We start from the raw sequence: 55323 nt of genomic DNA, 5'->3' as shown, positions 1-55323 counted from the left end.
CGTGCTCGGCGCGTGGACGGTGGTCGGGTTCGTGGTGGCACCGTGGGTGCTGCGACGGATGGCCCGCAAGGAGTCCGGATCGAACGTCGCACAGCGGCGGGAGCGGGCGATGCAGAGGGTCACGTGAGTTGATGAGCGAGACGATCTACAACCGGATCGCGATGCTGCGGGCCGAGCGCGGGGTGTCCCGGCGGGAGCTGGCGGAGGCGCTGGGCGTGCACTACCAGACGATCGGGTACCTGGAACGCGGCGAGTACAGCCCGAGCCTGCACCTGGCGTTGCGGATCGCCGAGTACTTCGGGGTGGCGGTGGAGGTGGTGTTCTCCACCTCGCCGTTCCCCCGGCTCGGCTCGTCCCGGTCGGCCTGATCCTTTTTCGCGGGGGGTTGCTCGCCTTTCGTCGGCGCGGCTCGCATACTGGCTGGATGGCGGACAGCAGCGCGGCGGTCGTGACCGGCACGGTGACCTTCGGCAGCGTGCCGACGGAACTGGGTGACGTGCTGGCGGCCGTGACCGGTGAGGGCCTGGTGGCGACGGCGTTCACCGACTCGCCGCACGTGCGGGCCGCCGTGGCCGACCGGCTCGGCCTGACCGAGTCGCCCGACAACGGTCCGGCGGTCGCCGTCCTGACCCAGTTACGCGAGTACTTCGCCGGGCGGCGCCACGAGTTCGATGTGGACATCGACTGGCGCCTGATGTCGGCGTCGCAGCGGCGGGTGCTCGGCACCCTGTACGAGACCGTCCCCTACGGCACGGTGGTCACCTACGGTGAGCTGGCGGCCAGGAGCGGGTCGGGGATCCCGCCGAGAGGGATCGGATCGATCATGGGCAGCAACCCGATTCCGATCGTGGTGCCGTGCCATCGCGTGGTCGCTGGTGACGGGCTCGGCGGCTTCAGCGGCGGCAGCGGAGTGGAATCGAAGCGCCATCTGCTCACCCTGGAGGGTTACCTTCCTCCGGGTCTCTGGTAATAACCGCAACTTTTCCGGCCGTTGCCCGTTTGACATGCCATGCGCCGATCACGGCCAGTGACCGGGGATGTGACAATACAGATCCGTGACGGTGGGGAATGGAATGGGGAGCTTCCATGGTCGCTGACGGGCAGAGCGGCCCGGTGGTCAGCCGGCGCCGGGAGGTCAGTGGGGGCAGCGCGCGTTCGCTGTTGACGACCGTGCTCGGGGAGTTCGTGCTGCCGGCCGGGGAACCGGTCTGGACCTCGACACTCGTGGACGTCCTGGCGTTGTTCGACGTCGAGGAGAAGGCCGCCCGCCAGGCACTGGCCAGAACAGCCGCCGAGGGCTGGCTGACGTCCGACCGCTTCGGCCGCCGGGTCCGCTGGCGCCTCTCACCGCCCGGCCGGCGCCTGCTGGCCGAAGGCGCCGACAGGATCTACGGCTTCGGCAGCGGCGACCGGGCCTGGGACGGCCGCTGGCTGGTCCTGCTCGTCTCCGTCCCCGAAGCGATGCGCGACCTGCGCCACAAACTCCGCACCCGCCTGAGCTGGGCCGGCTTCGGCTCGCCCACCGCCGGCGTGTGGATCACCCCGCACCCCGACGCCGAGGCCGACGCCAAACTCATCCTCGACGAACTGGACCTGTCCTCCCAGGCCATGTCGTTCCTGGCGAACTACGGCGCACTGGGCCAGGAACGCGACATGGTCGCCAGCGCCTGGAACCTCACCGAGGTCGCCACGAAGTACGACACGTTCATCCGCGACTTCACCTCCCTGGACCCGACCAGCCCCAACGAGATCCTCCGCGCCCAGACGATGCTGGTCCACGAATGGCGCCGGTTCCCGTTCCTGGACCCACAACTGCCGGCCGAACTGCTACCGGCCAAGTGGAGCGGAACGACGGCCACGGCGCTGTTCAACGCCAAACACCACCACTGGCGCGCCCAGGCCCGAGACCGCTGGACCGAACTGGCCACGGAGTAGGGCCCCGCGCCCATCCCGCCCGCCAGGGAACGCCGTCGAGCCCGGGCATGGGGCTGCGACCGGTACCGGAGCTGGCCGGGTTGAGATTTGTATCCCGGCGAACGTGGGTCGCCGGCTACCGGTAGGGCGAAGTGGCCTTACCGGGCCTGGGGTCAGGCCGCTGTGGGGTTGAGCCAGGTCGTGGGGGCCTCCAGAAGGCAGGGGTGGGTGAGCTCAGGCGGCGGCGGGTTCGTCGGGGTCCAGGGACGCTGTCTCCCCGGCGGCCGTTTCCTGGGCTCGTGCTTCCTGGGCTCGTGCTTCCTGGGCTCGTGCTTCCTGGGCTCGTGCTTCCTGGGCTCGTTTGGCCAGGTGGGCCAGGAGGCCGTGGTGGCGGCGTTCGGCGAAGGCGGCGCGGTCGGCGGCCCTCTGGGCCCGGCGGCGGCGGTGGGCGGTGAGGCGGTCCTCGGATGGTTGGTCGGGCATCTCGCGGTTCCTGGTCAGGGTGGATCGGCGGTGTGGACGGCCGGTTGGTCGACCGCCCATAACCACGTGCCGTCGGGTTGGCGGCGGGCTATCTCCGCGGTCACGCTGCCGTCCGCCAGGCGGGTGGCGGTGAGGGCCACGTCGCCGTTGATCAGGGGTGGGTGCGGGGTGCCGTGGGTGAGGTGCGGGCGGGTCGACAGCAGCGTCTCGTAGGCGCGGCGGATGTCGGCGTGGCCGGCGGTGGTCTGGCCGGGTGGGAAGGCCAGGACGGCGTCGGGCTCGTAGAGGGCGACCAGGCCGTCGATGTCGCCGGCGTTGGCCAGGTCCACGAAGAATCGGCCCAGGTCGTTGGGGGTTCTGGCGGGCTGGTGGCGCGCTGCTGTGTTCATGCTCACGACCCTGGCACGAGGGTCCGACAATAAATCGATGGACCGCCGCCGGACCCTGTGGTTGGGTCGGGCCACGCCTTGAGACGGGAGGAGGTGAGGGCATGTTCACCGATTCGACCATGCGCTCCCGTGCCGCCGTCTCGGCGTCGCGGCAGGGTTGAGGGAGCGCACCACACCCTCAGGGAACCCAGATGTCTGATCTGATCGTGCGTCCGCTCGCCGCGGGCGAAACCATCGACTTCCACCACCTGACCGACCCCGCCCTCATCGACATCCAGACGACCGGGCGCGACTACTACGCGCAGGCCGCCCTCGGCCAGTACCGGCCCGAATGGACGTGGATCGCCCTGCGGGACGACCGGTTCGTCGCGCGGGCCGCGTGGTGGGGCGGCCCGGACGACGAGAGCCCCAAGGCCCTGGACTGGCTGGACTTCGGCCCCGGCGAACAGGACGCCGCCGTCGAGATCCTGCGGGCCGCGCCGCTGACCGCCGAGTACTGCCTGATCCTGCCGCCGCGCTGGCGGGACGACCCGCGCGCGCGGGCCGCCGCCGAGGCCAGGATCGAGGTCGCCGAGCGCGCCGGGATGCGCCGGTTCGTCGAACGCCTGCGCTACGGGTGGACCCCGGCCGACGGGCTCCCCGACCGGCCAGGGCGCCTGCGGTTCACCGAGGAACCGGACGACGAACGGATCCGCGAGGTGCTCACCCAGATCGTCGCCGGCACGCTGGACGCCCACCAGCGCCAGGCCATCGCCGACGGTGGGCCGGACGCCGCCGTCCGCGATGAGCTGGAGTTTCTCCACTGGATGCCGTCGCCGCGCGAGTGGTGGCGCCTGGCCCACACCCCGGAGGGCGACCTGGTCGGCCTGACCGTACCGGGGCGCAACTACGGTGGACCGGTCATCGGAATCGTCGGTGTGGTGCCCGGACAACGTGGTCACGGGTACGCCTACGACCTGCTCGTCGAGGCGACCTTGCTGCTCCGGTCGCACGGAGCCGATCACATCGCCGCCGACACCGACACGACGAACACCCCGATGGCGGCGACGTTCGCACGCGCCGGCTATCCCATCAGCCAGGAAAGGGTCTATCTGAAGTGACGGACACGCTCGCCGCCGCGCGGTACGCACGCCTGCGCTGGAACAGTCCCCTGGCCGAGGACCACGCCGACCTGCTGTTGGATCGCCTGGACCTCACCGCCGACACGACCCTCGTCGACATCGGCTGCGGTTGGGGTGAACTCCTGCTCAGGGCCGTGGCACGGACCTACAACCGGGCGACCGGGATCGACTCCGACCCCCTGGCCCTGGACCGCGGGCGGCGAGCGGCCGTCGAACGAGGCCTGGTGGATCGCGTCGACTTCGTCGAGGAGAAGGCCGAGTCCTGGCGGGGCACCGCCGACCGCGCGATCTGCATCGGCGCGTCCCACGCCCTGGGCGGCACCCGCGCGATGCTCACCGCCCTGGCCGACCGGGTCCCCAGCGGCCGAGTCCTCGTCGGGGACGGCTGCTGGGCCACCCCGCCCACCCCGGCCGCCCTCGACCTGTTCGGCAACGAGTTCCTGTCGCTGGCCGACCTGGTCGCCGCCGCGAACAGCGCCGGCTGGCGAGTCATGCACGTCAGCACCGCCGACCAGCGGGAATGGGACGACTTCGAGTCCCGTCACCGGGCCGGCCAACAGGAATGGCTACTGGACAACCCCGGCGATCCGCGAGCCGGGGAGGTCCGGGAGTGGATCGACAGCCGGGAGCGGGTGTACCTGTCGTCCTATCGAGGAGTGCTCGGGTTCGCCTACCTCGTGCTGGGGCGCTGAGGTCGGATCGGGGCCGGGCAGCGAACGCTGGGTCCACAGCACGTCGCGCCACGCGTCGTGTTTCCACCCGACGTGGCGGAAGGTCCCGACGGGCTCGAAGCCCAGCGCCCGGTGCAGTGCCTCGCTGGGCGGGTTGGGCAGCGTGATGCCGGCCAGGACCGTCCGGTAGCCGCGCTCGGCGAGCCGGTCGAACAGCGCCTCGTACAGCGCGCGCCCGGCACCGGTTCGGCGTCGGCCCACCTCCAGGTAGACGCTGACCTCGCAGGACCAGCGGTAGGCGGCCCGGGACTTGTACTCGCTGCCGTAGGCGTAGCCGACGACCCGCCCCGCGTCCGTCGCGACCAGCCACGCGTGGCCTCGGGTCGCCACCGCGATCCGCTCGGCCATCCGCCCGGCCGTCGGCGGCTCGGACTCGAAGGTGATCGCCGTGTCGGTGACGTACGGGCGGTAGATCGACGCGCAGGCCGGCGCGTCGTCCTCCGTGGCCGCGCGAATCATCATGACACCATATTAACCAGCTCGGGTCCTATAGTGACAGCATGACGGAGGACGGGTTCGCCAGGTCACTCGCCGAGGCGCTGCGCGACGCACGGGAGAGCAGGCAGCTCTCGCTCAACGCGCTGGCCGACAGGTCCGGCGTCTCCCGGGCGATGATCGGCAAGATCGAGCGCGGCACGGCCCAGCCGACCGCCGCGCTGCTGGGACGGCTGTCCGGCGCACTGGGCCTGACCCTGTCCGAGCTGATCGCCCACGTCGAGCAGGACGACCGCCGGATCGCCCGCGCACACGAACAACCCGTGTGGACCGACCCCGACACCGGGTACGTCCGGCGCGCGATCTCCCCGTCGGCCGGCGGACCGCTGGAACTGGTCGAGGTCGAACTCCCGGCCGGGGCCAGCGCCAGTTTCCCCGCCGACACCTACGCCTTCGTCCACCACCAGATCTGGGTGCTGCACGGCCGGCTGCACTTCCACGAGGGCGACACCGTGCACCAGCTGGACACCGGCGACTGCCTGCGCCTCGGCCAGCCCTCGCCCTGCACCTACCACAACCCGACCGCGGCGCCCTGCCGCTACCTCGTCGCGCTCGCGCGGCGGCACTGAGACCGCGGATCCCCGAACCCGGGAACAGCGGCGATCCCGCGTGGACGATCAGCGCAACCCCGCGGTGCTGTCGACGATCAGGCCGGTACCTGGTGCAGTTCGCCGGCCACCTGGTCGCGCAGGACGTTGCGGCGGATCTTGCCGGTCGCCGTCCTGGGCAGGTCGGGCAGCACCACCACCGCGCGGGGGCGTTTGTAGGCCGCCAGGCCCTCGCGGCACCAGCTGATCAGGGCCTTGGTGTCCACCGGGCGGCCAGGTACGGCGACGACGCACGCTATCGGTTTGTCCAGGCCGTCGGCGTCCTGGACGGCCACGACCGCCACCTCGGCGACGTCCGGGTGTTCCAGGAGACGGTCCTCCACCTCCGCCGGGGACACCCAGATCCCCCCGGCCTTGAGCATGTCGTCGGAGCGGCCAAGACACGTGTACGTACCGTCGTCGTTGCGGACGTAGGTGTCGCCGGTGCGCAGCCACTCGCCCTGGAAGACCTGGCGGGTGGTGTCGGTGCGGCACCAGTAGCCGGTGGCGACCGACGGGCCACCCAGGTACAGGTCGCCGGGGTGGCCGGGGGTGTCGATCGGGGTGCCGCCCTCGTCGCGGAGTTCCACGCGGTAGCCGGTCACCGGCACGCCGGAGGAGCCGGGGCGGACCTGGCCGGGGCGGTTGGACAGGAAGATGTGCAGTGCCTCCGTCGAACCCAGACCGTCGAGAACCTCGACGCCGAAACGGTCGCGGAACCGCGAGTACAGCACCGGCGGTAGCGGTTCCCCGGCCGAGATCCCTTGGCGCACCGAGGAAAAGCTGTCGTCGGGGACCGTGGAGTTCAGCAGCGCCGAGTAAACCGTGGGGACGCCGAAGAACAGCGTCGGGCGGGTCCGCGCGGCGAGGGCGGCGATCGACGCCGGTGTCGGTCTGGCCCGGTCCAGCACCGTGGTGGCGCCGGCCGCGAGGGGGAAGAACGCCGAGTTTCCCAGGCCGTAGGCGAAGAACAGCTTCGCCACCGACAGGCAGCGGTCCCCCTCCGTCACGCCAAGCACGCCCCGGCCGTACAGCTCGGCGACGCTGCGCACGCTGCCGTGGCGGTGCATCGCCCCCTTGGGTTTGCCGGTGGTGCCCGAGGTGTAGAGCCACAGCGCGGGCGAGTCCGCCCAGGTCGGGTACGGGGTGGTCAGCTCACCGGCCGAACTCAGCTCCGCCCAGGGATGCACCGTCGCGCCGACGACGTCGGCTGGGCCGTCGATGGCGGCATCGATGGCGGCATCGATGGCAGTATCGATGACGACGTGCTCGACCTCTGGCGCGGCCGCCACGGCGAACCGCACGGCGTCCAGGAACTCCACCGACGCGCACAGCACCCTGGCCCGCGAGTCGGCCAGCACCACCGCCAGTTCGGCGCCGGTGACCATGGTGGACACCGGCACCGGCACCGCCCCCAGGTACATCGCCGCGAGGATGCCGCTGAGCAGCTCCACGCCGTCGGCCATGCACAGCATCACCCGCTCCTCCGGGCGCACCCCGACCGCCCGCAGCCCGGCCGCGACGCGGTGGGTCCGCCCGGCCAGGTCCTGGTAGGTCAGGGTGTTCTGGCCGCACACCACGGCCGGGCGATCGCCGGCACCGGCGCGTAAGTGCCGGTCCAGCAGGTAGTCGGTGGCGTTGAACACCGGCGGGGTTGTCATCTCGACCGCCTCGGGGTCAGGGAGGCTCAGGGCAGATAAACGTACTCGTAGTCCCACGGCCGGCCGTTGACGCCGTTGCGTGGCGGCGCCACCCAGCTCGCGATCCGGCCACGTTCGGTCACAGGGTGCATGAGTGAACGCACGAACGCCAGGTCCTCGCTCGTGGGCAGCCAGCGGTGGCTGGCCGCCCGCCAGGTCGCCTCGTCGACGATCGTGCCGTCGGGGGTGATGTGGTGGCCGGAGTGCAGGCCGACCGCGCGGTTGAACCCCGGGTGCGGCAGCGCGAACCGGACGTCGATCTCGGCACTGGCCAGAATTCTGTTCCAGCGCTTGATACCTGTCTCGCAGTCGGCGATGTACTCGTCGCGCAGGTCCAGGTTCAGCGCCAGCAACGCCGACAGCTCGTCGGCCGACCAGGTGCCGTCGGCGCCGGGACGCTGGACGTGCACGCCGTCGTCGGTGAGCCGGTGGTCGTCGCGGCGGCGGGCCTCCTGCCAGCGGCCCTTGAGACCGGCGGTGAAGTAGTTGGCGGCGTTGGTGGAGGTCTCCGAGCCGAACAGGTCCAGCGAGACGGTGTAGTGGAAGTTGATGTAGCGCTGGATCAGGTCCAGCGGGATGCCGCCGCACGGCGCGATGTCGAGCGTGTCGTGCTCCCGGACCAGCGCGGCGCTGCGCTCCACCACGCGGTCGACACCGGTGGTGCCGACGAACATGTGGTGCGCCTCCTCCTTGAGCATGAACTCGCAGGTGCGCGACAGCGGGTCGAACGCGGACTCCTTGAGCGTGCCCAGCTGATACTTGCCGTCGCGGTCGGTGAAGTAGGTGAACATGAAGAACGCCAGCCAGTCGGCGGTCTGTTCGTTGAACGCGCCGAGGATACGCGGCGAGTCGGGGCTGCCGGAGTTGCGCAGCAGCAACCCCTCCGCCTCCTCGCGACCCTCCTTGCCGAAGTACGCGTGCAGCAGGTACACCATCGCCCACAGGTGCCGGCCCTCCTCCACGTTGACCTGGAACAGGTTGCGCAGGTCGTAGAGGCTGGGGGCGGTGAGCCCCAACAGTTTCTGCTGCTCGACCGACGCCGGCTCGGTGTCCCCCTGGACGACGATCAGCCGTTGCAGGTCGGCCCGGTACTCGCCGGGGACCTGCTGCCAGACCGGCTCGCCCCGGTGCTCACCGAAGCCGATCACGCGGTCGGGGTCGCGGTCGGCGAGGAAGATGCCCCAGCGGTAGTCGGGCACGGCGACCTGGTCGAAGTGCGCCCAGCCGTCGCGGCCGACGCTGACCGCGGTGCGCAGGTAGACGCTGGTGGTGCGCAGCGTGGGGCCCATCTCGCCCCACCAGTCCAGGAACTTGGGCTGCCAGCCCTCCAGCGCGCGTTGGAGGCGGCGGTCGCCGGCCAGGTCGACGTTGTTCGGGATCTTCTCGTCGTAGTTGATCGACGCCATGTCACACCCGCTTCCGGTCGAGGACGGCCCTGCGGCCGGTGCCGTAGCGCGCCAACGCGCCCGCCTCGCCGGACGCGTTGGGACGGTTGAAGATCCAGTTCTGCCACGCGGAGAGCCGGCCGAAGATCTTGGTCTCGACGGTCTCCGGGCCGGCGAAGCGGTGGTTGGCCTCCATCCCGGTGCACGCGTCCGGGCTCAGCGCGGCGCGGCCCTCGACGACCAGGCGGATCTCCTCGTCCCAGTCGAGGTCGTCGAGGGCGTCGGTGACCAGGCCCAGTTCCAGCGCGCGGGCCGGGGCCAGCGGCGTGTCGAGGTGCAGGGCGAGCAGGTCGAGGTGACCGGGGTCACCCCAGAACCGGGACGCCAGCCGGCTCAGGCCGTTGCCCATGGGGAACAGGCCGAGGTTGGCCTCGGTGAGGGTGAGCGTGACGCCGCCGGTGTCGCCGTCGGTGTCGCCGTCGGTGTCCAGGACGTACTGGCGGTCGGCGGCGAGGGCGAGTTCGGCGAGCGGACCGGCGAAGCAGGAGCCGGGCTCGATCAGCGCGACGAGGCTGCGGCTGGTGACGTCGAGGCGTTTGAGGGTGCGCTTGAAGTGGTGGACGATCTCGCTGGTCAGCCAGTCGTCGCGGGTGCGCAGGCGGCGGTCGTGGGCCAGCACGGCTGCCGGGTCGCCGGCGGTGCGCAGCAGCCAGGTGCCGAGTTCGGGTTCGTTGACCCGCAGCCGCAGGATCAGGTCGTCGAGCTGGCGGGTCATGGCCAGCGGCCAGTCCTCGTCGTCCGGTCCGGGGGCGTGCACGGTGACGGCGACGGTGCCGGCGGCGCGGTCGTAGTCGGCGGTGACGTGGTCGTAGCGCAGGCCGTCGGGGGTCTCGGTGCGCCGCAGCGGGGTCAGCTCGACGCCCCGCGCGCCGGGGCGGGGTGGGCCGGCGAGCGCGCGGGCGCGGTGCCGGACGGCGTCGTCGAAGCGGCGGGGCGGGGCGAGCTCGTCGACCAGGCGCCAGGCCAGGGCGGTGGCGCCCTTCACACCGTCGGGGCGGGTGGCGAACACGTCGGCGAGGTCGCGGCGCACGCCGCGCTTGTCGACCAGGCGGGTCAGGCCGCCGGTGCCGGGCAGCACGCCCAGCAGCGCGACCTCGGGCAGCGAGACGGTGGCGCTGTTGTCGTCGACCAGCAGGATGTGGGCGCAGGCCAGGGCCAGTTCGTAGCCGCCGCCGGCGCACGGACCGTTGACCGCGGCCAGGTAGGTCTGGCCGGAGTGGGCGGTGGCGTCCTCCATGGCGTTGCGGGTCTCGTTGGTGAACTTGCAGAAGTTGACCTTCCAGTGGTGTTCGGCGGCGGCGAGCATGCGGATGTTGGCTCCGGCACAGAAGACCTTCGGTTTGCCGCTGGTGAGGATGACCGTGCGCACCTGGGGGTGTTCGAAGCGCAGCCGCTGGACGGCGTCGTGGAGTTCGATGTCGACGCCGAGGTCGTAGGAGTTGAGCTTGAGCTCGTAGCCGGGGCTCAGGCCGGCGTGCTCGTCGACGTCGAGGACCAGCCAGGCGAGGTCGTCCTCGATCCGCAGCCGCCAGTGCCGGTAGGTCCGGGGATGGGCGTCGAAGGACACCGGCATGGGACCTCCCTCGTCGAGGTCCGCCCAGTGTTCGACAGATTGATTGCGCGCGTCAAGGTCTATGTAGAAGATCAGCTCGGGAGCGTTTCGGGCCGCTCGCGCGTTGTGCTGGGTGTCGGGTCTTCTATGAGGGAGGCACTACCGTGCCTGTGTTCGTTCTCCTGCTGTTGGTGATGCTCGCCGAGATCGCGGTCGTGGTGGCCATCGGCCAGGTCATCGGCGTACTCACCACCATCCTGCTGCTGGTCGCGGTGTCCGCGGTCGGCGTGGTGATGCTGCGCCGGCAGGGCATGCGGACGATGACCGCGTTCGCCGAGGCCGCCCGCGCGGGCCGCGACCCCTCGGCGGAGATGGCCGACGGGATGCTGGTCGCCGTGGCCGCCGCGCTGGTCCTGTTCCCCGGCTTCGTCAGCGACGTGCTGGCCCTGGCACTGCTGTTCCCGCCCACCCGCGCGGCGGTCCGCCGCCGGGTCCTGGCCGGCGTCGCCCGGCGGCGCGCGGCACAGGCACCGTTCATCGTCGTCGACTCCGAGGTCGTGCGCCCCGACCCGAACCCGATCGTGATCGAGTCCTACCGCGAGGACCGCGACTGAGCCGACGCCCCGAGTCGACCAGCCTGGGGCCGCCCCGGCGTGGCGGCCGACACAGCGCCGGGGCTCTCGCCCGCCCGGGCCGTGTCCGATCGGCCTAGGGAGCCGGCTCCGCGTGCACCGCGGCCTTCAGCTCGTGGAAACCGGGAGTGCCGGCGACCAGCAGCGTGCCGTCCCACAGCGCGCCGGCGGCCTCACCGACCGGGACCCGGGAGACGACCGGGCCGAAGAACGCCACCCGGACGCCGTCGTCGCGGGTCGTGGCGATGATCGGCGTGCCGACGTGCGGGCCGAGTTCGGCCATCGCCTCGGCGTGTGAGGCCCGCAGGGCCGCGTCGTGGGCCAGCGTGGTGCCGGTGCCGGCGAGGTCGCGGGGCAGGCCGGCGCGCTCCAGGGCGTCGGCCAGGTCACCGATCCAGTCACCGGTACCGGCGTCGCGCCACAGCTCGGCGTGGAAGCGGCCCAGCGCGTCGTGCCCGTGCTCGGTCTGGACGGCGGCGCCGACCCGCGCGGGGATCCACAGACAGCCCTCCTGGTCACCCTCGGGGTCCTCGTCGCGGCCCTCGTTGAGCGCCGAGAGGCTCATCACCCGCCAGCGCACGGAGACCGGGCGGACCCGGGTCACCTCGGTCATCCAGCGGGCGGTCACCCAGGTGTACGGACAGGACGGATCGAGCCAGAAGTCGGCGATCATGAGCCCATTCTGTACCGGTACGTGGGGTAGGTCAGGTAGCCCGAGTCGCCGCCCTGGTAAAAGGTGGCCTCGTCGACCGGCGCGATCGGCAGCGCGTTGCGCAGGCGCTCCACCAGGTCGGGGTTGGCGATGAACGCACGGCCGAAGCTGACGAGGTCCGCGCCGAGCCCGAGCCAGTGGTCGGCCTCACCCCGCCCGGTCTGGCGGGGTCCCATCGGCAGCACCGGGTTCATCACCAGCGCGCCCGGCCACGCCCGGCGCAGGGCGACCAGCACGGGCTCGTCCACGGTGGCCTCCAGGTGCACGTAGGCCACCCGCAGGCGGGCCAGTTCGGTGAGCAGGGCGGTGTAGAGCGCGGGAACCTCGGTCTCCCGCACACCCCAGAACGTGCCGCCCGGCGAGAGGCGGATCCCGGTCCTGGCCGCGCCGACGGCCTCGACGGTCGCGGCCACCGCCTCGACGGCGAACCGGATCCGGTTGGGCACCGAACCCCCGTAGCGGTCGGTGCGCAGGTTGGCGTTGGCGGACAGGAACTGCGAGATCAGGTAGCCGTTGGCGCCGTGCAGTTCCACCCCGTCGAAGCCGGCGTCGACGGCGTGCCGCGCTGCCGTGGCGTAGGACCGGGCCTGCTCGGGCACCTCGTGGGTCTCCAGTGCGCGCGGGGGCGGGGCCGGCCGAGGTCCGGTGGGGGTGAACACGTCGCCGACGGCGGGCACGGCCGACGGGCCGACCGGCACCAGCCCGGTGGTGTCCGGGTGCGAGACCCGCCCGCCGTGCATGAGCTGGGCGAAGATCCGCCCGCCGTTGGCGTGCACCGCCGCGGTCAGCGGGCGCCACGCGGCGACCTGCTCGGCGGTGTACAGGCCGGGAGTCCCCGGACCGGACTGGCCGACCCGGTTCGGCTGCACGCCCTCGGTCACGATCAGCCCGGCCGACGCGCGCTGGGCGTAGTAGGTCGCCATCGACGGGGTCGCCAGACCGCCGGGTGCGGCCCGGACCCGCGTCATCGGCGCCATCACCACCCGGTTGGGCAGCACGAGGTCACCGAGCCGGTAACTGTCGAAAAGCGTTGGCACGTCAGGACTCCTTCGCGTCCGGCGGATACCCGGCTACGGTAGAACCTGACATTGACGTCAGCGGCAAGGTTGTGTGTCCCAGGCCACAGCGAGGAGGTCGGCGTGCGCATCGGCGAACTGGCGGGCGCCACCGGGGTCAGCGCCCGGTCCCTGCGTTACTACGAGGAGCAGGGCCTGCTCACCAGCACCCGCAGTGCCAGCGGCCAACGGCACTACACCGCCGTGGAGGTCGAGCGGGTCCGGTTCATCCAGCGCCTCTACGCCGCCGGCCTGTCCAGCCGCACCATCGCCGAACTGCTGCCTTGCGTCGACTCGCCGAGCGAGGAGAACTCCGACTCCGCGCTGGAGCGCATGGCCAGGGAACGCGACCGGCTCTCCGAGCACATCGACGACCTCATCCACACCCGCGACGCCCTCGACGCGTTGATGGCCACCAACCGGCGCCACCGCGCGAGCCTGCGGGTCGGCCAGGCGACGGCTAGGCGCTGACGGCGGCCGTCCCGGCGCGGCAGGACTCGGCGTAGGCGCTCGGGGTCTGGCCGACGGCCCGGGTGAAGTCGCGGATGAAGTGCGGCTGGTCGAAGTAGCCCAGTTCCACCGCGACCTCGGCCCAGGTGCCGCCCGGTCCGGCCGCGATCCGGGCGGCGGCCTCGTGCAGCCGGTAGCGGCCGAGCACCCACTTCGGGCTCACACCGACGTAGCGGCGGAACATCCGCTGCAAGGTGCGCGCCCGCACACCGAACCGGTCGGTGACCTGCTCCACCGTGGTGATCGTGCGGTCGTGGAGCATCGTGTGCACGATCGCGCCGACCCGCTCGACGACCGGATCGGCGGCCGGCCGACGCTCCCGCAGGTACTGCTCGGCCACCCCGGCCAGCTCCCCCAGGTCCCCGGCGCCGCCCAGCGCGGCGGCCAGCCGGTCGGCTCCCGGCCACCACAGCGGCACGGTCCGCTCGGTCAGGTCGGCCACCGGGCGCCCGAGGAAGGGGTGGAACCCGCCCGGCCGGAACTTCACGCCGAACACCCGGCCCCGCCCGGACAGCGGGTAGCCGAACCGCTCCCGGCCCACCCCCGCGACCGCGACCCGGCCGTCGACGTGCACCAGGTTCACGCACGGGTGCGGCAGCAGGGTGACCGTGTCACGCCGCCCCGGCGGCAGGTCCCAGCTCACCAGCCAGTGCCGCTCGACCAGACCGGCCAGGTCCGCGCTCGCCGGGAGCCGGTCGAGCCGGTAGCCCGCGTCCGGCGCGCCCAGCACGCCGTGCTCGCTGGCGGTCTGTCCCCGTCGGCCGTCGTCCATGGCCACCAGCATGCGGCAGTGCGCTGACCAGCGTGAACGCGGGCCGGGTGTTCGCCTGACGAACAAGATTGACGAACCGGAAGGGTATGCAGTATTCCAGAAACACAGGAGGTCGCCATGGCCAACGATGTCAATGGACCCACCGTTTCGGAAAATCCCACCGAATATCCCCTGGGCGTCAGCCGCCCACCACTGGGAATGGCCGATCTGCCGGAACCCGAGGAAGTCTTCAAGGTGCGGCGCCTGGGCCCCCGCCAGATCATCCAGTTCGTCATCGGCCCGAGCCTGATCGCGCTCGGCATCTCCATCGGCAGCGGCGAGTGGCTGCTCGGACCCAGCGCCGTCGGCGAGTTCGGCTTCGTCGGCGTCGGCTGGGTGATCACCATCTCCGCCCTGCTGCAAACGTTCTACAACGTCGAGTGCTCGCGTTACGTGATGGCGACCGGCGAGGTGCCGATCGTCGGTTTCGGCCGGGTGCCGCCCGGCTGGAAACTCTGGGTCCCGTTCTCCCTCATCGCCTTCTACTTCGCCTTCATCTTCGGCGGCTGGGCCGCCGGCGCCGGCCAGGGGCTGTTCGCGCTGATCACCGGGCGGCTGCACGAGGAGGACGAGATCGAGTGGGTGCGGCTGCTCGCGATCGGGCTGCTGCTGGTCGTCTTCGCGATCACCGCGTTGGCCCGCAAGGTGTCCCGCGCGCTGGAGCTGGCGAACTGGGTGATGCTCTCGGTCCTGCTGGGCGTGCTGGTGGTGATCTGCCTGGCGCTGGTGCCGTGGTCGCTGTGGTGGGAGGGCGTGCGCGGGCTGGTCACCCCGGCCGCGCCGCCGCCGGGCATCACCGCCACCCAACTCGGCGGGCTCGCCGGGTTCACCGCGCTCGCCTCCGGGCTGAACTGGTACGCGATGAACCACTACCGCGACAAGGGCTACGGCATGGGCTACCGCGTCGGCTACCTGTCCGGCCTGCGCGGCGAGAAGACCGAGATCCGTTCGGTCGGCGTGACGTTCCCGGACACCGCGGTCAACCGGTCGCGCTGGAAGCGCTGGTACAAGCTGCTGATGATCGACCTGTGGCTGGTGTTCTTCGGCGGCGCCATGATCGGCATGCTGCTGCCGACGATCCTCATGTCCCACGTCGTACAGACCAGCGGCCAGACCCCGACCACGGCCAACGTGCCGACGTTCACCGCCGAGCACCTCGGCGCCCAGTACGGCGTCGGCATGTTCTACCTGATGCTCGTGGTCGGCGTGCTGGTGCTGTTCTCCACCCAGCTGGGGATCTTCGAGGCGCTGGTGCGCAACTTCACCGACTCGATGCACGCGGTCAGCCCCAGGCTGCGCCGGCGCATCGAGGGTGACCCGCGCCGGTTCTACTACCCGTACATGCTGGTGCTGATCGTGGTCATCGGCGCGGCCCTGCACCTGGCCCTGCCCACCGAACTGGTGCAGATCTCGGCGAACATGTCGAACTTCGGCGCGCTGATGTTCCCGTTCGTGTTGATCTACCTGAACTCCAGGCTGCCGCGCCCGGCCCGCCCCCGGCCATGGCACTACGTGATCCTGGTGCTCAACGTGGGCTTCTTCGGGTTCTTCTTCGTGAACTTCGCCTACGAGTTCATCGTCGGCGAGGCGCTGGTCCAGTTCTAGTTCCCGCCACGGCCGCCGGCGGCACTGTCCGGCGGCCGTGGTTACCGGTGGGTTGTGGGACCGCTCGCGATCCTGGTCCTGCGCGAGGTCCAGCGACCGCGCCCGGCCGCCACGGAGTCAGCGTAACGGCGTCGGGTAGGCGACCGGACCGCACCGGCCGGCCCGGTCGACCGCCCGCACGCCGAAGAACACGTTGTCCTTGGACAGGTCAACGGTCACCGTGGTCACGTCGCCGACGTCGGTCACGTCCGTCCACTCCGGTGCGGTGGTCTCCCGGGTGACGACCTCGTAGCCGGCCAGGTCCGGCTCGGATCCCCGCTCCCACACCAGAACCGTGTCGTTGGTCAGGTTGTCGGTGCGCACCCGCACGCCCTTCGGGGTGCCCGGCGCGGTCGCCAGGCTCCACAGCGCGGCGGCGTTCACCTTCGCCACCCTGGCCATGTAGCCGAAGTCGCAGAACTCGATCAGGTCGCCGTACTGCTTGCCGTCCTCGACCCGCACGTCCTGGTGCTGGTGGGCGTAGTCCTCGTTGGGCTCGGTGAACCGCGCGGCCGGGTAACCCTGCTCCAGGAAGCCGATGTGGTCACCGCCGCGCAGGTAGCGGTCGCGGCGGTAGATCACCCGCACGTTCATGCCGGTCGCCCGGTTGTCGGCCACCTCGCGGACGAACCGGGCCAGCTGCCGGGGCGGGGAGTCGTTCTCGCCGCCGACCGAACGGCGGATCGCCGCCTCCGCCGGGGTCTCGGCGGTCGGCACACCCTCGGCGAACAGCCGCACGGTGTACGGGTCGCGGGTGCCGTCGTCGGCGCGGCTGGAGCCGACGATGTCGTTGGTGAACATGGCCTGGACGTCCACCTCGTCCTGCGCGAACACCGACGCCATGTGCCGCGCGCCGTAGAGCCCCTGCTCCTCACCGGCGACGGCGGCGAACACGATCGTCGCCTCGGGCTCGCGGCGGGACAGCACCCTGGCCAGTTCCAGCACGACGGCCACCCCGGAGGCGTCGTCGTTGGCGCCGGGGGCGTCGTCGGTGGCGTTGAGCACGTCGGTGACCCGCGAGTCGTAGTGCCCCGACACGACGTAGACCCGTTGCGGCGACGTGGCTCCGCGCAGGGTGGCGACCACGTTGGTGATCGGGGTGGCGACCGGGATCCGGTCGCCGTCGGGTTCCTGGACGTAGGTCTGGAGCTCGGCGGTCAGCCGGCCGCCGGAGTCGGCGGCGTAGCGGGTGAACTCGGCCAGCAGCCAGTCGCGGGCCGCGCCGATGCCGCGTTCCGGATCGTCCTGTGCGGACAGTGTGTGTCGGGTGCCGAAGGACACCAGGGTGCGCACGGACGCCTCGATGCGCCGCTGGTCGATCTCGCGGAGGATCTGTTCCAGTTCCCGGCTCGGCCGTTGCGCCAGCGGCGGGCGGCCGGGCTCGTGGCCCTGGCCGGCGGCGGTCCCGGCAACCCCGGCCAGGGACACACCGCCGGCCGCCACGGTGGCGGTGAGGAAGGTTCGACGTGAGGGAGTCTGGGTCATCCTTCCTGCCTACACCGGCGTTCCGGCGTGGTACAGACCTTCAGTACCGGACGTTGTCCAGGTACTGGAAGCTGTTGGCCGCGGTGTCCAGCGGGGCCGGCTGGTCGTCCCGCTCCACCAGCCAGTACTTCACTCCGCCGACCTTCGCCTTCTCGAAGATCCGGGGGAAGTCGACCACGCCGTGGCCGACGTCGGCCCAGCCGCCGGACCCGTTGTGGTCCTTGACGTGCAGCACGGGGAAGCGGTTGGGGTGGTCCTCGAACAGCCAGCGGCTGTCGGCGCCGACCCGGTCGGCCCAGCCGATGTCCAGTTCGAAGTCCACACAGCGCGGGTCGGTCTCGTGCAGCAGGATCTCGTAGAGCGAGCGGCCCTCCAGCACGCGGAACTCGGTGTCGTGGTTGTGGTGCAGCACGCCCATGCCGAGTTCGGCGGCGGCCCGGCCGGCCTCGGTGAGCTGCTGGGCGCCCAGCCGCATGCCCTCCACGGTGTACATGCTCGACGGGAACGAGGAGAGCACGAGCCAGCGCACACCGATCGTTTTCGCCTCGGCGAGCTTGTTCTCCCAGTTGCCGACGATGTCGCCGTGGCCGACGTGCAGGATGACCGGCTTGAGCCTGGCCTGGGCGCACAGGTCCCTGATCTCGGCGGCCGGACGCGGGAAGGCGCTGACCCCGACGCACTGGTAGCCGATGTCGCGCAGTGCGGTGAGCGTGCCGAGCGGGTCGGCCGCCAAGATGTCGCGCACGGTGTAGAGGTGCATGCCGATGCCCCGGTCGGGGATGGTTCCCCCTCGGCCCGTGCCCCCGGCTTCGGCCTCGGGGCTCGCGGCGGCCGTCCCGGGGAGGGCGGCGCCGGCGGTCGTCGCGAGTGTCGCGCCGCCGAGCAGTTGCAGGATTCTCCGTCTCGTCTGGCCCATCAGGTGTGCTCCATCGCCTCAGCTGTCGGGACCTTCAACGGTTCGGAAACTACCTGAGAAAGCGCTTTCCTGCTAGTCCCGGCCCTCGACTTGACTCCGGGCGGACCCCTGTGGTTCATTAGTGGAGTAACGAACCAACGAACCGATGGACACCGACATGTTCGACGACCGGAGTCCGATCTACCGGCAGATCGCCGAGCAGATCGAGGCCGACGTGCTGCGCGGCGCACTCGGCGCCGACGACCAGGTCATGTCGACCACCAAGTACGCCGCGTTCCACCGGATCAACCCGGCGACCGTCGCCAAGGCGTTCCAACAGCTCGTCGACGACGGCCTGCTCTACAAACGCCGGGGCGTCGGGATGTTCGTCAGCCCGGACGCGCCGGAGACGCTGCGCGAGCGGCGTCGCAAGACCTTCTTCACCGACGTGGTCGACCCGATGGTCGCCCAGGCCAGGACCCTGCGGATCCCGGCCGGCGAACTCATCGACCGGATCACCGAACTGTCCACAGGGGAGGAACAACCGTGAGTATGGTCGTCGAGGTCGACCAGCTGACCTTGCGGTACCACGACGTCACCGCGCTCGACGAGGTGAGCTGCACGCTCACCGGGGGCAAGATCTACGGCCTGCTCGGCCGCAACGGCTCGGGCAAGACCAGCCTGCTGTCGGTGCTCGCCGGCTACCGCGAACACACCGACGGCCAGGTGCGGATCGGCGGGCTGCCGGTGTTCGACAACGCCGAGGTCACCAGCCGGGTGTGCCTGGTCCGGGGCAGCGGCGACGCCACCCAGAACAGCCTCAAGGTCGCCGACGTACTGGAGTTCGCCGCCATCCTGCGCACCAGCTGGGACAGCGACTACGCCGCCGAACTGGTGGAGCTGTTCTCCCTGCCGCTGAACAAGACCGTCGGGTCACTCTCGCACGGCCGGCGCTCCGCGCTGGGCATCGTCATCGGTCTCGCCTCGCGCACGCCACTGACCATGTTCGACGAGTCCTACCTGGGGTTGGACGCGCCGACCCGGTACAAGTTCTACGACGCGGTCCTGGCCGAGGCGATGGCCCAGCCGCGCACCATCATCCTGTCCACCCACCTCATCGAGGAGGTCAGCGCGCTGTTCGAGGAAGTGCTGATCCTCGACGATGGCAAACTCGTCCTGCACGAGGAGGCCGAGACGTTACGGGCCTCGGGCTGCGCGGTCACCGGCGACGCCGAGGTCGTCGACCGGTTCGTCGACGGCCTGCGTGTCCTGGGCGAGAAACGCCTGGGGCGCACCAAGTCCGCGATGGTCTACGGCGATCTCGATGCCGAGCAGCGGGCCGGCGCCAGTGCCGCCGGGCTCGATCTCGGGCCGTTGGCGTTGCAGGATCTGTTCGTCCACCTCACGGAGCCGGGAGACCCGTCATGACCACCCGCGTCGCGAAGCGCTGGCCGTTGCTGCGGGTGCTGCTCTCCGCCCACCTGACGTTCCTGGCGCTGCTGTGGGCGATGTTCACGCTGCTGGTGCTGGTGGTGACGTCGATTCTGGTGTGGACGAACGCGGACACCGACAACATCATGCATCTGCTGTCGGTACAGGCGCCTCGGTGGCTGCTGTTCGGGTTGGGCCTGGACGCGGTCAGTACCTACCTGCGGATACACCTGTCCCACGGGCGGACCCGGCGGGAGTTCACCGGGCAGGCGTTGGCGCATGCGGGGATCCTGTCGGGGGCGGCGGCGTTCCTGATCACCGCCGGATATGCGATGGAGTTCGGGCTGCGGTCGCTCTACGCCGTTTTCGACTGGCGCTCCCGAGCGCCGGAACTCGACCCGGCCACGTTGCCGCAGGTGTTCGGGACGTTCTGGTTGAGTCTGCTCATGTGGATGGTCGCCGGGTTGGTGATCGGGTTGGGGTTCTTCCGGTCGCCCGCCCACGGGATCTTCAGCATTCCGGTGGGGATCGTGATCGTACTGCCCAGTGTGATCAGCAACCGGAACGCCGGGATGCCGTTCCTTGGTGACTGGGTGGTCGACCTCGACCTCGGGCCCGGGGAGATCCTGGCGATCAGCGCGGTGATCCTGGTGGCGAGCGCCGGGCTGCTGCGGCGCGGTGTCCGTGGGGTGCCGATGAGGACCTCCGCCGAGTAGCGGCCCCGCCGGCCCGTTTGCCTGTCCCGGTCCACGTTCGGGCGGTGGCGTTTTCCCCAAGGGGCAGTGTCGGCTCCGCGATGGGGTTCGCGGGGTGGGGGCGGTGCTCTACTGGGGTGAGTCCATCAGTGGAGGTGGCGGGTGGCGCGCAGGAAACGGGTCGCGGGGCGGCCGGGTGCTGGCGGGGTCCTCGCGGTCGGCGCGGTGCTGGTGGCCGCGTCGACGGTCACGTCATCGGGTGCGTCCTCGGCACCGGATTCCGTTGTGGCGCAACCGGTGCCGGTGGCCGCCGAACCGAGGATCCCGGTCGACACGCGGGGGGCCGGCGGCAACACGCCACCGACCGCCGAGCGGCCGGCCGTGCTGCCGGCCGTGCGGCGGACCGAAGGCCAGATCGTCCAGGCGAGGACCGGCACGGTGGGCATCCCGGCCGCCCTGGCGGCCGCCTACCGGGGAGCCGCCCAGCAGACCACTGTGGATAGTCCGGGCTGTCATCTGGGGATGGAGTTGCTGGCCGCCGTCGGGAAGGTCGAGTCCGGCCACGCCCGGGACGGGGAGGTGTGGGCGGACGGAACCACCCAGCGGCCGATCCTCGGGCCGGTGCTCGACGGCACGGGGCCCTTCGCCCGGATCGCCGACACCGACGGCGGGACACTCGACGGCGATCCCGTGTGGGACCGGGCCGTGGGGCCCATGCAGTTCATCCCCGGCACGTGGGCGCGCTGGCGTGCCGACGGGAACCTCGACGGCCGGGCCGACCCGCACAACGTCCACGACGCGTCGCTGGCGGCGGCCCGCTACCTGTGCGCCGGCGGACGTGACCTGGCGACGCCCGACGGGCTGGACCAGGCCATCCTGTCCTACAACAACTCCGCCAGCTACCTGTCGCTGGTCCGGTCGTGGAAGGCCGCCTACGAGTCCGGCGCGGTCACCGTCGACCTCCCGACGGTGCTCGCCGCGCCCGCGCCGCCGGCGATCAGCCCGGAGCCGCCGGTGACCACGCCGCCCCCGGCGCCGAAACCACCCGCCCCGACACCGCCGGCCACCGAGCCGCCGGTCAGCCAGCCGCCCGCCACCCAACCCCCGGCCCCCGGGCCGCCCGCCACCGAACCGCCGGTCGCCGGGCCGCCCCCGGTCGGGGAGCCGGAGCCCGGTCAGGGGCTGCTGTGCGGGTTGCTCGGTGGGCTCGGCGGCCTGCTGGGGCTCGATCGGCCCTGCTGAGCCGGTCAGTTGCGGTTCTGGGGCGGCGGGCCGACGCCGTCACCGGGGCGGCGGTTCATCTCGCCCTTCTCCACCACCGACGCGGCGGTCGCCGTGTCGCCGTCCACCGTCGCCATGATCATGACGTCGTCGCCCTTGTCCAGGTCGCCGACGAGTTGGGTGTCGTCGTCGATCGTGTAGGTGCGTTCGTAGCCGTCCTCGCTGCGGGCGGTGAGGCTGGTGTCGGTGATCTCGGTGATCTCGCCGTTCTGGAACTCGCCGTGGTCCAGTTCGCTCATCGGGCCGCCGACGACCATCTGCGGGCCGCCGCCCCTGGCCATGCCGTTCTCGTCCGTGGCGGCCGAGCCGGCGACCCAGATGGCGACGCCGCCGGCGGCCGCGATAGCCACCGCGACCACCGCCGTCACGGCGATCCGGCGCGGGGACCAGCGGCGACGCTGCTCGGGCGGCGGCGGAGGCGCACCCCAGGCGGCCTCCTGCGACGGGGTGACGGACTGCTCATCGGTGTTCATGGCACCCAACCTCCGGCACGGACCTGTGCGCGGGCTGTGTGCCGCGTGGGGCCCGGCTGTGACCCGCGTGGCTCTCAGCCAACCCACAGCACCCACACAGGCGCGCCATACCAGCCGGCCCGACGATGAGGGCCATGAAAAGCGAGCTACGGCGCCCGGACGGCCAGCCAGTACGGGTACTCGTCGTCGACGACGAGGCGACGCTGGCCGAGCTCGTGTCGATGGCGCTGCGGCTGGAGGGCTGGGAGGTGCGCAGCGCCCCCGACGGCGCCACCGCCGTGCGCACCGCCCGCGAGTTCCGGCCCGACGCCGTCGTGCTGGACGTCATGCTCCCCGACATCGACGGGCTGGAGGTGCTGCGCCGGCTGCGCGCGGACGCACCCGCGCTGCCCGTGCTGTTCCTCACCGCCCGCGACGCCGTCGAGGACCGCATCGCCGGGCTCACCGCCGGCGGCGACGACTACGTCACCAAACCGTTCAGCCTCGAGGAGGTCACGCTGCGGCTGCGGGCGCTGATGCGGCGCACCGGCATCACCGAGGCCTCCGCCGGCGCCATCCTCACCGTCGGCGACCTCACCCTCGACGAGGACAGCCGCGAGGTCCACCGCGCCGGCGAACCCATCGAACTGACCGCGACCGAGTTCGAACTGCTGCGGTTCCTGATGCGCAACCCCCGGCGCGTGCTGAGCAAGGCACAGATCCTCGACCGGGTGTGGAACTACGACTTCGGCGGCCAGGCCAACATCGTCGAGCTGTACATCTCCTACCTGCGCAAGAAGATCGATGCCGGACGGCCGCCGATGATCCACACGATGCGGGGCGCCGGCTATGTCCTCAAAGCAGCGCGCTGAGCCGCGGCGCGGCATGGAGTCCTGGCCGCTGCGCCGGCGACTGATCGCCGAACAGATCATTCTGCTGGCGATGGTCTGCGTTCTCATCGTGACCGTCACCCTGCTCGCGCTGCACGCCTTCCTGGTCAACCAGCTCGACGGCCGGCTCGCCGAAGCGCGCCTGCGCGCCGAGCGCTCGGTGACCGCGATGCGCGGCCTGCCACCGCCGCGCGAGCAACGCGAACTGCTCGGCGCGCAGAGCCCGGGGACCGTGACCGCCATGTTCACCCCCGAGGGCCGCATCCGGATCGCGAACACCCAGACGATCTCCGGCGACCTCCAACCCCTGTCCGCCGCCCAGACCGCCACTCTCGCCGCCATCCCCGTCGACGGCCAGCCCCGCGACCGCCAACTCGGCACGTTGGGCCGGTATCGGCTGGTGTCGGTGGCCGCGCGCGACGACAGCATCGTGGTCACCGGGCTGCCACAGTCCGAACTGGAGGACACGATGGTCTCCGCCGGACTGATCCTCGGCGGCATCTCGCTGATCGGCCTGCTGGCCGCCGCCGGCGCCGGCGCCGTGATCGTGCGCCGCACCCTGCAACCACTGCAGGACGTGGCCCGCACCGCCACCCGCGTCGCCGAACTGCCGTTGGACCGGGGCGAGGTGGCCATCGCCGAACGGGTCCGGCACGCCGACCCGAACACCGAGATCGGCCGGGTCGGGCTGGCGCTCAACCGGATGCTCGGCCACGTCGACAACGCCCTCACCGCCCGGCACGAGAGCGAGACCCGGGTCCGGCAGTTCGTCGCCGACGCCAGCCACGAGCTGCGCACCCCACTGGCGGCCGTGCGTGGCTACGCCGAACTGGTGCGCCGGGGCGGTGAGGCGTCACCGGAGATCGCGCACGCGATCGGCCGGGTCGAGGCGCAGGCAGCGCGGATGACGACCCTGGTCGAGGACCTGCTGTTGTTGGCGCGCCTGGATTCTGGCCGGCCGCTGGAGAACTCCACGGTGGACCTGTCGCGGCTGGTGCTGGACGCGGTGAGCGACACCCGGGTCGCCGGTCCGGAACACCACTGGCGGTTGGCGCTGCCGGCGAATCCGGTGACGGTGACCGGGGACACGGCACGGTTGCACCAGGTGCTGGCGAACCTGCTGTCCAACGCCCGGACCCACACCCCGCCGGGGACGACCGTCACCACCGGACTGTCGCTGTCGGACGGTGAGGTGGCGTTGACGGTCACCGACGACGGGCCGGGAATCCCGGAAGGACTGCTGCCGGAGGTGTTCGAACGGTTCGCCAGAGGGGATTCCTCCCGGTCCCGGGCCGCTGGCAGCACCGGACTGGGGTTGGCGATCGTCTCGGCCGTGGTCAGCGCGCACGGCGGCGAGGTCGACGTGACCAGCGAACCAGGCCGGACCGAGTTCACGGTCTGGCTACCGCACAGGTAGACGCCGTAAGTGTTTCCGCCGTCGCCGGTGCCTCCGGCTCCGGTCGTGGCCATGGGCCACAGTCACAGGTTCCGCACAGCTGGCACACACGAGCCGCCAAGCCACGACCACGAGCGTGGGGGTATGACGCTCACGTTGCCCGGCGCAGGCCGGGAGCCCATCGTGCCCGCTGGGGAGTCACCGGTTCTGGAGGTCGTGGTACCGGTGCACAACGAAGAACGTGACCTCGACCGGTGTGTCAGCCGGTTGCACGAATCGCTCACCTCCTGGTTCCCGTACCGTTTCCGGATCACCGTTGCCGACAACGCGAGTACAGATGCGACACTGGTGGTCGCCCGCCGGTTGGCCTCGCTGCTGCCCGAGGTCGAGGTGGTGCACCTGGTGGAGAAGGGACGTGGCCGCGCCCTGCACCGGGTGTGGTCGAACTCCGACGCCGCCGTACTCGTCTACATGGACGTCGACCTGTCCACCGATCTCGCGGCGTTGGCGCCGCTGATCGCGCCGCTGCTGTCCGGACACTCCGATGTGGCCATCGGCAGCCGGTTGGCGCGGGGCGCACGGGTGGTGCGCGGGGCGAAGCGGGAACTGATCTCGCGTGGCTACAACCTGCTGTTGCACAGCACCCTGGCCACCCGCTTCTCCGACGCGCAGTGTGGTTTCAAGGCCATCCGTGCGGATGTGGCCCAGCAGCTGCTGCCGCACGTCACCGACACCGGCTGGTTCTTCGACACCGAGTTGCTGGTGCTGGCCGAGCGTTCGGGGCTGCGGATCCACGAGGTTCCCGTCGACTGGGTCGACGACCCGGACAGTTCCGTCGACGTGGTGGCCACCGCGTTGGCCGACCTGCGTGGCATAGCCAGGTTGACCAGGGACCTCGCCACCGGGCGGGTTCCGGTGGCGGCGCTGCGTGCCCAGGTGGGCCGGGCCGCGGACTCACCGACGAGCCTGGTGCGCCAACTGGTGCGGTTCGCCGTTGTCGGGGTGGCCAGCACCCTGGCCTACCTGCTGCTGTTCACCGCGTTGCGTGGCGGGTTGGGCGCCCAGGGCGCCAACCTGGTCGCCCTGGCCACGACGGCCGTGGCGAACACCGCCGCCAACCGGCGGTTCACGTTCGGGGTGCGTGGGTGGGCCGGCGCCGGCCGCCACCAGTTCGAAGGGCTGCTGGTGTTCGTGCTGGGACTGGGTCTCACCAGTGGGTCGCTGGCCGTGTTGCACGGCTTCACCTCCGCCGGCCGGGGTGTGGAGTTGGTGGTGCTGGTCGCCGCGAACATCGCCGCCACCGTCCTGCGTTTCCTGCTCCTGCGCGGCTGGGTCTTCCACCCGAGGCGCACCGACCGACGGATCGAGACCCGATGACCGCGACCCTCGCCCGCACCGCGACGCCCGTCGCCGGGTCGGTGCCCACGCACCGCCGCTGGCCGGTGTGGCTGCTGCTGACCGGGACCGCCGCCCTGTACCTGTGGAACCTGTCGGTGTCGGGCTGGGCGAACAGCTACTACGCCGCCGCCACCCAGGCCGCGTCCCAGAGCTGGCAGGCGTGGCTGTTCGGCTCCCTGGACGCCGGCAACGCCATCACCGTCGACAAGCCGCCGGCGTCGCTGTGGCTCTCGGGCCTGTTCGCCAGACTGTTCGGCTTCTCCAGCTGGACGGTGCTGCTCCCCCAGGCCCTCGCCGGCATCGCCACCGTCGGACTGCTGTACCTGACGGTGAAACGCGTCTCAGGCCCGGTCGCTGCCTTGTTGGCCGGCACCGCCCTGGCCCTCACCCCGGTGGCGACGCTGATGTTCCGCTACAACCTGCCGGACGCCGCGCTCACCCTGCTGCTGGTGGCCGCCGCCTACGCCGTCACCCGGGCGGTCGAGCACGCGTCGTGGCGCTGGCTGGCGCTGGCCGGCGCCCTGGTGGGCCTGGCGTTCCTGACGAAGATGCTCCAGGCGTTCCTGGTCCTCCCGGCCTTCGCCCTCGCCTACCTGACCGCCGCACCGGTCTCGCTGGCCCGCCGCCTCGGGCATCTGGCCACCGCCGCCGGGGCCACCGTCGTCTCGGCCGGCTGGTATGTCGCGCTGGTCGAGCTGTGGCCTTCGGACAGCCGCCCGTACATCTCCGGTTCGACCACCGACAGCCTCTGGGAACTCACCCTCGGCTACAACGGTCTCGGTCGGATCTTCGGCGGCGGAGGCGGCGGCGCTGGCGGCGCCGGCGGCGCTGGCGCCGGCGGTGGTGGCGGCCCCCTCAGCAACAACCTCAGCTTCGGCGGCGAGGCGGGCCTGGGCCGGATGTTCGGCCCGGCCTTCGGCACCGAGATCTCGTGGCTGCTCCCCGCCGCGCTCATCGCCCTGCTGGCCGGTCTGTGGTTCACCCGCCACGCCCCCCGCACCGACCGCACCCGCGCCAGCCTGCTGCTGTGGGGCGGCTGGCTGCTGGTGGCCGCGCTGGTCTTCAGCCTGATGACCGGCATCATCCACCCGTACTACTCCGTGGCACTGGCCCCGGCGGTGGCCGCCCTGTGCGGCACCGGCGCCGTGGCCCTGTGGCGTGGACGCACCCACCGCCCGGCGGCGCTGACGCTGTCCGCGATGGTCGTCACCACCGCCGTCTGGACCTTCATCCTCCTGACCCGGTTCGACGACTGGCTGCCCTGGCTCCGCTGGACGATCCTGGCCGGCGGCATCGCGGTGGCCACCGCCCTGGCGGTGGGCGTGACCACCAGGTGGGTCGCCGTCGCGGCCACGATCGTCACCCTGACCGGCACCGGGCTGTTCGCCGTCGCGACCACCACCGAGGCGCACCACGGCTCCATCCCCTTCTCCGGCCCGAACACCGGGGAAACCATCCCGACCGTCGACGACGAGACAGCCGCCCTGCTCCGCGACACCACCACGACGTGGGCGGCGGCCACCGTCAACGGCACCGAAGCGGCCGACCTCTCCCTGGCCAGCGGTAGACCGGTCCTGGCGGTCGGCGGCTGGAACGGCTCCGACCCGTCCCCGACCCTGGAGGAGTTCCAGCGCTACGTGGAAACCGGCCGGATCAGCTACTACGTCGACGGCATGCGCAGCGGGGAGATCGCGACCTGGGTGGCGGACAACTTCCCCGGTACCCAGGTGAACAACCACACCGTCTACGACCTCCGCTGACTACCAGGCCCCCCGGTGATCGGGAATGGTGAAGATCAGTGGCACGGAGGCCAACAGCAACGCCGCCAACACGACGAAGGCATGTGCCTGGGTCATCGCCGGGTTGGCGCTGTTGGCCAACACGGCCGTGGTGACCGACACGGCGATGATCGCCCCGCTCTGCCGGAACATCCCCCGCAGTCCCGCGAGCGACGACAACTGATCCGGGGCCAACGACAGGCCGGCGTTGTTGGAGGCCGGCACCGACAACCCCATTCCCAGCCCGGTCAACCCGGCGGACACGGCCAGCCACATGTACCCCGAAACCCCGGCCGGCGGCATCGCCATCGCCACCAGCCCGACCACCATCAACGTCAACCCCACGGCCATCGGCAAGCGGTGCCCGGCCCGCCGCAGCGCCAGCACCGCCAGTGCCGCGACACAGATCATCCCGGCGCCCCTGGCCGTCAGCAGTGTGCCGGCCGCCAACGGATCCAGGTGGAACCGCTGCTCGGCGTAGAGCGGCACCAGCGCCCCGAACCCGATGGCCGCCCCACCGAACAACAGGTTCAGCACGTTCATCACCGCGAACGACCGCCCCCGCAGGAACCGGATCGGGATGAACGGCGCCCGGTGGCGCATCGTGTGCCGCACGAACACCACCGCCGACAGCACGGCCACGACCTCCGGCACGACGAACCAGGGACTGCCCAGCCCCAGGTCCAGGTTGGTCAGCCCGTACATCGTGGAGAGCATCAGCACGGCCAGCAGCCCCAGCCCGCCGAAGTCGATCCGTCCGGCCTCCCGCCGGGGCGACTCCGCGATCAGCTTGGCGGCCAGCACGAACAGGATCACCCCGATGGGCACGTTGACCAGGAAGATCGCCCGCCAGCCCAGCCACGTCACCAGCACCCCGCCCAGGATCGGGCCGACGATCGTCCCGATGGGAAAGATGCTGGTGAACATGCCGACGGCCCGGTCGCGGTGCCGGCCGAAGTGGTCGGCGACGATCCCGGTCGCCGACGGCAGGAACGCGCCGCCGCCCAGTGCCTGCAGCGCGCGCAGCACCACCAGCAGGTAGATGTTGTTGGCGAACCCGCAGGCCAGCGAGGCCAGGGTGAACACCGTGATGCCGACCAGGAACACCCGTTTGCGCCCGAAGTGGTCGCCGAGCTTGCCGGCCATCGGCATGGCGATGATCTGGCCGAGTGAGTAGACGGTGATCGTCCAGCCGCTCCAGGTCAGCTCGGCGGACAGGTCGGTCTGGATCGCGTTGAGCGCGGTGGCGACGATGGTCTGGTCCATCGACGCCATGAACAGGGCGATCGCGACCACGGCGAACACCACGTGACGCCTCGGTAGCGGATCGCCACCGTCGGCCTGGTCGGAGGCGGTGCTCGGCGTCTCTCCTACGCTTCGCATCCGCATGCAACGACAATAAGTTGCTTGCCGACAAGCAAGCAATCGGTGTGTGACCGATCCGACGGGAGGCAGTGGTGGATGCCGAAGCAGTGACCCGGCTCCGACGGGCCATCGGCCGCCTCGCGCGGCTGTTCAACGCGTCCTCGGCCAGCGAGGACCTCACCCCCACCCAGGCCTCGGTCCTGGGCCTGGTCGCCCACCGCGGCCCGATCGGCCTGGCCGAACTCACCGACATCGAGGGGCTCAACCCCACGATGCTCTCCCGCGTCGTGTCCAAGCTCGACAGCGGCGGCCTGCTGCGCCGACTGCCCGACCCCGCCGACCAGCGCGCCGCCCGGCTGGAGGCGACCGACGCCGGCCGGCAGGCCCACGAACGCATCATCCAGGCACGCACCGAGACCGTCGTCAAGATCCTCGAAGGACTCCCACCCGAGGTCGGCGACGCCCTGCGCGACGCCCTGCCGGCCCTGGAAGCGCTGGCAGAGGGGCTGCGCGGCCAACGACACTGACAAGGCGCACCCCACCTGGGAACTCGACCCGCCCTTGAGTTTCCCTGGAGTCCCGCGAGTGAGCCTCGGACCATGCCCAACCCCGAGGATGCACCGTGACCGCCGCCGCCAACGCGGCCAGGACCACCACCACGGCCGGACAGGTCGAGTGGGTGAGCTGCCGCCAGTGCCGTTCCCTGGTCTACGACAAGCGGTTGAGCAGAAGCCTGCGGGTGTGCCCCGACTGCGGCCACCACGGCCGGGTCGACGCCCACCAGCGCATCACCCACCTGCTCGACCCCGGCACCGTCACGATCCTGGACCTGCCAGCGCACTCCGCCGACCCGCTGGAGTTCACCGACTCCAAGCCCTACCCCCAGCGCCTGGCCGACTCCCGCCGGCGCACCGGCCTGGACGAGGCCGTCGTCTGCGCCAGCGGCAGCATCGAGGGCCACCCGCTGGTGGTGGCCGTCATGGACTTCGACTTCCTCGGCGGCAGCCTCGGCGGCACCGTCGGTGAGCTGATCACCCAGGCCGGCGAGACCGCGCTGGAACGACACGTCCCGCTGCTGATCGTCACCGCCTCCGGCGGGGCCAGGATGCAGGAGGGCGCGGTCGCCCTGATGCAGATGGCCAAGACCAGCGCCATGCTCGGCCAACTCGACGAGGCCGGCCTGCTGACCATCACCCTGGTCACCGACCCGACCTTCGGCGGCGTGGCCGCGTCCTTCGCCACCCTCACCGACGTGATCATCGCCGAGCCGGGCGCGCGGCTCGGGTTCGCCGGCCGGCGGGTCATCGAGCAGACCATCAAGCAGACCCTGCCCCCGGACTTCCAGACCGCGGAGTTCCTGCTGGCCAACGGGTTGATCGACCTGATCCGCCCGCGCCAGGAACTGCGCGCCACCCTGGCCAGGCTGCTGGCCATCGGCTCCCCGACGTCCGGGCCGGTCACCGTCGACGAGCCGGCGCCGCCGCCGGCGCGACCGGACGAGCCGGCCGGCGACCGCGACCCGTGGCAGGTCGTGCAGGCCGCCCGCGACCTCAACCGGCCCACCACCGCCGACTACCTCGGCCTGCTGCTCGACGACTTCGAGGAACTGCGCGGCGACCGGCTCGGCGCGCAGGACCCGGCGATCATCGGCGGCCTCGGGCGGCTGGCCGGCGTGCCGGTCGTGGTGCTCGGCCACCAGAAGGGCCACACCGCCGCCGAACTCGCCGCCCACAACTTCGGCATGCCGACCCCCGCCGGCTACCGCAAGTCCGCCCGGCTGATGCGCCTGGCCGACAAGCTCGGCCTGCCGGTCGTGTCGCTGATCGACACCCCCGGCGCGTACCCGGGCAAGGAGGCCGAGCAGCACGGCCAGGCCATCGCGATCGCCGAGAACATCCGGCTGATGGCCGGGCTGGGCGTGCCGGTGATCAGCGTGGTCACCGGCGAGGGCGGCAGCGGCGGCGCACTCGCCCTCGGCGTCGGCAACCACGTACTGATCTGCGCGAACGCCGTGTACTCGGTGATCAGCCCGGAGGGCTGCGCGGCGATCCTGTGGAACGACCCGGCCGCCGCGCCACGGGCCGCCAAGGCCCTGCGGCTGACCGCGCCCGAACTGCGTGCGCTGGGCATCGTCGACCGGATCGTGCCCGAGCCGCCCGGCGGCACCCAGGCCGACCACGTCGCCGCCGGCCACCACCTGCGCACCGAGCTGCTGGCGAGCCTGCGCGCGCTGCTGCCGCTCACCCGGGCCGAGCTGATCGCCGGGCGCCGGGCCAGGTTCCGCGCCTTCGGCGCACCGCACCACACCGGAAGGTAGGACGATGACCCACCGACTTCCCCGCGCCGTCACGTCGGAGAACACCACCGAGAACGCGGCCGGGCAGACGGTCGACGAGGTGCTCGCCGCCGTGCGCGGCGCCGCCGCCGAACTGCTCGCCAGCTCACCCCAGCCGCCGAGCACGCTCAACGTGCGCGTGGGTGACGTCGCCGTCGAGATGGCCTGGCAGGCACCGGCCGCCGCCTCCGAGGGCACCGTCGTGCCCCTGGTGGCGGCGCCACCGCCCACCCCGACCCAGCCCGCCGGCCCCACGCTCAACGCCGCCACCGTCGGCACGTTCTACCGGTCACCCGCGCCCGGCGCGCCGCCGTTCGTGGCCGAGGGCGACGAGGTCTCCCCCGGCCAGCAGGTCGCGATCATCGAGGCGATGAAGCTGATGCTGCCGGTGGAGGCCGAACGCGGCGGACGCGTCGCGGAGGTCCTGGTCGCCGACGGTGAGGGCGTCGAGTACGGCCAGCCGCTGTTCCGCCTCGCCAGCGACGCGGCCACCGACGAATCCGAGCTCGCAGCCTGAAGGGTGCCCGATGTTCGACAAGATCCTGATCGCCAACCGGGGTGAGATCGCGGTGCGCGTGCTGCGGGCCTGCCGCGAACTCGGCGTCCGCACGGTCGCCGTCCACTCCACCGAGGACACCGAGTCGGCGGTCGTGCGCCTGGCCGACGAGTCCGTGCGGATCGGCCCCGCTCCGCCCCGGCAGAGCTACCTCAACGCCGCCGCGGTCATCGAGGCCGCCCGGATCACCGGCGCCGACGCCATCCACCCCGGCTACGGCTTCCTGTCCGAGGACGCCGACTTCGCCGAGGTCTGCCACGCCGAGGGGATCACCTTCATCGGCCCGCCGCCGCCGGTCATGGCCCGGCTCGGGGACAAGACCTCGGCCCGCGCGGCGATGACCGAGGCCGGGCTGCCGCTGCTGCCCGGCAGTGTCGAGCCGCTGGCCGACGCCGAGTCGGCCAAGCGCCTGGCCGACGGGATCGGCTACCCGGTGATCATCAAGGCGGCCGCCGGCGGCGGCGGTCGCGGAATGTCCATCGTGGACGACGCGGCCGAGTTCACCAGGGCCTACCAGACGACCAGGGCCACCGCGCTCCAGCTGTTCGGCGACGCCAGGGTCTACGTCGAGCGGTACCTGCCCTCGGCGCGGCACGTGGAGATCCAGGTGCTCGCCGACACCCACGGCAACGCCATCCACCTGGGCGAACGGGACTGCTCGGTGCAGCGCCGGCACCAGAAACTGGTCGAGGAGACCCCCGCGCCCGGCCTGCCGGCCGAACTGACCGAGCGGATGGGCGCGGCGGCCGTGCGCGGCGCGCTGGCCACCGGCTACGTCGGCGCCGGCACGTTCGAATTCCTGGTGGACACGGAGAACGACTTCTACTTCATGGAGGTCAACTGCCGGATCCAGGTCGAGCACCCGGTGACCGAGATGGTGACCGGTGTGGACCTGATCGCCGAGCAGCTGCGGGTGGCCGCCGGCGAGCGGCTGCGCCTGCGCCAGCAGGACGTGGTCGGTCGCGGCGCGGCCATCGAGTGCCGGGTCAACGTCGAGGACCCGGCCAGGAACTTCGCGCCGGCGCCGGGCACGCTGACCGAGTTCACCCCGCCCGGCGGCCCGTTCGTGCGGGTCGACACCCACGGCTACACCGGCTACAGGGTCCCGGCGAACTACGACTCGCTGCTGGCGAAGGTGATCACCTGGGCGCCGGACCGGGCGGGCGCGATCGCCAGGATGCGCCGGGCGCTGGCCGAGTTCGCCGTCGCCGGGCCCGGGGTGCACACCACCCGGGAATTCCTCGACCGCGTCCTCGCGCACCCGGACTTCGCCGAGGGCAAACACGACACGTCGTTGGTTGCCCGCCTGTTGGAAGGCCACTGACCTTCGTTGTCCCCCCGGTCGGACTGCCATTACCCTGAATCGATCGGTACCGATTGGGGGTTGGAGAATGGCGGGAAACGGCACCGTCGCGCGCCGCACGTACGCGGGGCGCTCGGCGGCCGACCGACGAGCAGAGCGCCGGGAGCGCCTGCTCGACGCCGGTCTGGAGCTGTTCGGCACCGCGGGGTACGCGGCGGCGTCGATCGAGAAGCTGTGCACGCACGCCGGTGTGTCCACGCGGAACTTCTACGAGGAGTTCGGCAGCCGTGAGGACCTGCTGATGGCGCTGCACGACCGGATCATCGAGCAGGCGTTCCAGGCGGTGCTCAACGCACTGTCCACAGGGGACGACGCCCCGCTGTGCCAGCGGTTCGAGCTGGCGGTGCGGGCGTTCGTCACCACCACCGCCAGCGACCCCCGGTGGGCGCGGCTGTCGTACGTGGAGATCATCGGTGTCAGCAACGCGGTGGAGAAGCACCGGATCGCCTGGCGGGAACGCTGGGCGGAGTTCCTCGAGTCGGAAGCGAACCGGGCAGTCGCCCGGGGCGAGGCCAGGCCACGCTCGTTCCATCTGGCGGTGGTCGCGTTGATCGGATCGGTGAACGAGTTGGTGCACCACTGGTCGATCTGCGGTGGGCAGGAATCCCTCGACGACGTGATCGCCGAGATCGTGCGGGTCGCGTCGGCGGCGGTGACGGCCCCGTGAGCATCTCCGCACAGAGCAGCGCCGCCGAGTTGTTACGCCGGCTGGAGCAGGTCGCCGAATCGTCCGGGGACGGAGTGCGGGCGGCGGCTGAGCTGTTCGCCGAGTGCGTCCGGGCGGACGGGGTCATCCACGCCTTCGGTACCGGACATTCCCAGGGAACCGCGCTGGAAGTCGCCGGCCGGGCCGGCGGGCTGATCCCGACGAACCGGATCGCGCTGACCGACCTGGTCCAGTTCGGCGGCGAGGACCCGTCGGTCCTGGCCGACCCGATGCTGGAGCGCCGGGGCGACGTGGCCGGGCGGTTGTACGAGCTGGCCGGCGCTTCGCCGCAGGACCTGTTCGTCATCGCCTCCAGCTCCGGGGTGAACCCGTCGGTGGTCGAGATGGCGCACATCGTGAAGGCCGGTGGCCACCGGCTGGTGGCGATCACCTCGGTGCAGCACTCGAACCAGGTGACCCCCCGGCACTCCTCGGGGAAGCGGTTGTCGGACCTGGCGGACGTGACGCTGGACAACGGGGCGCCGTTCGGGGACACGTTGGTGTCGTTGCCGGACGGGTCCTCGGCCGGGGCGGTGTCGTCGCTGACCGCCGGGCTGCTGGTGCAGATGGTGGTGGCCGACACCGTCCGGTTGCTGCTCGACTCCGGATATTCACCGCCGGTGTACGTGTCCAACAACGTGCCAGGGGGACACGAGCGGAATCTCGCCCTGGAGGCCCACTACGAGGGGCGGCTTCGGCGTACGGCCAGTTGATCGGGAACAGGTGGGCGCTTCGCGGGGCTGCCCGCGAAGTACCCACCTCCACTCACACCATGTACTGGTCGTGACTGGCGAGGAACTCCGTACGCTCCTCGGCGGTCATCTGCCGCCCGGAGGCGGCGATCTCCGCCATGGCCCGGAAGTACTTCTCCCGAGGGGGCGCCGGCGCGAACAGGATCAACATCGACGACGGCTCGTCGAAACTGTTCGAGAACGCGTGGATACCGCCCTGGGGGACGTACAGGAAATCTCCCTTGCTGGCGACGACCCACTTGTCCCCGTTGAACAGCCGGACCTTCCCCTCCAGGATGAAGAACGACTCGGAGAACGTCCGGTGGAAGTGCGCGGCCGGGCCCCCGGCCTGCGGCGCCATGTCGTACTGGAACATCCCGAACTCGCCGTTCGTGACGTCCCCGGTGGCCACGAAGGCGTTGCGGACGGTCGGCCTGTTGAGGATCTCCACCTCGTCCGCCGGCCGGTAGGTGGCGTTGATCTCGCCGGTGTCCCCCACGTAGGTCATGCCGCTCCTCTCGTCTGGGACGATGGTGTCACCATGAACCGTCCCTTTGTGCTGCTCAGCGCCGCGATGTCGATCGATGGCTACCTCGACGACGCTACCGACGAGCGACTCGTGCTGTCCAACGCCGACGACTGGGACCGGGTCGACGAGGTCCGGGCCGGGTGCGACGCGATCCTCGTCGGCGCCAACACCATCCGCCGGGACAATCCTCGACTGGTCATCCGGTCGCAGCGGCGGCGCGCCCGGCGGGTCGCGGCCGGTCTACCAGCGGATCCGATCAAGGTCACGCTCACCCGTTCGGGTGATCTCGATCCGGAGGCGGCCTTCTTCACTGTCGGCGACGGGCTGAAGTTGGTGTACGGCGACCTGGACGAGGCGCTCGCGGATCTGGCCCGGCGGGGGGTGGCTCGACTGATGGTGGAGGGCGGCTCCACCGTGCACACCGAATTCCTCACCCGTGATCTCGCGGACGAACTCCACCTGGTCGTCGCGCCGTTCTTCGTCGGGGATTCCGATGCGCCCCGGTTCGTCCGGGATGGGCGGTTTCCGTGGACGCCCGCCCGGCCGGCGACGCTGGCGCAGGTACGGGCCATCGGCAACGTGGTGCTGCACCGGTACCTGCTCAGTCAGTCCGAAGTGGACAGACATTGGCTGACGGCCGCCGTGGAACTGTCCAGGAACTGCCCGCCCTCGTCGACCGCGTTCGCCGTGGGGGCGGTCGTGGTGGACGCGCGGGGCGAGGTGATCACCACCGGCTACTCGCGGGAGACCGACGACCGGGTGCACGCCGAGGAGGCCGCCCTCGCCAAGCTCGACCCCGCCGACCCGCGCCTGGCCACCGCCACCCTCTACAGCTCACTGGAACCGTGCAGCCGGCGCGCGTCCCGCCCGCGCACCTGCACCCAGCTCATCCTGGACGCCGGCATCCCGCGCGTGGTCTTCGCCCTGCGCGAACCGCCGACCTTCGTCGACGGCCAGGGCGCCGAACTGCTCACCGAGGCCGGGGTGACCGTCACCGAACGCCCCGACCTCGGCGACGCCGTCCGTCAGGTCAACGACGCCCTCACGTGAGCGTCAGGACCGTGTCCGCCAGGACCGGGGCGTCGTCGCGCTCGGGCGCGGTCGCGGTGGCGATCAGACGGTCCGCCTCGGTCCACACCCGCACCCGCAGGGTCTCCCCGGGGAAGCAGACACCGGCGAACCGGGTCGCCACACCCGACACCCGCGCCGGATCACCGCCCAGTTGGGTGTCCACCACGGACTTGCAGACCATGCCGTAGGTGCACAGGCCGTGCAGGATCGGACGCGGGAACCCCGCCAGCGCGGCGAACTCCGGGTCGGCGTGCAGCGGGTTGCGGTCACCGCACAGGCGGTAGAGCAGCGCCTGCTGTGGCAGCGTCGCCACCTCCACCACCTCGTCCGGCTCCCGGTCGGGCACCATCGACACCGTCGCCGGGCCCCGGTGACCACCGAAACCGCCCTCGTCACGCACGAAGATCCGCGACGATGCCGTCCACAGTGGACTACCGGCCGAGCTGACCGCCGTCTCCTGGACGATCACCGCCGCCGTGCCCTTGTCCAGCACGTCGGCGATGCGCGAGCGGGCCACCGCCGTGCCCTCGGCGGGGATCGGGCCGTGCACGGTGATCGACTGGGTGCCGTGCAGGACCTTGCGCAGGTCGACCTCGATGCCGGGGAAACGCACCGCCGGCGGGGTGAACGTCCGGATCCCCGGCGCCACCACCCCGAACGTCGGCAGCACCGCCAGCCGGTCCTCCAGCACGTACCGCAGCTCACGCGGATCGGTCGGGTTCCCACCGGCACCCAGCGCCAGGTGGTAGAGCAACACGTCGGAACTGGTCCAGGCGAACGCCGTCTCGCCGAGATCGGCGCCGATGGCGACAGTCGGATCGATGGGCAAGATGACCCCTACTCGTAGCTGACCTCGACAGCGTCGGTCACCGGAACCGACTGGCAGGCAAGGATGATGCCCTCCTCGACGTCCTCCTCCTCCAGCACGTCGTTGTTGAGCATCGTCACCTCCCCGGACACCAGCCGGCACGCGCAGGCGCTGCACGCACCCTCCCGGCACGAGTAGGGCGCGTCCAGGCCATTGTCCAACAGCAGGTCCAGCAGCCTGGTCCCGGCCGGCCACTCCACCGTGCTCCTCACCCCGTCCAGCGACACCGACAGCGTGCACGGACCGCCCTCGGACGGCGGATCCTCCGCCGGCTCGAACGGGTTCGCCCCCAGCGAGGTGAACCGTTCCAGATGGACCCGGCGGCGCGGCACACCGGCGCCCGCCAGCGCCGCGCGGGCCGCGTCCATGAACGGCTTGGGCCCGCACACGAACGCCTCGCGCCCACGGTAGGGCCGGGCCAGCTCCGTCAACGTCGCGGCGGAGGGCAGGCCCTGCACCGACTCCAGCCAGTGCAGCACCGTCAGCCGGCCGGGATACCGCTCGACCAGCCGCGCCAGGTCGGCGGCGAAGATCACCGAACGCTCGTCGCGGTTGGCGTAGACCAGGGTCAGCGAACCGGTGCCGGCCGCCAGCACCGACTTCACGATCGACACCACCGGGGTGATGCCGCTGCCGGCGGCCAGCAGCAGCAGGTCCTCGTCGAGCGAGGCGGGGGTGAACACGCCGGCCGGCGGCAGACAGTCCAACTCGTCACCGGCGCGGACCTCGTCACAGATCCACGACGAGCCGTGGCCGGTGCGCTTGACGGTCACCCGCAGCCGGTCGTCGGTGTGCGGGGAGCTCGACAGGGAGTAGCAGCGGGCCATCGAACCGGTGGTGTCGCTGGGAATCCGCACGGTGAGGAACTGGCCAGGCCGGTAGCCGAACCGCCGCGCGTGCTCACCGTCCACAGCGAACACCAGGGTTCTGGCCTCGGCCGTCTCCTCGACGACCTCGGCCACCCGCAGCCGGTAGGACCGCTGCTCAGCCATGCCCACCGCCAGGCCCACCGCCAGGCCCACCGTCCCCGGCGTCCCCGCCGCCGGGCACCGGCAGCGCCCCGGTGGCCACCGCGTGCTCGATGGCCGCCCGCAGCTGCCCGCAGGTGTCGATCCGCGCGCTCAGCTCACCGGCCGCGACCCGCTCGGCGAACTCCGGGCAGGACGCCGCCGGCGGCGCGTGCCACTGCACGCTGGTCTGACGGTGACTGGACTTGCGGACCAGCACCTCGCTCGGACAGCCACCGCAGCGCACCGGGGTCAGGCCGTCGTCGAGGAAGCGCCGGGCGTCGGCCGTGGTCGCCGCCGGGTCGTGGTGTGCCGGCGCCTTCGCCCACCTGGTCACGGGACCTCGGCCTCCCGGCGAGCCAGGTTCTCGGCGACCTCGGCCTCCCACACCTCGTTGGCCCGCGTGGTGTCCACCTCGAACTCGAAGCGGTCGGTCATCTCGCCGGTGACGTCCTCGACGTCCACATAGAACTGTTCGTACCACCGGCGCAGCTGGTAGACCGGGCCGTCCTCCTCACACAGCAGCGGGTTGTCGATCCTGGTCTTGTTCCGCCAGATCTCCACGTCCTGCAGGAACCCGACACCGAAGCCGCGGGCGAGCTTGCCGGCGACCCGCGCGGCCTGCTCGTCGGGCAGACCGGGCAGCCGGCGCACGCTCACCCCCCACTGCAACACGAACGAGTCGGCGGTGACCGGGTAGTGGCAGTTGATCAGCACGGTCTCGATGGTCGTACCGTGGTAGTCCTGCCACAGGTCGTTGATCATGTACGAGGGTCCGTAGTAGGAGGCCTCGGACCGCAGCATGACGTCCTTGGCCGAGTAGCTCGACCCCGCGGCGACGTCCGGGCGGGCCCGCGAGTTCAGGTACTGGGTCGCGACGTGGCCCTCGAAGACGTTCTTGAAGTAGGTCGGGAACGCGAAGTGGATGTAGAAGAAGTGCGCCATGTCGACGACGTTGTCGATGATCTCGCGACAGTTCGAGCCCTCGATCCGCACCGAGTCCCAGGTCCACTCGCTCCACTCCGGACCGGACGCGCCGCGCGCCAGCGGGATCTCCAGCTCCGGCGGCGGCGGGTTGTTCTGCGGGTCGTGCCACACGAACAGCTGCTTGTTGCGCTCCAGACTGCGCCACGACCTGGTCCGCGCCCGCAGCGGAATCCGCTTGGCGTAAGGGATCTCCACACAGCGGCCGTTGCCGGCCCAGCGCCAGTCGTGGAACGGGCAGGCGATCGCGTCGCCCTTGACGCTGCCCTGGGACAGGTCGCCGCCCATGTGCCGGCAGTAGGCGTCGAGCACGTTGAGGGTGCCGTCGGCGGCGGCGAACACCACCAGCTTGGTACCGAAGGCCTCCACCGCGTGCGGGGCGCCGTCGCGGAAGGTTTCCGCCAGGCCAAGGCAGTGCCAGCCCCTGGCGAACCTGGTCCGGGGGGCGCCGACGTCGATCGTGCGCACACTACTGGTCATCGTCGTGCTCCTGGTGTCGCTTCAGGATGTCGCTTCAGGATGTCGCGGATCGCGAGATAGCCGAAGGTCATCGCCGGGCCGAGGGTGGCTCCGGGGCCGGCGTAGGAACGGCCCATCACCGGGGCGGCGGCGTTGCCGGCGGCGTACAGGCCGGGGATCGCCGACCCGTCCAGGCGCAGCACCCGGGCGGCGGCGTCGGTGCGCAGCCCACCCTTGGTGCCCAGGTCGCCCGGCACGATCGCCACGGCGTGGAACGGCGGCCGGTCGACCGGGCCCAGGTTGGGGTTGGGCCGGTTGCGCGGGTCGCCGTAGTACCGGTCGTAGGCGCTTCGCCCACGCTGGAAGTCGGTGTCCACACCGGACTCGGCGAACCCGTTGAACCGGTCGACGGTCCCGGCCAGGGCGTCGGCCGGGACGCCGATCAGGCCGGCGAGCCCGGCCAGTGTCGGCGCCCGGTGGACCACCCCGGCGTCGTACCAGCGGCGCGGGAACGGCTGGCGCGGGCCGAGACCGGCGAACGGGTAGCGGTTGCGGTAGCGCTGGTCGGCGACCAGCCAGCACGGGATGTGGCCGACCTCGTCGGTGTGCCCGTCGTACATGGCGTGCACCGCGTCGACGTAGGGGGCGGCCTCGTTGACGAACCGCTCGCCGGCCTGGTTGACCAGCAGGCTGCCCGGCAGGCTGCGTTCGGCCAGGCAGAAGAACGGGCCGCGCGGCAGCGGGATCGACGGGCCCCACCAGGCGTCATCCATGACCGCGACCGCCGCGCCGGCGCGCAGGCCGGCCTCGATACCGTCGCCGGTGTTGGCCGGGGAGCCGACCGTCCACCCGGTACCGATCGGGGGGCGCTGGTGTTCCTTGCGCAGCCGCTCGTTGTGCTCGAACCCGCCGGTGGTGAGGACCACCGCGCGGGCGGTGACCGTGCCCCGGGTGGTGCGCACGCCGGTGACCCGGCCGCCGGCGACGACCAGGTCGGTCAGCCCGGTGTCCAGCCGCAGCGGGACGTCCGCCCCGGCCAGGCCCGCGCGCAGACCGGCGGCGAGGGCCTGGCCCATGGTCAGCAGCCGGCGGCCGGTGAGCAGCGAGTAGGCGCGGCGCGCGGCGACCCGGCCGGCGCGCAGCACGCCGCGCGGGTGGCGGGCGAGCAGGTTGAGCCAGCGGTAGTCGGTCTGGGTCAGCGCCACGCCGGCGGGGGCGCGCAGGTAGGGGGCGGCGAGGTCGCCGAGGTGCTCGCCCAGGACGCGGGCGTCGAGCGGGCGGGGTTCGACCGAGCGGCCGGCGGGCCGCCCGCCGGGGGCCTCCGGGTAGTAGTCGGGGTAGCCGGCGACCCAGCGCAGCCGCAGCGGGGTGGTGGCCAGGACGAACGCGACCATCTCCGGGCCGGCGTCGAGGAAGGCGCGGCGCAGGTCGCCGGGGACGTCGGGGCCGGCGACGTGCGCGAGGTAGGCGTGGGCGTCGGCGGGGGTGTCGGTGACCCCGGCGGCGTCGAGGACCGCGTTGCCGGGGACCCAGAGGCCGCCGCCGGAGCGTGCGGCGGACCCGCCGAAGTGGGTGTCCTTCTCGATCAGGACGGTGTCCAGGCCGTGGTGCGCGGCGGCGAGCGCGGCGGTCATGCCGGCCGCGCCGGCCCCCACGACCACGACGTCGACCGTGCGCTCCGGGTTGTCCATGGACCTCATACTAGAACAGGTTATAGTTTTTATCATGCCCCAGAACTGGGATGACGAGGCGGATGTCGTCGTCGTGGGTTTCGGCGCGGCCGGCGCGTGCGCGGCGATCGAGGCGGCCGAGTCCGGGGCGGAGGTGGTGGTCCTGGACCGGTTCACCGGCGGCGGCGCCAGCGCGGTGTCCGGCGGCGTCGTCTACGCCGGCGGCGGCACCGCGGTCCAGCGCGCGGCCGGGGTCACCGACTCGGTCCCGGCGATGCTGGCCTACCTGTCCGAGGAGGTCGGCGACGCCGTGTCGCCGGAGACGCTGGCGCGGTTCTGCGAGTCCAGCGCCGGGATGATCGACTGGCTGGCCGCGCACGGCGTGCCGTTCGACGCGAGCGTGTGCCCGTTCAAGACGTCCTATCCGCCGAACGGGTACTACCTGTACTACTCGGGCAGCGAGCAGGCCTGGCCGTACCGGTCGCTGGCCGAACCGGCGCCGCGCGGCCACCGGGCGCACGGGCGGGGGACGTCCGGCCGGGTGCTGTACGCGGCACTGGCCGGGGCGGCGTTGTCCGGGGCCAGGTTCCGGCCGCGCACGCGCGCCGTGCGGCTGGTCGTCGAGTCCGGCCGGGTGACCGGCGTGGAGTGCCGAACACTGACCGCGCACGAGCCCGACCGGGCCACACCCACCGACCAGACCACGCGCGAACCCAACCCGCCCACGCCCACGCCCACCAGCCAGACCACCCACGAACCCCACCACGCCACGCCCACCGACCAAACCACCCACGAACCCCACCACGCCACGCCCACCGACCAAACCACCCACGAGACCGACCGCGCCACCTCCGCCGGGCAGGCCACCGGGGTCGCGCGACCGACGCTGGCCGGGCGGCCGGTCGATGTGCTGAACCGCCTGGCGACCAAGCCCGGTCTGTATGTCCCGGCCCTGGCCAGGAGGCTGCACCGGGGCGTGACCGCGATCGAGGCCCGCTGGTCACGCCCGTGGCGGGTCCGAGCGCGGCGTGGCGTGGTCCTGGCGGCCGGCGGCTACGTCAACGACCGCGCGCTGATGCGCGAGCACGCGCCCGCGTACCGGGGCGGACTGCCCCTGGGCACCCGCGCCGACGACGGCTCCGGGATCCGCCTCGGGGTCGAGGCCGGCGGGGTGACGGCCCGGTTGTCGGCGGTGTCGGCGTGGCGTTTCCTGACCCCGCCGAGCGCGTTCGTCCGGGGCGCGCTCGTCGACGGGTCCGGGCGCCGTTTCGTCGACGAGTCCAGCTACGGCGCGGCGATCGGCGACCGGCTGATCGCGCGCGGCGGGCGGGCGTGGCTGCTGGTCGACGCGCCGGTCGTCGCCCGCGCGCGGGCGGAGCTGCGCGCGGAGACGCTGTGGTTCCAGCGCCTGCAGGCCCGGTACCTGCTCGGCGCCGGCCGGGTCAGCGCCGGGACGGTCGCCGAGGTGGCCCACCGGGCGGGCGTGTCGGCGACCGGCCTGGCCGAGACCGTCCGCGGGTACGGGTCGGACCCCGACGAGTTCGGCAAGCACCCGAGCCTGGTCGCGCCCCTGTCGACGCCGCCGTACACGCTGATCGACCTGTCGTTCGGGCGCAGGCTCGGCTACCCCTGCCCGATCCTGCCCCTGGGCGGCCTGGCCGTGGACGAACGGACCGGCGAGGTGCTCGACCCCGACGGCGGGGCGGTGACCGGCCTGTACGCGGCCGGCCGCAACGCCGTCGGGATCTGCTCGCACTCCTACGTCAGCGGCCTGTCCCTGGCCGACTGCGTGTTCTCCGGCCGCCGGGCCGGCCACCACGCCGCCACCGGCGACTCATGGTGAACTCACCCCACCTCCTCGCCACGCCCGACGAGCAACCCGACGATCCGGTCCTGCCCGGCCGCCAGGCCCGCCAGTCCCTCCGCCAGCTGGCCGACCTTCTCCGCCAGACGCTCCTGACCCGCCTCCAGAACGCCGACGCTCTTCGCCAGCTGGCCGACCTTCTCCGCCAGACGTTCCTGGCCCGCCTCCAGAACGCCGACGCTCTTCGTCAGCCGCTCCTGGCCGGCCTCCAGGGCACCGACCTTCCCGGTGACGGTGTCGAGCCTCGCGTCGACCTGCTCGAATCGGGCGTCCACCGACGCGAAGCCCATGCTGACCCGCTGTCCCAGGGCGGCCAGGTGCATACCGTGTGATTCGAGAAGTCGGCCGTGTGATTCGAGGAGCCGGCCGTGTGATTCGAGCCTCTGGCCCTGTGATTCGAGCATCAGGCCCTGGCGGTGGAGCACCTCGCCGTGCCGTGCCTGGACGGTCGCCAGCACGTCGAGCATCTCGCCGTGCCGTGCCTGGACGGTCGCCAGCACGTCGAGCGTCGCGCCGTGCCGTGCCAGGTCCATGCCCTGGTCGAGTTGGGTCGTCCGGACGGCGTTGATGACGGACGTGTGGCCCCGCAGGACGCCGCGGAAGTCGGAGACCTCCCTGTCGGTGGCCACGGCGAGGTGTCGGACCTCGGCCAGTTCGTGCTCCCAAGACTCGCTCATGTGAGCCCCCCTTTCGGTGTTGATGGCCAGCCTGCCGGAACGCCGGCGACACGCCAAAGAGTTGTCCACAGGGCCATCAGTCGACAGAAACAAGAACGTGTTCTACTCTCGGACGGGTGACCGACCAGGTGCTCGCCAACGTCCGGGAACTGCTCCCCGCCTTCCGCGAACGCGCCCAGGACACCGAGGACGCCCGGCGCGTTTCCGACGAGTCGATCAAGGCCCTGCGCCAGAGCGGGTTCTTCCGCCTCCTCCAACCCCGGCGCCACGGCGGCCTGGAGGCACACCCGAACCTCTTCTACCGCGCCGTCCACGACGTGGCCAGCGCCTGTGGCTCGACCGGCTGGGTCGCGGCCGTGCTGGGGTGTCACCCGTGGCAGCTGGGGCTGTTCGACGACCGGGCCCAGCACGAGGTCTGGGGCGGCGACGAGGACACCCTGGTCTCCTCCTCCTACGCGCCGATGGGTCGCGCCACCGCCACCGGGGACGGGTTCACCTTCTCCGGGCGCTGGTCGTTCTCCTCCGGGTGTGATCACGCGGGATGGGTGCTGCTGGGCGGTTTCGTGCTCGACGACGCCGGGCAGCCGGTCGACTTCCGCACCTTCCTGCTCCCCCGCGACGACTACGTCATCGACGACGTCTGGGACACGATCGGCCTGCGGGGCACCGGCAGCAACGACATCATCGTCGAGAACGCCTTCGTGCCGGGCCATCGGACGTTGTCCTTCGCCGACACCGGGCGCTGTCAGGGGCCGGGCCAGGCGGTGAACACCGCGCCGCTGTACCGGTTGCCGTTCGCCTCGGTGTTCTCGTGTTCGATCGCCGTGCCGGTGGTGGGGATGGCGCGCGGGGCCTACGACGCCTATGTCGAGCACACCCGGGCGCGGGTGCGGGCCTCGACCGGTGGGCGCGCGGCCGAGGACACCTTCAACCAGGTGCGGGTGGCGCAGGCCGCCAGCGGGATCGACGCCGCGATGCTGGGGGTCGAGCGCGCCCTCGACCAGCAGTGGGAGCTGGCGAGCGCCGGCGAGAAGATCCCCTTCCACCTCCGTGTGCGGACCCGGCGCGACCAGGTCAACGCGACCAGCGCGGCGATCGCCGCCGTCGACCGGCTCTTCGAGAGCGCCGGTGGCCGGGCGCTGAAGGTCGGTACGCCGATCCAGCGGTTCTGGCGTGACGCGCACGCCGGCCGGGTGCACGCCATCAACGACCCGGAGAAAGCGCTTGCCCTGTACGGTCAGGCCCAGCTCGGACTGAAGGTGCAGGACGCGTGGATCTGAGCGAGGGCACCGCCGACGTGGGCGGTTTCCGCCTGCACTACCACGAACAGGGCACCGGCGAGGCGCTCGTGCTGCTGCACGGCGGCGGCCCTGGTGCCTCCGGCTGGAGCAACTTCGGGCCCAACCTGCCGGTGTTCGCGCAGCGGTTCCGCACGCTGGTGGTCGACCAGCCCGGTTTCGGCGGCTCGGACCGCCCGGAGATCACCGACCAGTACTTCGCCTTCTCCGCCGCCGCGCTGGTCCGGCTGCTCGACGAGCGCGGCATCGAGCGCGCGCACGTCGTGGGGAACTCGCTGGGTGGCGGCACGGCGGTGCGCCTGGCGTTGGACCACCCCGACCGGGCGGGCCGGCTGGTGCTGATGGCTCCCGGCGGGCTGAACCTGTCGGTGTTCGCGCCGGACCCGACCGAGGGTGTGAAGCGGCTCTACCAGTTCGCCGCGCCGCCGGGGCCGAGCCGGGACAAGCTCGCCGCCTTCCTGCGCACCCTGGTGTACGACCCGGCGCTGATCACCGACGAGCTGGTCGAGCAGCGTTACGCCAACGCCGCCGACCCGGGGGCGCTGGCCGCGATGGCGTCGTTGGGCGCGTCGTTCGCGGCGTATCCGGAGCGGGGCATGTTGTGGCGCGAGGCGCACCGGCTGCGCCAGCGGGTGCTGCTGGTGTGGGGCCGGGAGGACCGGGTGAACCCGCTGGACGGCGCCCTGGTGGCCCTCAAGGTCATCCCGCGCGCGCGGCTGCACGTGTTCGGCCGGTGTGGACACTGGGCGCAGCTGGAGCGGTTCGCCGAGTTCAACCGGCTGGTCCTGGACTTCCTCGGGGACTGAGGCACGGAGGTGGAGCCATGGGCATCCGTTCGCTGGGCTACCTGCGGATCGAGGCGACCGACGTCGGGGCGTGGCGGGAGTTCGCGCTGAAGGTACTCGGGATGGTCGAGGGCACGGGGCCGAATCCCGACGCACTGTACCTGCGGATGGACGACTTCCCGGCCCGCCTGGTGGTCCTGCCCGGTGACACCGACCGGCTGGTCGCCTCCGGGTGGGAGGTGGCCGACGTCGCCGGGCTGGGTGAGGTCTGCGGCCGGCTGGAGGCCGCCGGGGTGCCGTTCAAGGAGGGCACCGCCGAGCAGCACGCGGACCGCCGGGTGGATCGGATGATCACCTTCGAGGATCCGTCCGGCAACACGCTGGAGGTCTTCCACGGTGTCGCGCTCCAGCACCGCCGGGTCGTTTCCCCTTACGGGCACGTGTTTGTCACCGGCGAGCAGGGTCTCGGGCACGTCGTACTGTCCACTCGCGACGATGTGGAGGCGTTGCGTTTCTACCGGGACGTCCTGGGTTTCCGGTTGCGGGACTCGATGCGTCTGCCGCCGCGACTGGTGGGCCGGCCGGGTGACGGCGAGCCGGCGTGGCTGCGGTTCTTCGGCTGCAACCCGCGCCACCACAGCCTCGCTTTCCTGCCGATGCCAACGCCTTCGGGCATCGTGCACCTGATGATCGAGCTGGCGAGCACCGACGACGTCGGCCTGTGTCACGACCGGGCGTTGCGCCGGAAGGTGCCGATGTCGGCGACGCTGGGCCGGCACGTGAACGACCTGATGCTCTCGTTCTACATGCGCACGCCCGGCGGGTTCGACGTCGAGGTCGGCTGTGAGGGCCGGCAGGTGGCCGACGAGTCCTGGATCGCCCGGGAGAGCACGGCGGTTTCGTTGTGGGGTCATGACTTCTCGATCGGGGCCCGCTCTTCCGGATCATGACATGACGCAAAGCGGTCACGCTGGGTCGACAGCAGACGGACCTGCTGTGATAGACCATGCAGCGCATTGACGGTGGGGAAATTTCAATCATCCTCAAGGGAGCGAAAATCTCGCTCTTGAGGAGGCACGCATGCCCCGTCCGTCCTTGCGCAGACCTTGGCCGCGTAGCGCGGCCAGACCCTGGGTGGCGATCGCAGCCGCAGCAGGACTGTTCGTCACCCTTGCCCCAGCCTTCCAACCCGACGTATCCTCCGCCGCCCCGATCGCACCGGAGCTGATCGCCCAGATCGCGGCCGCCGGGGAGGATGAGTCCGTCCAGGCCCTCATGATGCTGCCCAACACCGCCGACCTCGACGGCGACCGGGAGCAGATCCTCGCCAGTCTGCGCGACCACGCGGCCCAGACCCAGGCGGAGGCGCAGGAGGCCATCGGCGAGACCGCCACGGTCGTCAACCGGTTCTGGATCACCAACATGCTGCTGGTCGAGATTCCCGCCAGCACCAACGCCGTGAACGCGCTCGCCGAGGCACCCGGCGTGCAGCGCGTCATCCCGAACTTCGAGCTCACCGCACCGGAACCGACGCCGTCGACCAACGACGTCGCGCCGACGGCCGACCTGACCTGGGGCCTGGACAAGATCCAGGCCGACCGCGTCTGGGACGAGCTGGGCGTGACCGGGTCCGGCGTGCGGGTGGCGACCCTGGACACCGGCGTCGACATCACCCACCCCGACCTGGTCGGCAAGATGGTCACCGACGACCCCGCCGACCCGAAGTACCCCGGCGGCTGGATGGAGTTCGACGCCAGCGGCGGCCGGATGGCCACCAACCCGCACGACTCGGCCTACCACGGCACGCACGTGTCCGGCACGATCCACGGCGGCGCCACCTCCGGCACCGCGATTGGCGTGGCCACCGGCGCCGAGCTGATGCACGGCCTCGTCATCCCCGGCGGCAGCGGCTCGTTCGCCCAGGTGGCGGCCGGTATGGAGTGGGCCATCGCCCCGGTCGACTCCGCCGGCAACCCGGCCGGCCGCCCGGCCGACGTGATCAACATGTCGTTGGGCGCCAACGGGTTCTACGAGGAGATGATCGCCCCGACCAGGGCCATCCGCGCCCTGGGCACGTTCCCCGCCTTCGCCATCGGCAACAACTGCGGGTCCATCGGCACCGGCAGCCCGGGCAACGTGTTCGAGGCCGTCGGCGTCGGCGCGACCGACGTCAACGACAACGTGGCCTCGTTCTCCTGCGGCGCCGTGGTGCGCAAGAACCAGTGGGTCGACCCGCCGGCCGAGTGGCCGGAGAGCTGGGTCAAGCCCAACATCTCCGCGCCCGGTGACGACGTCTACTCGGCCTCGCCCGGCGGCGGCTACCGCACGCTGGACGGCACCTCGATGGCCACCCCGCACACCGCCGGCACCGTCGCGCTGATGCTCTCGGCCAGGGCCGGCGAACTGTCGGTCGACGAGGCGCAGGACGTGTTGGGCGACACCGGTTTCTGGGACGACCGCTACGCCCAGCAGCCGCCGGACACCCGCTTCGGCGTGGCCAGGATCGACGCCTACGAGGCCGTCCGGTTCGTCGCGCTGAACTCCGGCCTGGAGGGCACGATCACCGACGCCGCGACCGGCGACCCGGTCCCCGGCGCCACGGTCACCATCGAGCCGGGCAGCCGCACGGCGGTCACCGCCGCCGACGGCACGTTCAGCGCGCGGCTGGAACCGGGTACCTACTCGGTCAGCGCGACGTCCTTCGGCTACGAGGACGGCACCACCACCGGCGTCGAGGTCGTCGAGAACTCGTTCGCCACGGCCGATGTCGCGTTGACCCCGCTGCCCAACGGCGCGGTCACCGGCAAGGTCACCCTGGACGTCTCCGGCGCCGGCATCCCCGGTGTCACGGTGAAGGTCCTCGACGTGCCCAGCGACCTGTCGGCCGTGACCGCGGCCGACGGCACGTACACGATCAGCGGGATCCCGGCCGGTGACTACCGGATCGAGGCCTCGCACGTCACCTTCCGCGCGCCGGAGCCGGTCGCGGTCACGGTGACCGCCGGCCAGTCGGTGACCGCCGACTTCACCTTCGGCCGCCCGGCCGAGACGGTGGCGGTGGTGGACAGCTCGGCCACCCGCGCCCAGCGCTTCCGCGACATCGTGTTCGAGCCGAGGGGCATCGGCACGGCGATCTACAACTGGGACCAGCTGGCCGAGGCCGCCAAGCACAAGACCGTCGTGCTGGCCTACGGCACCATGTCGACGAACTACGACCAGGCCGAGTTCCAGGCGTTCCTGGACGCCACCGACGCCAACGGCACCGGTGTGATCTTCACCGACCACGCGTTCGGCACCGGTAACGGCATCAAGCAGCTGTCCGCGCACACCGGCCAGCCGGTGACCACCGACGAGAGCACGACCAGCGGGTCGGCCGAGTCGTACTACGAGGTCACCGCCGAGCACCCGATCTTCGACGGCTACGCGGTCGGCGACAAGATCGTGATCGACGGCAGCACGCAGGCCAAGTGGGTCGCGTGGTTCGACGGCTACGAGGGTGAGGGCCGCCAGACCATCGGCAGCCTCGGCCGCACCGTCGACGGCGCGATGGGCGGCGGTGTCGGTGTCGACCAGCGGGCCAACAACCGGCACGTGCTGCTCTCCGCGCACGGCAACACCGCCGGCCGTGGCCCGGCCGACTGGAGCGAGGCGGCCACCGACCTGTTCCTCAACGCCGTCACCTGGGCCTCCCCCGCGCCCAACCCCGACCAGCCCTACTACGCGCTGCACGACCTGCGCGTGTCGCCGGGCGTGGTGAAGGCCAGTGAGAACGTCACGGTCACCGCGCAGGTGAAGAACGTCGGCAACACCGCCGGCACCTACAACGCCACGCTGCTGGTCGGCGGCGCGGTCGAGGCGACCACCCCGGTGCAGCTCAACTCCGGTGTGTCCAAGACCGTGACCTGGACGGTCGACCCCGACCGGCTCGGCACGTTCGCCGTGCAGGTCGGCCACCTGACGGGCTCGTTCCGGGTGCGCCCGCCGAGGGTCGACCTGACCGCGGTGACGGCCGACGCGCCGGGCGCGGCGGCGGTCGGCGCGCTGGCCGACGCGACCGTGGAGCTGATCTCGGGCGCCACGGTGAAGGCCCTCGGCCGGACCGACGCGCAGGGCAAGCTGTCCTTCGAGATCCCGGACACGGTCGGCCGCTACACCCTGGTGGTGCGCAAACCGACCCCGGCCGACGGCGGCGACGCCTACCTGCTGCACCGGCAGATCACCGTGATCGACGACGACACGGTCACCTTCGCGCCCCGGGTCCTGGCCTCGGGTTCGGCGGCGGCCAACGGTGTCGGCGACGACTTCGCGGTACGCACGGAGATCTCGCTGGACTCCGACGACGCGCGGCACACCGGATCGGTGTTCCTGCGTCCGTCCGGCACCGCGCCGCACGGGTTCCGCTACCAGCCGGGCACGCTGATCGCGAGCCTGGACCGGTACGAGGCGGTCACCGTGCACGAGGTGCGGCACCTGGAGCAGGACTGGTTCCTGCCCAGCCGGGTGGTCGGCGGCCTGAACTGGATCGACCCGTTCGACACCAGCTTCACCTTCGGCGGCGACGCCACGGTGTCGCTGGGCGACGTGACGGTCGGCGAGGACGGGAAGGCCACTGTGGACTGGTCGGTGTCCGACGCGCACGGCCTGCCGTTCGCGACGGTGATGGCCACCGACGTGCGGCCGTTCCTGACGCTGCCCGAGCGGGCCGCGCTGGAGGACGTCGAGGGCCTGGTCCGGGCGGCCGCCCCCAACGAGCTCAAGCCGATCCTGCGCCTGTTCGACCCGAACGGGACGCCGGTGCGGGCGGGTTCGGTCAACTGGAACGCCCAGCCGTACACGTTCACCGTCGACCCGGCGACCCCGGACGGCGCGTACCGGCTGGCGCTGGACCTGGACACCGGCGGCTACTCCGGTGACATCACCGCCGACGCCACGCTCCAGGTCGGTCCGCCGGCCGTGGCCGAGGTGGCGGTGACCGACACCCGGGAGAGCTTCCCGGTCGGCGAGCACACCCAGTACGACGTGACGGCCACCAACACCGGCACCGCCGACTCCGGTCAGCTGACCTGGACGGTGCGGGTCGGTGCCGGTGCGGCGCTGGCGCCAAGGGACGTCGTGCTGCGGCTGCGGGTCGGTGACACCTGGCAGCGGGTGGCGCTCACCCGTGACGGCAGCGGCGCGCTGACCGGCACGGTCGTCGCGGACGCGGCGCTCGCCGCCGGGCAGTCGGCGACGTGGCGGATGTCGTTGCTGCTGCGGGTCGCCGGTGACTACTCGGTGACCGACACGTTCAGCGGTGCGGGCATCTCGGTGGACAACGCCGACACGCTGCGCGTCGGGGAACCGGCGGGCGTGCGGTAGGTGTGGGTCCCGCGGCGTGGCGGCGTCGCGGGACTACCCTGCCACCCCATGGACTTCGAGGAGATCCTCGTCGAGACCGACCGGCTCGTCTTCCCCGCGCTCGCGGCGGGAGACGGGCCGGTCGTCGTTTGCTGGCACGGTTTTCCCGATCATCCGGCGACGTTCGGCCCGCTGGCCCAGCACCTGGTGGCCGCCGGCCGCCGGGTCGTCGCGCCGTTCCTGCGCGGCCACCACCGGGCCACCGCGCACGACATGACCTACGCCGACGGCCTGACCCTGGCCGCCGACGGCGCCGCGGTGGCCAGGGCGCTGGATCCGCCGGTGGACATGTTCGGCCACGACATCGGCGCGGGGATCGTCCAGCGGGTCGCGGCGGCGTGGCCGGAGCTGGTGCGCCGGGGGGCGGCCGGCGCGGTGCCGGCCCCGGCGGCGGTGGGCGCGATGCTCACCGACCCGGCGCAGTTGCAGCGGCTGTTCTACCTGTTCCTGTTCCAGCTGCCCGGCCTGCCGGAGGCGCTGCTGGCCACCGACCGCCGGCTGGTCGACCACCTGTGGGCGACCTGGTCGCCGAATCTGGATCCCGGCGAGCACCGCGAGCGGGTGCACGCGCTCTACGGCGACCCGGTGCTGTCGGGCAACGCGCTGCGCATCTACCGGGGCAACTTCGACACCAGCCTGCACGACCCCCGGCTGGCCGCGCTGGCGGCGCGCAGCGAGGCGCCGGCGCCGGATCCGTTGCTGCTGCTGGCCGGCGCCGACGACGGCTGTGTCGACCCGAGGTGGTTCACCCACGACGGGCTGGCGCCGGGGTCGCGGGTGGAGCTCGTCGAGGGCGCAGGGCACTTCCTGCACCTGGAGCGGCCCGACGAGGTCGCCCGGCTGCTGCTCGACTGGTTCACCAGCTGAAGATCGAGGCGAACCGGAACATCTCGGCCAGGCCGAGCACCGGGCCGTAGGCGGTGACCCGCGTGAACGTCCCGTCCGGGCGCAGCGCGGTCACCCGCCGGCCGTGCCCGCCGGAGGTCGGCTCGACGAACTCCTCGACCTCGGCCCTGGTGCGGTCGGGGAACTCGCGGTAGGCGCAGTCGCGTTCGAAGCCGTGGCAGCGCGGCACCCAATGGGCCCGCTCGGCCCGCCACACCTCCAGCAGCAGCAGGGCGGCCTCGCCCCGCGCGTCAAGCACGGCCTGGGCGAAGTACGTGCCGGGCGGGGTGGTCTCGGCGCGGGTGTAGAACTCCAGCGGCGGCCGTTCGGTGTAGCCGGTCAGCGGCCCGGACGGTCCGGTGCGGGCCCGGGCCAGCTCGGGCAGTTCGTGTTCGACGGCCTGGGCGAGCTGGTCGGTCAGCCGGCGGGCCCTGGCGTCGATGACCACCGCGCCGACGCCGGGTGTGGGCGCGGCCAGGCCCTGGTCGACCCCGGGGACCCAGCTGGGTGGGGCGGTCGCCTCGGCCTCGGGGGTCTGGTCGGGCGAGCCGACGCCCAGGACGGTGGCGAGCACGGCGGCGACGGCCAGCACACCGACCGCGGCGACGGCCGCCCGCAGCCCGCGTCGCCGGTGGGTGCCGGCAGCGGCGGCGGCCCCCAGTTCCTGGGCCGACCACTCGCCCGGCTCGTCGACCTCCTCGGGCGTGCGGTCCAGGATCCGGGCGACCTCGACGGCCGGCAGCCCGGCCCAGTGCCGCAGCACCACGGCCGCGCGGCGTCGGGGCGCCAGGGCGCCCAGCGCGGGCAGCCCGCCGGGCCCGTAGTCCGCGTCCGGCTCGGCCAGCCAGGCCCTGACCAGGGACTCGACGGTCGGCGGGTCGACGGCGGCGACCAGCCGCGCGGCCCGCTCGCGGTCACCGCCGAGCAGGTACCCCAGCTGGTAGACATCCGGTTCGCCGCCGCCCTGAGCTGGCACCATGACTCCATGGTGACCGAGGACGACGTACGGAGGGTAGCCCTTTCGCTACCGCACACGACCGAACGCCCGTCGTACGGCACGCCGGGGTTCCGGGTCAGGGACACGCTGTTCGCCAGGATCCGCGAGGAGGGCGACGTGCTGGTCGTGTTCGTGGCGGGCGAGGCGGACAAGCAGGGCCTGGTCAGCTCCGAGCCGGCGAAGTTCTTCACCACGCCGCATTACGACGGCCACCCGAGCGTGCTGGTTCGGCTGGGGGCGGTGGACGTGGCGGAGCTGACCGAGCTGCTGACCGACTCCTGGCGGCTGCGCGCGCCAAGGAGCGTGCTGCGCGAGCTAGAAACCGACTAGCCGGGCCAGCCGGTCGACGTGCGCGGCCGGGGTCCCGAACAGCTGGCCGCCGCCGTGGGCGCGGCGCAGGTAGCGGTGCGCGTCGTGGTCCCAGGTGATGGCGATCCCGCCGTGCAGCTGGATCATCTCGCCGGCGACGGTGCGCAGCGCCTCGGCGCAGTGCGCGGCGGCGGCCGCGGCCCGGACCGGCAGGTCGGCCGGGTCGGCCAGGGCGGCGGCCATGGCGGCCGACTCGGCGGTGGTGACCAGCACGTGCAGGTCGGCCATCCGGTGCTTGAGCGCCTGGAACGAGCCGATCGGCCGGCCGAACTGGCGGCGGAGCAGGGTGTGGGCGACGGTCAGCTCCAGGCAGCGGGCGGCGGTCCCGGCCTGTTCGGCGGCCAGCGCGGTGCACGCCACGTCACGGACCCGGTCGGCGTCGAACGGGCCGAGCGGCTCGGCGGGCGTGTGGTCGAGGTCGACGGTGGCCAGCGGGCGGGTCGGGTCCAGGGCGGGGGTGTGGGTCACGCTGGCGTGGGCCGGGTCGACCCGGTGGAGGGTGTCCCCGGCGGCGACCAGCAGGATCTCGGCGGTGTCGCCGTCCAGGACGTGGGTGACCCGGCCGGTCAGGCGTCCGGCCTGCTCGGTGACACGGCCGGTGACCTGGCCGGTGACACGGCCGGTGGCCTGGTCGGGTGCCGACCAGGCCAGGGCGGCGACGGTGCCGCCGGCCACGGCCGTCAGGGTCTGGCCGGGCGGCAGGGCGGTGGCGGCGAGCACCGAGGACAGCAGCGGCGTGCCGGCCAGGGTGGCGCCCAGCTCGTACTGCACGGTGTACACCTCGGCGAGGCCGGCACCGAGGCCGCCGTGGTCCTCGGGCACCAGCAGGGCCGGCGCGCCGAGGTCGACCAGGCGTTGCCACAGGTCGGGCGGGGACGCGGCGAGCAGGCGGCGGACGGTGTGCCGCAGGGTCAGCTGGTCGTCGGTCAACCGCATACCCCTCATCCAACCAAACAGTTGCTTGGGCAGCCTAGGACGCCGCACGATCAGGTGAGTTCGATATCCTCTCCACCGGGTTCGGGGTCGGGCGCAGACGAACACGAGGAGTTCCTGATCGAGAAGGGTTCAGTGGTCGCCGGCCGTTATCGGTTGCAGGAACAGGTCGGCAGCGGCGCGATGGGCGTGGTCTGGAAGGCCGAGGACCAGCGCCTCGGCCGAGTCGTGGCCATCAAACACCTGGTCGTCCGGTACGCGCTGTCCGACTCCAACTCCGAGGAGACCCGCCGGCGCGCCATGCGCGAGGCGCGGATCGCCGCGCGCCTGCAACACCGCAACGCCATCGCCATGTTCGACGTCACCGAACACCAGGGCGACCCGTGCCTGGTGATGGAGTTCCTGCCCTCGCGCAGCCTCTCCGCGGTGCTGGCCGAACGCGGCACGCTGCCGCCGGCCGAGGTCGCCGAGATCGGGGCCCAGGTGGCCTCCGCGCTGGCCGCCGCGCACGCGGTCGGCATCGTGCACCGCGACATCAAGCCGGGCAACATCCTGCTGGCCGACAACGGCACGGTGAAGATCACCGACTTCGGCATCTCCAAGGCCCTCGACGACGGCACGGTGACCACCCAGACCGGGATCGCCGGCACGCCCGCGTACCTGGCGCCGGAGATCGCCCGCGGCGAGGACCCGACCAGGGCCTCGGACGTGTTCTCCCTCGGCTCGACGCTCTACCACGCCGTCGAGGGCCGGCCGCCGTTCGGCACGAACTCCAACCCGCTGGCCCTGCTGCACGCGGTGGCCTCGGGCAACGTGGCGCCCGCGCGCAACGCCGGCCCGCTGGCCGGGGTGCTGACGATGCTGATGCGCGCCGAGCCGACCGGCCGACCGAGCATGCTGGAGGCGGTCAGCGCGCTGTCGGCGGCCACGTCCGCGCCGGCCGGCGCGGCGCCGCCGACCCCGCCCCGGCCGGTCGCCGTGCTCCCGCCGCC

The 55323-nt window shown here is 71.9% G+C and carries 54 protein-coding genes and 1 pseudogene (1 of these 55 only partly in view); 33 read left to right on the top strand and 22 right to left on the bottom strand.

Annotated elements, in window-relative coordinates:
- The 4 genes from BLA60_RS10700 to BLA60_RS10685 all read left to right on the top strand — a co-directional run.
- Positions 1-127: the 3' end of an ABC transporter permease gene (locus BLA60_RS10700; protein ID WP_075132674.1), read on the top strand. 725 nt of this gene lie to the left of the window's left edge; the window shows 127 of its 852 coding nt (coding positions 726-852); its start codon lies beyond the left edge, outside the window; the stop codon is at positions 125-127.
- Positions 128-131: 4 nt separating this feature from the next.
- A complete protein-coding gene (locus BLA60_RS10695; protein ID WP_075132673.1) occupies positions 132-368 on the top strand; it encodes a helix-turn-helix transcriptional regulator in 237 nt (78 codons plus the stop codon).
- A 56-nt stretch (positions 369-424) separates the two neighbouring features.
- Positions 425-970, top strand: coding sequence for a methylated-DNA--[protein]-cysteine S-methyltransferase (locus tag BLA60_RS10690; protein ID WP_075132672.1), 546 nt, complete (start codon positions 425-427; stop codon positions 968-970).
- A gap of 116 nt (positions 971-1086) precedes the next feature.
- Positions 1087-1935, top strand: a complete 849-nt coding sequence (locus tag BLA60_RS10685) for a PaaX family transcriptional regulator (RefSeq protein ID WP_084734819.1) — start codon at positions 1087-1089, stop codon at positions 1933-1935.
- A gap of 213 nt (positions 1936-2148) precedes the next feature.
- Here BLA60_RS10685 and BLA60_RS43110 read toward each other — a convergent pair whose 3' ends face one another.
- Positions 2149-2397: a hypothetical protein gene (locus tag BLA60_RS43110; RefSeq protein WP_154814268.1), complete on the bottom strand. Its 249-nt coding sequence runs from the start codon at positions 2395-2397 to the stop codon at positions 2149-2151.
- 14 nt (positions 2398-2411) lie between these two features.
- Positions 2412-2786, bottom strand: coding sequence for a YybH family protein (locus BLA60_RS10680; protein ID WP_075132671.1), 375 nt, complete (start codon positions 2784-2786; stop codon positions 2412-2414).
- A gap of 191 nt (positions 2787-2977) precedes the next feature.
- On the opposite strand from BLA60_RS10680, the gene BLA60_RS10675 reads away from it, so the two are divergent.
- Positions 2978-3886 carry a GNAT family N-acetyltransferase gene (locus BLA60_RS10675; RefSeq protein ID WP_075132670.1) on the top strand — a complete coding sequence of 303 codons (909 nt, stop codon included), beginning with the start codon at positions 2978-2980 and terminating at the stop codon, positions 3884-3886.
- Positions 3883-4599 (top strand): SAM-dependent methyltransferase, encoded by a 717-nt coding sequence (locus tag BLA60_RS10670; protein WP_075132669.1) that lies wholly within the window; start codon positions 3883-3885, stop codon positions 4597-4599. The genes BLA60_RS10675 and BLA60_RS10670 overlap by 4 nt, the downstream gene beginning before the upstream one ends.
- Positions 4600-4605: 6 nt before the next feature.
- On the opposite strand, the pseudogene BLA60_RS10665 reads toward BLA60_RS10670, so the two are convergent.
- Positions 4606-5097, bottom strand: a pseudogene (locus BLA60_RS10665) (N-acetyltransferase family protein); the annotation flags it as partial.
- 41 nt (positions 5098-5138) lie between these two features.
- Between BLA60_RS10665 and BLA60_RS10660 the strand changes: the two are divergent.
- Complete coding sequence (locus tag BLA60_RS10660) at positions 5139-5702, top strand: helix-turn-helix domain-containing protein (protein ID WP_075132667.1); 564 nt, start codon at positions 5139-5141, stop codon at positions 5700-5702.
- A 77-nt stretch (positions 5703-5779) separates the two neighbouring features.
- Here the strand turns inward: BLA60_RS10660 and BLA60_RS10655 are convergent, their stop codons facing one another.
- The 3 genes from BLA60_RS10655 to boxC are packed head-to-tail and all read right to left on the bottom strand — an operon-like array spanning position 5780 to position 10438.
- Entirely contained in the window at positions 5780-7381 is a 1602-nt protein-coding gene (locus tag BLA60_RS10655; RefSeq protein WP_075132666.1) for a benzoate-CoA ligase family protein, read from the bottom strand.
- Positions 7382-7407: 26 nt separating this feature from the next.
- Entirely contained in the window at positions 7408-8826 is a 1419-nt protein-coding gene (gene boxB / locus BLA60_RS10650; protein WP_075132665.1) for a benzoyl-CoA 2,3-epoxidase subunit BoxB, read from the bottom strand.
- A 1-nt stretch (position 8827) separates the two neighbouring features.
- Complete coding sequence (boxC, locus tag BLA60_RS10645; RefSeq protein ID WP_075132664.1) at positions 8828-10438, bottom strand: 2,3-epoxybenzoyl-CoA dihydrolase; 1611 nt, start codon at positions 10436-10438, stop codon at positions 8828-8830.
- A gap of 143 nt (positions 10439-10581) precedes the next feature.
- Here boxC and BLA60_RS10640 point away from each other — a divergent pair, with 143 nt between their 5' ends.
- Positions 10582-11031, top strand: a complete 450-nt coding sequence (locus tag BLA60_RS10640; protein WP_245811930.1) for an FxsA family protein — start codon at positions 10582-10584, stop codon at positions 11029-11031.
- Between the two features lie 94 nt (positions 11032-11125).
- Here the strand turns inward: BLA60_RS10640 and BLA60_RS10635 are convergent, their stop codons facing one another.
- Together BLA60_RS10635 and BLA60_RS10630 are read right to left on the bottom strand one after the other, a co-directional pair.
- Complete coding sequence (locus tag BLA60_RS10635; protein WP_075132662.1) at positions 11126-11722, bottom strand: mycothiol-dependent nitroreductase Rv2466c family protein; 597 nt, start codon at positions 11720-11722, stop codon at positions 11126-11128.
- Positions 11719-12798: an alkene reductase gene (locus BLA60_RS10630; RefSeq protein WP_075132661.1), complete on the bottom strand. Its 1080-nt coding sequence runs from the start codon at positions 12796-12798 to the stop codon at positions 11719-11721. The genes BLA60_RS10635 and BLA60_RS10630 overlap by 4 nt, the downstream gene beginning before the upstream one ends.
- A 102-nt stretch (positions 12799-12900) precedes the next feature.
- Here BLA60_RS10630 and BLA60_RS10625 point away from each other — a divergent pair, with 102 nt between their 5' ends.
- Positions 12901-13287: a MerR family transcriptional regulator gene (locus BLA60_RS10625; RefSeq protein WP_075132660.1), complete on the top strand. Its 387-nt coding sequence runs from the start codon at positions 12901-12903 to the stop codon at positions 13285-13287.
- On the opposite strand, the gene BLA60_RS10620 is transcribed toward BLA60_RS10625, so the two are convergent.
- The gene (locus BLA60_RS10620) at positions 13277-14098 is read right to left on the bottom strand and encodes a helix-turn-helix transcriptional regulator (RefSeq protein ID WP_075132967.1); all 822 of its coding nucleotides are present in this window, start codon (positions 14096-14098) and stop codon (positions 13277-13279) included. The two genes, BLA60_RS10625 and BLA60_RS10620, sit on opposite strands and share 11 nt — an antisense overlap.
- Positions 14099-14296: 198 nt before the next feature.
- Here BLA60_RS10620 and BLA60_RS10615 point away from each other — a divergent pair, with 198 nt between their 5' ends.
- On the top strand, positions 14297-15742 hold the full coding sequence (locus BLA60_RS10615; RefSeq protein WP_245811929.1) for an Nramp family divalent metal transporter: 1446 nt from the start codon (positions 14297-14299) through the stop codon (positions 15740-15742).
- Positions 15743-15859: 117 nt separating this feature from the next.
- Here BLA60_RS10615 and BLA60_RS10610 read toward each other — a convergent pair whose 3' ends face one another.
- Together BLA60_RS10610 and BLA60_RS10605 are read right to left on the bottom strand one after the other, a co-directional pair.
- A complete protein-coding gene (locus BLA60_RS10610) occupies positions 15860-17266 on the bottom strand; it encodes a M28 family metallopeptidase (protein WP_075132658.1) in 1407 nt (468 codons plus the stop codon).
- 40 nt (positions 17267-17306) lie between these two features.
- A complete protein-coding gene (locus tag BLA60_RS10605) occupies positions 17307-18182 on the bottom strand; it encodes a sugar phosphate isomerase/epimerase family protein (RefSeq protein WP_075132657.1) in 876 nt (291 codons plus the stop codon).
- Between the two features lie 145 nt (positions 18183-18327).
- Here BLA60_RS10605 and BLA60_RS10600 point away from each other — a divergent pair, with 145 nt between their 5' ends.
- From BLA60_RS10600 to BLA60_RS10585, 4 genes are all read left to right on the top strand, one after another.
- Entirely contained in the window at positions 18328-18711 is a 384-nt protein-coding gene (locus BLA60_RS10600) for a GntR family transcriptional regulator (RefSeq protein ID WP_245811928.1), read from the top strand.
- Between the two features lie 2 nt (positions 18712-18713).
- Complete coding sequence (locus tag BLA60_RS10595) at positions 18714-19589, top strand: ATP-binding cassette domain-containing protein (RefSeq protein ID WP_075132656.1); 876 nt, start codon at positions 18714-18716, stop codon at positions 19587-19589.
- A complete protein-coding gene (locus BLA60_RS10590) occupies positions 19586-20308 on the top strand; it encodes a hypothetical protein (protein WP_075132655.1) in 723 nt (240 codons plus the stop codon). The genes BLA60_RS10595 and BLA60_RS10590 overlap by 4 nt, the downstream gene beginning before the upstream one ends.
- A gap of 141 nt (positions 20309-20449) precedes the next feature.
- Positions 20450-21529 carry a lytic transglycosylase domain-containing protein gene (locus BLA60_RS10585; RefSeq protein ID WP_154814267.1) on the top strand — a complete coding sequence of 360 codons (1080 nt, stop codon included), beginning with the start codon at positions 20450-20452 and terminating at the stop codon, positions 21527-21529.
- A 5-nt stretch (positions 21530-21534) separates the two neighbouring features.
- Here BLA60_RS10585 and BLA60_RS10580 read toward each other — a convergent pair whose 3' ends face one another.
- Positions 21535-22041: a hypothetical protein gene (locus tag BLA60_RS10580; RefSeq protein WP_075132653.1), complete on the bottom strand. Its 507-nt coding sequence runs from the start codon at positions 22039-22041 to the stop codon at positions 21535-21537.
- A 134-nt stretch (positions 22042-22175) separates the two neighbouring features.
- Here BLA60_RS10580 and BLA60_RS10575 point away from each other — a divergent pair, with 134 nt between their 5' ends.
- The 4 genes from BLA60_RS10575 (at position 22176) to BLA60_RS10560 (ending at position 27464) form a co-directional block, all read left to right on the top strand.
- Positions 22176-22892, top strand: a complete 717-nt coding sequence (locus BLA60_RS10575; RefSeq protein ID WP_211288681.1) for a response regulator transcription factor — start codon at positions 22176-22178, stop codon at positions 22890-22892.
- Positions 22870-24327, top strand: coding sequence for a sensor histidine kinase (locus BLA60_RS10570; protein ID WP_075132651.1), 1458 nt, complete (start codon positions 22870-22872; stop codon positions 24325-24327). Before BLA60_RS10575 ends, BLA60_RS10570 begins: the two co-directional genes overlap by 23 nt.
- A gap of 123 nt (positions 24328-24450) precedes the next feature.
- On the top strand, positions 24451-25683 hold the full coding sequence (locus BLA60_RS10565) for a bifunctional glycosyltransferase family 2/GtrA family protein (protein WP_075132650.1): 1233 nt from the start codon (positions 24451-24453) through the stop codon (positions 25681-25683).
- Positions 25680-27464: a glycosyltransferase family 39 protein gene (locus BLA60_RS10560; RefSeq protein WP_075132649.1), complete on the top strand. Its 1785-nt coding sequence runs from the start codon at positions 25680-25682 to the stop codon at positions 27462-27464. The genes BLA60_RS10565 and BLA60_RS10560 overlap by 4 nt, the downstream gene beginning before the upstream one ends.
- On the opposite strand, the gene BLA60_RS10555 is transcribed toward BLA60_RS10560, so the two are convergent.
- Positions 27465-28871, bottom strand: coding sequence for an MFS transporter (locus tag BLA60_RS10555; RefSeq protein ID WP_211288680.1), 1407 nt, complete (start codon positions 28869-28871; stop codon positions 27465-27467).
- Positions 28872-28939: 68 nt separating this feature from the next.
- Here BLA60_RS10555 and BLA60_RS10550 point away from each other — a divergent pair, with 68 nt between their 5' ends.
- The 6 genes from BLA60_RS10550 (at position 28940) to BLA60_RS10525 (ending at position 34520) form a co-directional block, all read left to right on the top strand.
- Positions 28940-29374: a MarR family winged helix-turn-helix transcriptional regulator gene (locus BLA60_RS10550; RefSeq protein WP_211288679.1), complete on the top strand. Its 435-nt coding sequence runs from the start codon at positions 28940-28942 to the stop codon at positions 29372-29374.
- A 95-nt stretch (positions 29375-29469) separates the two neighbouring features.
- Entirely contained in the window at positions 29470-31164 is a 1695-nt protein-coding gene (gene accD / locus BLA60_RS10545; RefSeq protein ID WP_075132646.1) for an acetyl-CoA carboxylase, carboxyltransferase subunit beta, read from the top strand.
- 4 nt (positions 31165-31168) lie between these two features.
- Positions 31169-31699, top strand: coding sequence for an acetyl-CoA carboxylase biotin carboxyl carrier protein (locus BLA60_RS10540; protein WP_075132645.1), 531 nt, complete (start codon positions 31169-31171; stop codon positions 31697-31699).
- Between the two features lie 10 nt (positions 31700-31709).
- Positions 31710-33062: an acetyl-CoA carboxylase biotin carboxylase subunit gene (accC, locus tag BLA60_RS10535; protein WP_075132644.1), complete on the top strand. Its 1353-nt coding sequence runs from the start codon at positions 31710-31712 to the stop codon at positions 33060-33062.
- Positions 33063-33129: 67 nt separating this feature from the next.
- Positions 33130-33768 carry a TetR/AcrR family transcriptional regulator gene (locus BLA60_RS10530; RefSeq protein WP_075132643.1) on the top strand — a complete coding sequence of 213 codons (639 nt, stop codon included), beginning with the start codon at positions 33130-33132 and terminating at the stop codon, positions 33766-33768.
- Positions 33765-34520 (top strand): sugar isomerase domain-containing protein, encoded by a 756-nt coding sequence (locus tag BLA60_RS10525; protein WP_211288678.1) that lies wholly within the window; start codon positions 33765-33767, stop codon positions 34518-34520. Before BLA60_RS10530 ends, BLA60_RS10525 begins: the two co-directional genes overlap by 4 nt.
- 52 nt (positions 34521-34572) lie before the next feature.
- Here the strand turns inward: BLA60_RS10525 and BLA60_RS10520 are convergent, their stop codons facing one another.
- The gene (locus tag BLA60_RS10520; RefSeq protein ID WP_075132642.1) at positions 34573-35046 is read right to left on the bottom strand and encodes a cupin domain-containing protein; all 474 of its coding nucleotides are present in this window, start codon (positions 35044-35046) and stop codon (positions 34573-34575) included.
- A gap of 33 nt (positions 35047-35079) precedes the next feature.
- Between BLA60_RS10520 and BLA60_RS10515 the strand changes: the two genes are divergently transcribed.
- Entirely contained in the window at positions 35080-36117 is a 1038-nt protein-coding gene (locus BLA60_RS10515; protein WP_075132641.1) for a dihydrofolate reductase family protein, read from the top strand.
- Here BLA60_RS10515 and BLA60_RS10510 read toward each other — a convergent pair.
- Genes BLA60_RS10510 through kstD form a run of 5 tightly spaced genes read right to left on the bottom strand, consistent with a single transcriptional unit; the run spans position 36110 to position 41183 of the window.
- Entirely contained in the window at positions 36110-36967 is an 858-nt protein-coding gene (locus BLA60_RS10510; protein ID WP_075132640.1) for a MaoC/PaaZ C-terminal domain-containing protein, read from the bottom strand. The two genes, BLA60_RS10515 and BLA60_RS10510, sit on opposite strands and share 8 nt — an antisense overlap.
- A gap of 8 nt (positions 36968-36975) precedes the next feature.
- Positions 36976-37998, bottom strand: coding sequence for a ferredoxin--NADP reductase (locus BLA60_RS10505; RefSeq protein ID WP_075132964.1), 1023 nt, complete (start codon positions 37996-37998; stop codon positions 36976-36978).
- Positions 37991-38350 carry a hypothetical protein gene (locus BLA60_RS10500; RefSeq protein WP_075132639.1) on the bottom strand — a complete coding sequence of 120 codons (360 nt, stop codon included), beginning with the start codon at positions 38348-38350 and terminating at the stop codon, positions 37991-37993. Before BLA60_RS10500 ends, BLA60_RS10505 begins: the two co-directional genes overlap by 8 nt.
- Entirely contained in the window at positions 38347-39477 is a 1131-nt protein-coding gene (locus tag BLA60_RS10495) for a 3-ketosteroid-9-alpha-monooxygenase, oxygenase component (RefSeq protein WP_075132638.1), read from the bottom strand. Before BLA60_RS10495 ends, BLA60_RS10500 begins: the two co-directional genes overlap by 4 nt.
- Positions 39474-41183 (bottom strand): 3-oxosteroid 1-dehydrogenase, encoded by a 1710-nt coding sequence (gene kstD / locus BLA60_RS10490; RefSeq protein WP_075132637.1) that lies wholly within the window; start codon positions 41181-41183, stop codon positions 39474-39476. The genes BLA60_RS10495 and kstD overlap by 4 nt, the downstream gene beginning before the upstream one ends.
- On the opposite strand from kstD, the gene BLA60_RS42005 reads away from it, so the two are divergent.
- On the top strand, positions 41182-42969 hold the full coding sequence (locus BLA60_RS42005; RefSeq protein ID WP_075132636.1) for an FAD-dependent oxidoreductase: 1788 nt from the start codon (positions 41182-41184) through the stop codon (positions 42967-42969). The genes kstD and BLA60_RS42005 overlap by 2 nt on opposite strands.
- 2 nt (positions 42970-42971) lie before the next feature.
- On the opposite strand, the gene BLA60_RS10480 is transcribed toward BLA60_RS42005, so the two are convergent.
- On the bottom strand, positions 42972-43667 hold the full coding sequence (locus tag BLA60_RS10480) for a hypothetical protein (RefSeq protein ID WP_075132635.1): 696 nt from the start codon (positions 43665-43667) through the stop codon (positions 42972-42974).
- Positions 43668-43783: 116 nt separating this feature from the next.
- On the opposite strand from BLA60_RS10480, the gene hsaA reads away from it, so the two are divergent.
- The 5 genes from hsaA to BLA60_RS10455 all read left to right on the top strand — a co-directional run bounded on the left by hsaA (position 43784) and on the right by BLA60_RS10455 (position 52014).
- Positions 43784-44947, top strand: coding sequence for a 3-hydroxy-9,10-secoandrosta-1,3,5(10)-triene-9,17-dione monooxygenase oxygenase subunit (gene hsaA, locus BLA60_RS10475; RefSeq protein WP_075132634.1), 1164 nt, complete (start codon positions 43784-43786; stop codon positions 44945-44947).
- Positions 44938-45771, top strand: a complete 834-nt coding sequence (gene hsaD, locus BLA60_RS10470; RefSeq protein ID WP_425427048.1) for a 4,5:9,10-diseco-3-hydroxy-5,9,17-trioxoandrosta-1(10),2-diene-4-oate hydrolase — start codon at positions 44938-44940, stop codon at positions 45769-45771. The genes hsaA and hsaD overlap by 10 nt, the downstream gene beginning before the upstream one ends.
- Before the next feature lie 17 nt (positions 45772-45788).
- The gene (gene hsaC / locus BLA60_RS10465; protein ID WP_075132633.1) at positions 45789-46700 is read left to right on the top strand and encodes an iron-dependent extradiol dioxygenase HsaC; all 912 of its coding nucleotides are present in this window, start codon (positions 45789-45791) and stop codon (positions 46698-46700) included.
- A 184-nt stretch (positions 46701-46884) separates the two neighbouring features.
- Entirely contained in the window at positions 46885-51108 is a 4224-nt protein-coding gene (locus tag BLA60_RS10460) for a S8 family serine peptidase (RefSeq protein ID WP_154814265.1), read from the top strand.
- Positions 51109-51156: 48 nt separating this feature from the next.
- On the top strand, positions 51157-52014 hold the full coding sequence (locus BLA60_RS10455) for an alpha/beta fold hydrolase (protein WP_075132631.1): 858 nt from the start codon (positions 51157-51159) through the stop codon (positions 52012-52014).
- Here the strand turns inward: BLA60_RS10455 and BLA60_RS10450 are convergent.
- Positions 52004-53011 (bottom strand): hypothetical protein, encoded by a 1008-nt coding sequence (locus BLA60_RS10450; protein ID WP_075132630.1) that lies wholly within the window; start codon positions 53009-53011, stop codon positions 52004-52006. The two genes, BLA60_RS10455 and BLA60_RS10450, sit on opposite strands and share 11 nt — an antisense overlap.
- A 6-nt stretch (positions 53012-53017) precedes the next feature.
- Between BLA60_RS10450 and BLA60_RS10445 the strand changes: the two genes are divergently transcribed.
- Positions 53018-53359: an MmcQ/YjbR family DNA-binding protein gene (locus tag BLA60_RS10445; RefSeq protein ID WP_075132629.1), complete on the top strand. Its 342-nt coding sequence runs from the start codon at positions 53018-53020 to the stop codon at positions 53357-53359.
- Here BLA60_RS10445 and BLA60_RS10440 read toward each other — a convergent pair.
- Positions 53345-54334 carry an acyl-CoA dehydrogenase family protein gene (locus tag BLA60_RS10440; RefSeq protein ID WP_075132628.1) on the bottom strand — a complete coding sequence of 330 codons (990 nt, stop codon included), beginning with the start codon at positions 54332-54334 and terminating at the stop codon, positions 53345-53347. The genes BLA60_RS10445 and BLA60_RS10440 overlap by 15 nt on opposite strands.
- 132 nt (positions 54335-54466) lie before the next feature.
- Here BLA60_RS10440 and BLA60_RS10435 point away from each other — a divergent pair.
- A partial coding sequence (locus BLA60_RS10435) for a serine/threonine-protein kinase (RefSeq protein WP_425427047.1) occupies positions 54467-55323 on the top strand: 857 nt, incomplete at its 3' end.

Source organism: Actinophytocola xinjiangensis, from assembly GCF_001921215.1.
In the GTDB taxonomy this organism is placed as follows: Bacteria; Actinomycetota; Actinomycetes; order Mycobacteriales; family Pseudonocardiaceae; genus Actinophytocola; species Actinophytocola xinjiangensis.
This window is presented reverse-complemented; position numbering and strand designations above follow the sequence as displayed.

What these genes read in the sequence shown, in the direction of transcription:
- BLA60_RS10620 (WP_075132967.1), bottom strand. Translation starts at nt 14,098, where the DNA reads ATGGACGACGGCCGACGGGGACAGACCGCCAGCGAGCACGGCGTGCTG.
- BLA60_RS10505 (WP_075132964.1), bottom strand. Translation starts at nt 37,998, where the DNA reads ATGGCTGAGCAGCGGTCCTACCGGCTGCGGGTGGCCGAGGTCGTCGAG.
- BLA60_RS10480 (WP_075132635.1), bottom strand. Translation starts at nt 43,667, where the DNA reads ATGAGCGAGTCTTGGGAGCACGAACTGGCCGAGGTCCGACACCTCGCC.
- BLA60_RS10635 (WP_075132662.1), bottom strand. Translation starts at nt 11,722, where the DNA reads ATGATCGCCGACTTCTGGCTCGATCCGTCCTGTCCGTACACCTGGGTG.
- BLA60_RS10595 (WP_075132656.1), top strand. Translation starts at nt 18,714, where the DNA reads ATGGTCGTCGAGGTCGACCAGCTGACCTTGCGGTACCACGACGTCACC.
- boxB (WP_075132665.1), bottom strand. Translation starts at nt 8,826, where the DNA reads ATGGCGTCGATCAACTACGACGAGAAGATCCCGAACAACGTCGACCTG.
- BLA60_RS10530 (WP_075132643.1), top strand. Translation starts at nt 33,130, where the DNA reads ATGGCGGGAAACGGCACCGTCGCGCGCCGCACGTACGCGGGGCGCTCG.
- hsaC (WP_075132633.1), top strand. Translation starts at nt 45,789, where the DNA reads ATGGGCATCCGTTCGCTGGGCTACCTGCGGATCGAGGCGACCGACGTC.
- BLA60_RS10675 (WP_075132670.1), top strand. Translation starts at nt 2,978, where the DNA reads ATGTCTGATCTGATCGTGCGTCCGCTCGCCGCGGGCGAAACCATCGAC.
- BLA60_RS10555 (WP_211288680.1), bottom strand. Translation starts at nt 28,871, where the DNA reads ATGCGGATGCGAAGCGTAGGAGAGACGCCGAGCACCGCCTCCGACCAG.
- BLA60_RS43110 (WP_154814268.1), bottom strand. Translation starts at nt 2,397, where the DNA reads ATGCCCGACCAACCATCCGAGGACCGCCTCACCGCCCACCGCCGCCGC.
- BLA60_RS10440 (WP_075132628.1), bottom strand. Translation starts at nt 54,334, where the DNA reads ATGCGGTTGACCGACGACCAGCTGACCCTGCGGCACACCGTCCGCCGC.
- accC (WP_075132644.1), top strand. Translation starts at nt 31,710, where the DNA reads ATGTTCGACAAGATCCTGATCGCCAACCGGGGTGAGATCGCGGTGCGC.
- BLA60_RS10540 (WP_075132645.1), top strand. Translation starts at nt 31,169, where the DNA reads ATGACCCACCGACTTCCCCGCGCCGTCACGTCGGAGAACACCACCGAG.
- BLA60_RS10515 (WP_075132641.1), top strand. Translation starts at nt 35,080, where the DNA reads ATGAACCGTCCCTTTGTGCTGCTCAGCGCCGCGATGTCGATCGATGGC.
- BLA60_RS10455 (WP_075132631.1), top strand. Translation starts at nt 51,157, where the DNA reads ATGGACTTCGAGGAGATCCTCGTCGAGACCGACCGGCTCGTCTTCCCC.
- BLA60_RS10445 (WP_075132629.1), top strand. Translation starts at nt 53,018, where the DNA reads ATGGTGACCGAGGACGACGTACGGAGGGTAGCCCTTTCGCTACCGCAC.
- BLA60_RS10615 (WP_245811929.1), top strand. Translation starts at nt 14,297, where the DNA reads ATGGCCGATCTGCCGGAACCCGAGGAAGTCTTCAAGGTGCGGCGCCTG.
- BLA60_RS10590 (WP_075132655.1), top strand. Translation starts at nt 19,586, where the DNA reads ATGACCACCCGCGTCGCGAAGCGCTGGCCGTTGCTGCGGGTGCTGCTC.
- BLA60_RS10605 (WP_075132657.1), bottom strand. Translation starts at nt 18,182, where the DNA reads ATGGGCCAGACGAGACGGAGAATCCTGCAACTGCTCGGCGGCGCGACA.
- BLA60_RS10565 (WP_075132650.1), top strand. Translation starts at nt 24,451, where the DNA reads ATGACGCTCACGTTGCCCGGCGCAGGCCGGGAGCCCATCGTGCCCGCT.
- BLA60_RS10560 (WP_075132649.1), top strand. Translation starts at nt 25,680, where the DNA reads ATGACCGCGACCCTCGCCCGCACCGCGACGCCCGTCGCCGGGTCGGTG.
- BLA60_RS10610 (WP_075132658.1), bottom strand. Translation starts at nt 17,266, where the DNA reads ATGACCCAGACTCCCTCACGTCGAACCTTCCTCACCGCCACCGTGGCG.
- BLA60_RS10580 (WP_075132653.1), bottom strand. Translation starts at nt 22,041, where the DNA reads ATGAACACCGATGAGCAGTCCGTCACCCCGTCGCAGGAGGCCGCCTGG.
- BLA60_RS10520 (WP_075132642.1), bottom strand. Translation starts at nt 35,046, where the DNA reads ATGACCTACGTGGGGGACACCGGCGAGATCAACGCCACCTACCGGCCG.
- boxC (WP_075132664.1), bottom strand. Translation starts at nt 10,438, where the DNA reads ATGCCGGTGTCCTTCGACGCCCATCCCCGGACCTACCGGCACTGGCGG.
- BLA60_RS42005 (WP_075132636.1), top strand. Translation starts at nt 41,182, where the DNA reads ATGCCCCAGAACTGGGATGACGAGGCGGATGTCGTCGTCGTGGGTTTC.
- BLA60_RS10680 (WP_075132671.1), bottom strand. Translation starts at nt 2,786, where the DNA reads ATGAACACAGCAGCGCGCCACCAGCCCGCCAGAACCCCCAACGACCTG.
- BLA60_RS10450 (WP_075132630.1), bottom strand. Translation starts at nt 53,011, where the DNA reads ATGGTGCCAGCTCAGGGCGGCGGCGAACCGGATGTCTACCAGCTGGGG.
- BLA60_RS10695 (WP_075132673.1), top strand. Translation starts at nt 132, where the DNA reads ATGAGCGAGACGATCTACAACCGGATCGCGATGCTGCGGGCCGAGCGC.
- kstD (WP_075132637.1), bottom strand. Translation starts at nt 41,183, where the DNA reads ATGATAAAAACTATAACCTGTTCTAGTATGAGGTCCATGGACAACCCG.
- BLA60_RS10655 (WP_075132666.1), bottom strand. Translation starts at nt 7,381, where the DNA reads ATGACAACCCCGCCGGTGTTCAACGCCACCGACTACCTGCTGGACCGG.
- BLA60_RS10495 (WP_075132638.1), bottom strand. Translation starts at nt 39,477, where the DNA reads ATGACCAGTAGTGTGCGCACGATCGACGTCGGCGCCCCCCGGACCAGG.
- BLA60_RS10600 (WP_245811928.1), top strand. Translation starts at nt 18,328, where the DNA reads ATGGACACCGACATGTTCGACGACCGGAGTCCGATCTACCGGCAGATC.
- BLA60_RS10575 (WP_211288681.1), top strand. Translation starts at nt 22,176, where the DNA reads ATGAAAAGCGAGCTACGGCGCCCGGACGGCCAGCCAGTACGGGTACTC.
- BLA60_RS10570 (WP_075132651.1), top strand. Translation starts at nt 22,870, where the DNA reads ATGTCCTCAAAGCAGCGCGCTGAGCCGCGGCGCGGCATGGAGTCCTGG.
- BLA60_RS10660 (WP_075132667.1), top strand. Translation starts at nt 5,139, where the DNA reads ATGACGGAGGACGGGTTCGCCAGGTCACTCGCCGAGGCGCTGCGCGAC.
- BLA60_RS10685 (WP_084734819.1), top strand. Translation starts at nt 1,087, where the DNA reads ATGGTCGCTGACGGGCAGAGCGGCCCGGTGGTCAGCCGGCGCCGGGAG.
- BLA60_RS10690 (WP_075132672.1), top strand. Translation starts at nt 425, where the DNA reads ATGGCGGACAGCAGCGCGGCGGTCGTGACCGGCACGGTGACCTTCGGC.